A 56,474-nucleotide genomic window follows, 5' to 3' on the forward strand; every position below is an offset into this window, starting at 1 on the left:
GCCGGGGCGGGTGGTGGGGTGGGTAATTCGGGTTCTAACCCGAATTACCACTCACGACCAGCTGCGGCAGGCCGGCGTCCAGGATTGTCCTGGCCGGCCATCTTCGGCCGCACCGAACAAAGATCTCGCCCTGCAGTACTAGGCCGCCTTGGCGGTCGCCGCGCGCATGGCGGCCAGGAGCGTGCGGACGGCCGGGTGGCCCCAAGCCCGCGACGCGACCGCGGCGTGGATCGCGCGGACCGGCTCGGGGTTGCGGATCCGGCGGACGACCACGCCGGGGTGCTGCGCGCCGACCCCGAGCCCGAGCTCCGGGATCAGCGCGACACCGATGCCGGCGGCGACGAACCCCAGGGCCGTCTGGTAGTCCTCGGACTCGACGACGACGTTGGGCGCGAAGCCGGCGGACGCGCAGGCCGTGTCCAGGATGTCGCGGCAGACGCCGGGCAGGCCGTCGACGCCGACCCACGGCTCCTCGGCGAACTCCGTCAGATCCAGCACGCGCTTGCGCGCCAGCGGGTGGGTCTTCGGCAGCACGGCCCGGTACGGGTCGTCCAGCAGGTGCACCAGCTCGACGCCCTTGCCGGGCGGGGTCTTGCGCGGGAAGACGGTGATCGCGACGTCGGCGTTGCCGGCTTCCACGTCGGTCATCGGGTCGTCGGGTTCGACGAGCTTGAGGTCGAGGCGCACGCCGGGGTGTTCGCGGCGGACCGCGGCGATCGCGGGCGGGACCAGCGACGCGCCCGCCGTGGCGAAGTAGCGGATCGAGACGCGGCCGATGCGGCCTTCCTTGAGCTCGGTCAGCGCCGCTTCGGCCTTGGCGAGCTGGGTGCTGAGCGTCTCGGCGTGCTCGGACAGCAGCGCACCCGCGGCCGTCGGCCGGACGCCGCGGCCGACGCGTTCGAGCAGTTCGGTGCCGGCTTCGCGTTCCAGGGTGGACAGCTGCTGGCTGATCGCGGACGGCGTGTAGCCGAGGTTGCGGGCCGCGGCGGTGATCGACCCGCTGGTGATGACGGCACGGAGGACCTGCATGCGGCGAACGTCGAGCATGCCCTGATCGTACAGATCGGCTTAAGTGTTCATGCAGTTAATTTCGCTTGTCCTTACTTCTGGTCCGGGTGAAGCTGGCACCGGCTGTCGAAGGAGGACCGGGGTGGGCGAGACGAAGACCCTGCTCAGGATCGGTGCGCTGGCGCTGATGTGGGGCTCGAGCTTCTTCTGGATCAAGCTGGGGTTGGGGATGTTCTCGCCGGTGCAGCTGGTGCTGGCGCGGCTGGTGCTCGGCGCCGTCCTCCTGCTCGTGCTCTGCCGCCTGCACCGGGCGCGGCTGCCCCGCGACCGCCGGACGTGGGGACACCTGGCGGTCGCCGCGTTCTTCCACAACGCGCTGCCGTTCCTGCTGTTCGCGATCGGCGAGACGACGGTCGATTCGGGCATCACCGGGGTGCTGAACTCGACGACGCCGCTGTGGGTGCTGCTCGCGGCACCGCTGATGGGGACGTCGTCGCGGATGACGGGAACGCGGCTGGCCGGCCTGGTGGCCGGCCTCGGCGGGATCCTGCTGATCTTCGCGCCGTGGCAGGCATCCGGCCTGCTGAGCTGGGGCGCGCTGGCCTGCCTCGCGGCGGCGGCGAGCTACGGCTTCGCGTTCGTCTACGAGGGCAAGTACCTGTCGTCTCCGACGTCTTCGCCGTACGCGATCTCGGCCGGGCAGATGATCCTGGCCAGCGGGATGCTGGTGCTGGCCGTGCCGGTGGGCGGGTTGACGCCGGTGCACGTCTCGACGGGGCCGCTGCTGGCGGTGCTGGTGCTGGGCATCGGCTCGACGGGGATCGCGTTCGCGCTGAACTACCAGCTGCTGGCGAGCGAGGGCGCGGTGGCGGCGTCCGTGGTCGGGTACCTGCTGCCGGTGGTGTCGGTGCTGCTGGGGGCGGTGTTCCTGGGCGAGCAGCTGCACCTGCGGGTGATCGCGGGGATGGTGGTCGTGCTCGGCGGGGTGGCGTTGACGCGGCTGCAGAAGCCGGAGCGAGTGGCCGCGGAAGGGTCGGGTGACCAGGCGGAGGGGCTTGGTGACGACACCACCGGACGCGTGCCGCGGCCACTTGCTCCCCTCGCGGACTGACGCGGTCGATCGCACAATGAACGATCTGGTTAGTTACGGCTCCGGCGGCCGATTAACGATCTAGTTCGTTAGCCAGACGGCGGCGGCGATTAACGATCTGGTTAGTTCGCGGCGGTCTGCGCTCAGACGAGGCGGCGGTCGGAGGCCCAGCGGGAGAGCTCGTAGCGGTTCGACAGCTGGGTCTTCCGCAGGACGCTCGAAACGTGCGTCTCCACCGTCTTCACCGAGATGAACAGCTCCGACGCGATCTCCTTGTACGCGTACCCCCGCGCCAGCAGCCGCAGGACGTCGCGCTCGCGGGGCGTCAGCAGGTCCAGCTCCGGGTCGTTGATCGGCGCCGAACCCGGGCGGTCGGCGAACGCGTCCAGGACGAAGCCCGCCAGGCGCGGCGAGAACACCGCGTCACCGTCCGCCACCCGGACCACCGCGCGGACCAGTTCCTTCGACGAGATCGTCTTCGTGACGTAGCCGCGTGCGCCCGCGCGGATGACCGCGATCACGTCCTCCGCCGCGTCCGAAACCGACAGGGCCAGGAACACCACGTCCGGCAGCTCCGGGCGGATCCGGCGCAGCACCTCCGCGCCGCCGCCGTCGGGCATGTGGACGTCGAGGAGCACCACCTGGGGCTTCGTGCGGGCGATGCCGGCCACCGCTTCGGCGACCGAGCCGGCCTCGCCGACCACGCGAACCTCGTCGGTGATCGAGTCGAGCTCGGTGCGCACCCCCGCGCGGAACAGCGCGTGGTCGTCGACGAGGAACACCTTGACCGGTTCACGCTGGTTGTCCGTCACGTCCTCGAGCATAGCCGCCTCACGCCGCTCCCTTACCCGCTTTCACCGGCATGGCGAGCTGCACTTCGGTGCCCTCGCCCGGCGCCGTGCGGACCTTGCAAGTGCCGCCGTGGCGGGTCATCCGGCCGCGGATCGAGTCGGCGAGGCCGTGGCGGTCGTCGGGTACGAGGTCCGGGTCGAAACCCTTGCCGCGGTCGCGCACGAACACCGTCACCGACGTCGGCTCGACCTCGGCGTAGACGCTGACCTCGTCGACGCCGGCGTGTTTGGCCGCGTTGACGATGGCCTCCCGCGCGGCCTGGACCAGCGCGACCAGCGATTCGTCCAGCTCGGCGTCGCCGACGACGACCTGGCCGACCGAGATCGCGAAGGTGTCCTCGACCTCGCCGCACGCCGTCGCGAGCGCTTCGGACAGCTGCCCGGCCGCTTCCTCGACGTTCTCGGCCGGCTTGCCGTACCCGCCTGCGCCGTAGAGCCAGCCGCGCAGCTCGCGTTCCTGGCTGCGGGCCAGCCGCGCGACCTCGCGGGGCTGCTCGCTCTGCTTCTGGATCAGCGCGAGGGTCTGCAGCACGGAGTCGTGCAGGTGGGCGGCGATCTCGGCGCGTTCGTCGGTGCGGATGCGGGCCTTGCGCTCGTCGGAGAGGTCCCGGACCAGCCGCAGCCAGAACGGCACGGTCAGCACGGCGACCCCGATCAGGGTGGCGACGACGGCGATGAGCGCGAACTGGACCTGGTCGAGACTGCCGCTGCGCAGCACGACGACGGTGATGCCGGTGATCACCAGCGCGACACCGGCGACGATCCGGATGGCGGCCGACCAGCCGCCCCCGCCGAGGAAGGCCCCGGCGAAGCCGTCCTTCGCGCCGACCTTCCAGCGGCGGCGCTGCGATTCGTCGGCCTCCCGCCAGACGACCGCGAGACCGATCATGGCGATGGCGAGCGGCACCGCGACCCAGCCGCTGATGAACCCGGTGAGCGTCCCGCTGGCGACGGCGAGGCCGACGCCCAGCGCGATCAGGCCGAACGCCTGCTGGCGTTCCTTCGGCTTCGGCGCCTCCGCGGTTTCCTCGGACTGCTGCTGGACGAACACCCAGAGGAGGCCGTAGGCGAGCAGCCCGGCGCCGTTGAGCGCGGCGAGCAACGCGAACGCCGTCCGCACCCAGAGGACCGGCACGCCGAGGTGATCGGCGAGCCCCCCGGCAACCCCGGCGATGGCCCGCCCGGACCGGCGCCGGAACATCTTGGGCGCGGCCAGGTCCGTGGCGGGCGTGATCGCCTGCTCGGCGGTGACGTGGTCGAGGGAGTCCTGCACGCCGTCCATGGTCACACGCACGGGGATGCGGTTCCATCCGGGAAACCCCTGATCCAGGGAGACGCTGCTCCGCGTCAGTGCCAGGGAGCCGGTCCGGTGCGGCCGGCCCAAGCGGCGAGACCAGGCCCGTCGAGCAGGCGGATGCCGTGGTGGGCGGCGTACTGCTGCGCCTGCTTCGTGAACGTCGAAGTGGTCACCACAGCGGCGACACGCGCGCCGTGCACCGTGAAGCAGGTACCGCCGAAGCGCTGCAGATCCGGGCCGGTGACCTTGGAGGTGCTGCCGTACCGCTTGGCCTGCAGGACGACCTTACGCCCGTCGGGAGCGTAGGCGGTGACGTCCGCCCCCAGGTCGCCTGCGCGGCCGGTGACCGTCGCCTGGGAACAGCCATCCCGCGAGCAGAGGAAGGCGAGGGCGTGCTCGAACTCGCCGGGTGCCATCGAGTGGTAGCGAGCGATCTCCTGGGACCGGGTGAACTCGAGCTGCCACGCCTGCCGCGCCTCGCGGGCCTGCTTCCGATGCCACAGCACGCTCCCGTAGATCGTCGCACCGAGCACCACGGCTCCCCCGACGAGCGAGGCGACCGGATGTGCCGCGACGAACCTCACGATCAACACCATCACGCCGGCCACTGCGATCCCGACCACGGCGCAGCCATTGGCACCGGACGGCTTCTTCCTACGGGCCATCGCAGGTTCCTCCTCCGCAGTGGATTCGGAACAAAGGTCGTCCCCGGCAGTCGTCCGTTACGCCCCCGTCCCTCTCGGGGAAACCTCAGGGAGCATCCCGGATGTCCCGCCGCCGCAGGTATCGCATGCTTCTCGGTATGAGTGGTGCGAGCGCGAAGCCGGGGGTCCTGAACGGCTTCGAGGAAACCGTCAAGGACTTCTGGATCAGCCGGCCCCGGCGGCCGCACGCCGGGCGGAAGCTGGCCGGGGTGGCCGCCGCGATCGGGCGGCGGTACGGGATCGATCCCGTCGTCGTGCGGATCGCGCTGGTGGTCACGACGATCTTCGGCGGCTTCGGTGTCCCCTTCTACCTGCTGGGGTGGCTGTTCCTGCCCGGCGAAAGCGACGAGGTCTCCGGCTTCGAAAGCCTCATCGGGCGCGGCCGGTCGTCGGTGTCGCCCGCGTTCGCCGTGGTGCTCATGGTCCTCACCGTCCTCAGCGCCGGGGGCTCGATCAGCGGCTCCTGGTTCGACGGCGGCGGGCTGATCAGCTGCGCCCTCATCGCCACCGCGCTCTACCTGCTGCACCGCAGCCGCGGCCACGAGAACCGCCCCGCGCCGGTCACCGCGCGGATGTCGTACCCGGCCTTCACCGGAAACGGAGCCTTCACCATGACCGAGACCGCCGAGGCGCCTTCGCCGGCGCGCGGCTGGGATCCCCTCGCCGCCGACCCGGCCGGCTGGGACCTTCCCGATGCCCCGCCCGCCCAGGAGCCGCGGCCCACGCCGCCGCCGTCCCACCAGGCGCCGCAGCGGCGTCCGCGGTCGAAGGTCGGCTCGGCGACGTTCGCGCTGGCCGTGCTGACCGCCGGCGCCGGGGTGCTGGCCGGCCTCAACGGCGCCACCTGGTTCGACGCGCAGCACATCGTCGGCCTGGTGCTCGGCGTGGTCGGGATCGGCCTGGTCGCCGGCGCGTTCGCCCGCGGCGGCCGCGGCCTGATCGGGCTCGCGATCCCGCTGGCGATCGCCGGGCTGGTCCTGACGACCTCCCCGTTCAAGAACTTCGACGTCCGCGGTGGCGTCGGCGACCTGAACGAGACCCCGCAGGCGGCGCTCGAACTCAAGCCGCTCTACCAGCACGCGGCGGGCGACATCCGGCTCGACCTGACCGAGCTGCCCGCCGGTGCGCCGTACTCGACGACGGTGTCCAACGGCGCGGGCGACACCACGGTCATCGTCCCGGCGAACGCGGACGTCACCTTCGACTGCCACACCGGCGCGGGCGAGGCAACGTGCTTCGGCCACTCGAACGACGGCATCAGCCAGCCGGCCCTGACCGGCACCGACAACGGCCCCGACGGCGTCGGCGGCCAGAAGATCACCCTGAAGGTTTCGAACAGCGTGGGCAACGTGGAGGTGCGGCGTGACTGACCAGAACCCTTACGCCTACGACGATCCGGCCGACACCCAGCCCGCCAAGCGCGGCGGTGTGGACGTCTTCACCCTGATCTTCGGCATCGCGACGCTGCTGGTGTCGGCGTACGTCCTCTCGGACGGCGCGAGCTGGCTGCCCTCGTTCGACTTCCGCTGGGTGATTGCCGGCGGCGCGGTGTTCGTGGGACTGATGCTGCTCACCGCGTCGTTCGGCGGCAAGCGGCGGCGCTGACCCACCGAAATCCCTCGAGGCCCCGGATCCCACGCCGGGGCCTCGAGCCTTGGCTACCGGGGACTCATTCCCACTCGATGGTGCCCGGCGGCTTGGACGTCACGTCCAGTACCACCCGGTTGACCTCCGCGACCTCGTTGGTGATGCGGGTGGAGATCCGCTCCAGGACGTCGTAGGGCAGGCGCGTCCAGTCCGCGGTCATCGCGTCCTCCGACGACACCGGCCGCAGCACCACCGGGTGCCCGTACGTCCGGCCGTCACCCTGGACACCGACGCTGCGGACGTCGGCGAGCAGCACCACCGGACACTGCCAGATGCTGCGGTCCAGCCCGGCCGCCGTCAGCTCCTCGCGGGCGATCAGGTCGGCGGTTCTAAGAATGTCGAGGCGGTGTTGGTTGACCGCGCCGATGATCCGGATGCCCAGGCCGGGGCCGGGGAACGGCTGGCGCTGCACGATCGTCTCGGGCAGCCCCAGCTCCAGGCCGACCCGGCGGACCTCGTCCTTGAACAGCAGCCGCAGCGGCTCGACCAGCTCGAACTCCAGGTCGTCCGGCAGGCCGCCGACGTTGTGGTGGCTCTTGATGTTGGCCGTGCCCTCGCCGCCGCCGGACTCGACGACGTCCGGGTAGAGCGTGCCCTGGACCAGGAACTTGTAGTCGCCCGCGGCCTTGAGGTCGCGCTCGGCCTGCTCGAACACGCGGATGAACTCGCGGCCGATGATCTTGCGCTTCTGCTCCGGGTCGGTGACGCCGGCCAGCGCGTCGAGGAAGCGTTCTCGCGCGTCGATCGTGACGAGGTTGACCCCGGTGGCGGAGACGAAGTCCTGCTCGACCTGGGTGCGCTCGCCCGCGCGCAGCAGGCCGTGGTCGACGAACACGCAGGTCAGCCGGTCGCCGATGGCCCGCTGCACCAGCGCGGCCGCGACGGCGGAGTCGACCCCACCGGACAGGCCGCAGATCGCCCGGCCGTCGCCGATCTGGTCGCTGATCCGCTGGACCTGCTCCTCGACGATCGACGACGTCGTCCACTGCGGCTCGATACCGGCGATGTCGCGCAGGAACCGGCGCAGCACCTCCTGGCCGTGCGGCGAGTGCGCGACCTCCGGGTGGTACTGGACGCCGGCGAAGCGGCGCTCGACGTCTTCGAAGCCGGCGACCTCGGCGCCGTCCGAAGACGCCGTCACGACCGCACCCTCCGGGGCCTTGGTGACGCTGTCGTTGTGGCTCATCCAGGCGGGCTGGTGCGCGGGCAGGCCGGCGTGCAGGACACCGCCGTCACCGGTGACGCGGACCTCGGTGCGCCCGAACTCGCGGACGCCGGTCGGCTCGACGACCCCGCCGAGCGCGCTGGCCAGCAGCTGGTGGCCGTAGCAGATGCCGAACATCGGCACGCCGGCTTCGGTGAGCTTCGGGTCCATGCCCGGCGCCCCTTCGGCGTACACGCTCGAAGGACCACCGGAAAGGATGATGGCCGCGGGGTTCTTCGCGAGGATCTCTTCGGTGGACGCGGTGTGCGGCACGACCTCCGAGTAGATCTGTGCCTCGCGGACGCGCCGGGCGATCAGCTGCGCGTACTGCGCCCCGAAGTCCACGACGAGAACCGGACCGGTGGGGTTGGGCACCTGGCGACCTCCTGGCGAGAAAGCGGGATTCCCCACCATCGTCCCAGGTGGGCCCGGTCACCCGGGATTCAGGGCCGTCGCTGTCCTCGATCGGGCCTACGGTGCCCGGTATGGCTGTGAACTGGACCAAGGAACTGACCGACCAGCTCGACTTCCACTGGAAGGTGCACACGCGCCCGAAGCTCGAAGGACTCACCGACGACGAGTACTTCCGGGAGCCGGTGGCGGGCTGCTGGACCGTGCGGCCGCGGAAGTCGGACGACGAACCCGGCACCGGCCCGTTCACGATCGACTTCGCCTACCCGGAGCCGTCACCGCCGCCGGTCACGACGATCGCCTGGCGGCTCGGCCACGTCCTCGTCGGCGTGCTGGGCGCGCGGATCGCGTCGCACTTCGGCGGCGCGCCGATCGGCTACGACACCTACCCGTACCCCGGGACGGCTGCCGAAGCGCTCTCGGAGCTCGACAAGCTCTACGCGCAGTGGGTCGCCGGGGTGCGGTCACTCGACGAGGAGGCGCTGGCGCGGCCGTGCGGTCCGGCCGAGGGACCGTACGGGGAGTACCCGATGGCGACGCTGGTGCTGCACATCAACCGCGAAATGATCCACCACTGCGCCGAGGTGCTCCTGCTGCGCGACCTCTACCGCGGCGGTCGTGAGTGGTAATTAGGGTTAGAACCCTAATTACCACTCACGACCGGCCGCGGGAGGAGCAGGAAGCCCAGCCGTCCTGGAAGAACATGCCCGTGACCAGGCGGTACCACTCGCCCGCGTCGATGCGCGCCGCGTCGCGGTTCATGGCGGCGTACAGCGGCGGGTGCACCAGCTGCGCGATCCCGCAGGCCAGCGTCACCGCGAAGACCGCGGCGGTCAGGTACGGCCGGCGGGGCACCGGGGCGAGGGCCGCGAACGGGTTGCGGCGTGCGATGCGCGTGGTCATGGCCGAAACCTAAGCGCGTCACCGCGGTCGCACCCCCGGAAAGGGCACTTTCACGTGAAAGTGCCGCGAAGGGTGTCGGCGCCGAGCCCGCCTTCGAGATGGCCGTCGGGGTCGTGCGCGCGGGCGGCGCGGTCAGCCGCGTCGGCGTCCCGCAGCACGAAGAGGGCCCGATCGGCCCGGCAAGGTCTTCGACCGCACGATCGGCCTCGAAGAGGTGCCCGACGGCTACCGCGCGATGGCGGACCGCGAAGCGCTGAAGGTGCTCATCAAGCCGTGACCCGTCCGGGTGGGGGTCCGGCGGCCGCGCCCCCACCCGGATTACGTTGGTACGCATGGACATGATCACCCCCGAGCCGCGCCCCGCCTGGATCGCCGGCCGCCCGGAACCGGGCGCCACCACCTTCGTCGTGCACCACCCTTACGACGGCAGCGAGGTTGCCACGGTCGCCGTGCCCGGGCCGGACCAGGTCGAACGCGCGGTGGCCGCCGCGGCCGCGGTCGCCAAGGAGTTCCGGCGCAGCCCCGCGCACCTGCGCGCGGGCGCGCTCGACCACGTCTCCCGCGTGCTCGCCGCGCGCGCCGAGGAGATCGCCGAGGTGATCACCGCCGAAAACGGCAAACCGCTCAAGTGGGCCGAAGCCGAGGTCAAGCGCGCGGTGTCGGTGTTCCGGATCGCCGCCGAGGAAGCCCGCCGCTTCACCGGCGAAGTCCAGCGCCTCGACACCGACCCCGCGGGCGAGGCGCGGCTGGCGCTGACCCGCCGCGTCCCGCGCGGGCCGGTGCTCGGCATCGCGCCGTTCAACTTCCCGCTGAACCTGGTGGCGCACAAGGTCGCGCCGTCGCTGGCGATCGGCGCGCCGATCATCGTCAAGCCCGCGCCACGGACGCCGTTGTCGGCGTTGATCCTCGGCGAAATCCTGGCCGAGACGGACCTTCCCGAAGGCGCGTTCTCCGTGCTGCCGCTGGGAAACGAGGAGACGCAGGCCCTCGTCGCCGACCCGCGGCTGCCGGTCGTGTCGTTCACCGGCTCCGGCCCGGTCGGCTGGTCGCTCAAGGACGCCGCGCCGCGCAAGCACGTCGTGCTCGAACTCGGCGGCAACGCGGCGGCCGTCGTGCTGCGCGACTGGCCCGACCCCGAGGGCGCCGCGCACCGCATCGCCACCTTCGGCAACTACCAGGCCGGCCAGTCCTGCATCGCGGTGCAGCGGGTGATCGTGGACGCCGCGGTGGCCGAAGAGTTCGTGCCCGCGCTGGTGGAAGCCGTCGAATCCCAGCGCACCGGCGACCCGTACGACCGCAACACCGACGTCGGCCCGGTCGTCGACGAAGCCGCCGCCGAGCGGATCGTCGCGTGGATCAACGAGGCCGTCGAGGCGGGTGCGAAGGTGCTCACCGGCGGCACGCGCGACGGCGCGACGGTCGCCCCGACGCTGCTCACCGACGTCCCGCCGGACACCAAGGCCTGGGCCGAGGAGATCTTCGGCCCGGTGCTCGCGGTGTCTGTTGTGGACGGTGTGGACGCGGCTTTCCGATCGGTCAACGAATCGGCGTACGGCCTGCAGGCCGGCGTCTTCACCACCGACGTCCAGCTGGCGTTCCACGCGGCGGCCGAGCTGGAGGTCGGCGGCGTGATCATCGGCGACGTCCCGTCCTACCGCGCCGACCAGATGCCCTACGGCGGGGTGAAGGGCTCCGGCGTCGGCCGCGAAGGCGTGCTCGCCGCGATGCACGACCTGACGGAGGAACGCGTCACCGTCTTCACCGGCATCGACCTGTAGTCAGCTGTTGACGCTCTGCCCGAACCGGAAGACGTTGTAGGGGTCGTACTTGCTCGCGACGTCACGCAGGCGCTTGGCGTTGTCGCCGTAGTAGGCGGTCTTCCAGTCGGGCAGGGACGGGTCGATGTAGTTGACGTACCCACCGCCCGCGCCGGCCGCGGCGAGCCCCGCGACGACGTCGCCGACCGCCTGCGTGACCTTCGCCCGGGTCTTCGCCGTCGCGGTCGCGTAGACCTGCACGCCGGCCAGCGCGTCCCGGTGCCAGAACGCGGTGGCGTCCTTGGCCGGCCCGGCCACCGCGCCGCCGAGGCTGTCGACGAGCAGGTCCATGCCCTGCTTGCCGTCGGCGACCGCGACGAACTTGGCGGCGTCGACCGGAGTGGTGATGATCCGCGACGACGCGACGAACGACTGGCGGTTCGAGCTGCCCTCGAAGTACTTCATCGCGCCGAGGTAGTCCAGGGTCTTCACCACGCGCTGCGCCGGCCGGGCCCCCGCGTTCGTGGTCAGGTTGTTGAGCAGCGTGTTCAGCCCGGCGGCGTCCCCGACGTAGCAGCCACCGACGCGGCACTGGACCGGCGAGCCACCCGAGAGCACCAGGTTCGCCCAGAGCTCCGGCGGCATCGCGGCGATCCACTGCTGCCACGCGGCGAGCACGCCGGCGCCCGACCCGGCCGGGAAGCGCAGGGAGAACACCGTCAGCTCCGGCGGCACCGGATCGGTGTCGAAGGTGAACTCGGTGACGACGCCGAAGTTGCCGCCGCCCCCGCCGCGCAGGGCCCAGAACAGGTCCGGTTCGGAGCTCGCGGACGCGGTCAGCGTCCGGCCGTCGGCCGTGACGACCTGTGCGGAGCTCAGGTGATCGCAGGTCAGGCCGTACTTGCGGGCGAGCACGCCGATGCCGCCACCGAGGGTCAGCCCGGCGATCCCGACCGTCGGGCAAGTGCCGGCGGGCAGCGCGCGCCCGGCCCGCGCGAGCCCGGCGTAGACGTCCTTCAGCTTCGCGCCGGCGCCGATCACGGCCTTGCCGCCCTGCACGTCGACCTTGTTCAGCGCGGCGACGTCGATGACCAGCCCGCCCTGGGGCACCGAGTAACCGGCGTAGCTGTGGCCGCCGCTGCGCGCGGCGATGGTGACGCGCCCGGCGGTCGCCCGGACGCAGGCCTGGACGTCCTCGACGGTGGACACGGTCGCGACGGCGACCGGGTTGTTGCCGTCGAACAACTGGTTGAAGCCGTGCCTGGCGGTGTCGTAGCCTGCTGCGCCCGGGCGCAGCAGGTTGCCGGTCAGCTTGCTGCGGAGGTCGTCCCAGTTCGGCGGGCCGGTGGGCAGCCCGGTGGCGGCCGGGGCGGACGTCGTGGGCGCCGGGGCGGTCGAGGCGACCGGGGCCGCGGGCTGCTCCGGCCCGCACGCGGCGGCGACGGCACCGGCGGCCGAGACGCCCGCGATCCGCAAGAACGCCCTCCGGGGGAGGCCGGGCCGCCCCTGGTCGTGCTCACTGTCCACAGCGGACTCCTCGGTGCCGGGAACGCCCAGTGTAGAGCGGGCGCAAGGCGTTCACCGGGCGGAGCTGACCGATCACGCCCAGGCCGGGATCCGGGGCACGGCACCGTCGAGGCCGGCGCCGTCGGAGCGCCCGCTGAGCCAGGCCAGCAGCGCCCCGGCCGACCCGCGGACGGTCGTCTTCGCGGCGGCACCCATCGTCCACTCGAACCCGTCGGCGGCCAGGCGCAGCGCCGGGAGGTGGGCACCGCGCGAGGTGATGGCGTGCTGGACGACGTCCTCGGTGAGCGGTCCGAGCAGCGCGAGCACCCGGTCGAGGTCGTAGCCGCGGTCGAGATCGGCGAGGTGGATGGTCAGTTCGGACAGCCGCATCCGCGCCACGACGGCCCCGGTGACCGGCGCCCCCTGCCGGTTGCGGGCCTCCCGCGACCAGGCGTCGTCCGGCATCGCGGCGGCGTACCGCTCGAACCGCCCGGCCGACGCGACGAAGTCGGCGAGCAGGTCCGCGGCCGCGTGCCGGGCGCCGGTTTCGATGTCCCGGTCGCGGGCCTCGGCACTCGGGTACATCGGGGTCTCGACACCGGTGTTCGCCCAGGTCAGCAGGTTCTGCAGGCCGTCGGCGTTGCGGGCCAGGTGCGCGAGGACGTGAGCGCGCGACCAGCCGGGCAACGCGCTGGGGGCGCGCAGCTCAGGCTCGCCGAGGCCGCCGATGGCCAGCGCCCATTCGTCGTCGAGCTTCCGGATGCCGTCGAGCAGTGCGTGCGCCTTCTCGGATGCCGTCACGGCCCCGAGTCTAGGAGGAGAGGTCCTAGGAGGATCGATACAGCGCGGCGGGGGCTTCGGCGGGGACGGCCGGATTCTTCGGCGCGATCGGCTCCAGCCGGGCATAGGGCGCGTCCTGCGGCGGCCGCAGGTCCTCCTCGCCCTTGTTCGGCCAGAACGAAAACGCGCGTTCCGCCTGGGCCGTGATCGTCAGGGACGGGTTCACGCCCAGGTTGGCCGTGATCGCCGCGCCGTCCACCACCGACAGGCCCGGGTAGCCGAACACGCGGTGGTACGGGTCGATCACGCCGTCCGCCGCGGTCGCCCCGATCGGGACGCCGCCGATGAAGTGCGCCGTCAGCGGGATGTCGAAGATCTCGCCCCAGGTGCCGCCCGCCAGGCCGCCGATGCGCTCGGCCGTGCGCTCGTTGGCCTCGTGGCCGGCCGGGATGAAGCTCGGGTTCGGCTCGCCGTGGCCCTGCTTGGACGTGTACTTGCGGCGGCCGAACAGCCCGCGCTTCGTGTACGTCGTGATCGAGTTGTCGAGGCTCTGCATCACCAGCAGGATCACCGTGCGCTCGCTCCAGCGGTAGCCGTTGAGCAGCTTCGCCGCCTGGACCGGGTGCTTGAGCATGAACGTGACGGCCTGCCGCCAGCGCGGCACCGGTGAGGCGCCGTCCGTCGCGATCGTCTGCAGCAGGCTCATCGCGTTGCTGCCCTTGCCGTAGCGGACCGGCTCGATGTGGGTGTTCTCGTCCGGGTGGATGGACGAGGTGATCGCGACCCCGCGGCTGAAGTTCCGGCTCTCGTCGACGTCGGTGCGGGCCGCGCCGATGATGGCTTCGGAGTTCGTCCGGGTCAGCTCGCCGAGCCGGCCCGAGAGCCCGGGCAGCGTGCCCGTGTCCTTCATCTTGTGCAGCAGGTTCTGGGTGCCCCACGTCCCCGCGGCGAAGACGACCTTCCCGGCCGTGATCGTCGTCCGGAACTTCTTCGAGGTCGTCCCGGTCTTCTTCAGGCTGACTTCGTAACCGCCGTCGATCGGCTTCACCGAAGTCACCGTGGTCAGCGGGATGACCTGCGCGCCGTCCTGCTCCGCGAGGTAGAGGTAGTTCTTGACCAGCGTGTTCTTCGCCCCGACGCGGCAGCCGGTCATGCACGAGCCGCACTCGGTGCAGCCGACGCGCTCGGGGCCGGCGCCGCCGAAGTACGGGTCGGCCGCCTTCTCCCCCGGCCTTCCGAAGTAGACGCCGACGGGCGTCGGGTGGAACGAATCGGCGACGCCCATGTCCTTCGCGACCTCGCGCATCACGACGTCCGACGGGGTGATCGTCGGGTTCGTGACGACGCCGAGCATGCGGCTCGCCTGGTCGTAGTGCGGGGCGAGCTCGGACTCCCAGTCGGTGATGTGCGCCCACTGCCGGTCGCGGTAGAACGGCTTGAGCGGCCGGTACAGCGTGTTCGCGTAGACGAGCGAGCCGCCGCCGACACCGGCGCCCGCCAGCACCATGACGTCGTTGAGCATGTGGATGCGCTGAATGCCGTAGCAGCCGACCTGCGGCGCCCACAGGTAGCGCTTGAGGTCCCACGACGTCTTCGCGAACTCGTCGTCGGCGAACCGGCGGCCGGCCTCGACGACGGCTACCCGGTAGCCCTTCTCGGTGAGCCGCAGCGCCGCGACGCTGCCGCCGAACCCCGACCCCACCACGACGACGTCGTAGTCGGGGCCACCCGCACTGGTGGTGGTGTTACTGGCAGTCACACCTGGAGCGTAACTCCGGCTCCGCGTTCTGACCAGAGGTAAGTTACTCGCCGGTCACGCTTGTCCGACGACAATAGTGGGTAACCTCCGCGGTGGTCGATGTCCACGTCGGCGAATCACCGCCGGTCGGGACACAATCGCGGGAGACACCACGATGAGCCCACGAACGCTCACCGGTTGGCGCAAGTCGAGCCACAGCCACTTCGAAGAGAACGCCTGCGTCGAGATCGGCGCCGGCCCCGGCATCGTCGGGGTGCGGGACACCAAGCACGCGGCGCCCCGCCCGATCCTCGTCTACTCCGCGGCCGCCTTCGGCGCGTTCCTCGAACACCTCACCGACGGACGGTGAGGCCCACTCGCTGGAACTCCTTGAGGTCCGAGTAGCCCGTCTTCGCCATCGCTCGGCGAAGCGCCCCGAACAGGTTCACCGCGCCTTCCGCGTCGGACGACGGCCCGAACAGCAGGGTCTTGAGGTCCACGGCGTAGTCGGGGCCGGCCGCCACGCGCGAGCGCGGCAGTGACGGGTGCGCCGCGGCCGCCGTCCAGTACAGGCCCTGACCGGGCGCGTCCGAGGCGGCGGCCAGCGGGGAGCCCAGCATGACGGCGTCCGCGCCGCACGCGATGGCCTTGGCGATGTCACCCGACACCGTCATGCCACCGTCGGCGAGCACGTGCACGTACCGGCCGCCCGTCTCGTCGAGGTAGTCGCGGCGGGCGGCCGCGGCGTCGATGATGGCGGTGGCCATCGGGACGCCGATGCCGAGGACACGGTCGGTGCTGGTGACGCCCGGCGTGTAGCCGTGGCCGACGATGACCCCGGCCGCGCCGGTGCGCATGAGGTGCATCGCGGTGCGGTAGTCGCTGACACCGCCGGCGATGACCGGGACGTCGAGGCGGCCGATGAAGTCCTTGAGGTTCAGCGGCTCGGCGTCGCGCTGGACGTGCTCGGCGGAGATGATCGTGCCCTGGACGACGAGGATCTCGACGCCGGCCGCGATCAGGTCCGGGGTCAGCTCGGCGGCGTGCTGCGGGCTGACCCGCGCGGCCACCGTGACGCCCGATTCGCGGACCGTCTTGATCGCCTCGGTCAGCAGGTCGAGCCGGATCGGCGCGGCGTGCAGCTCCTGCAGCACGCGGCCGACCGCGGTCGGGTCTTCGAGGTCCTCGGCCGCGCGGACGAGCTGGAAGATGGCGTCCTCGACGTTCGCGTGCCGCGCCCAGAGCCCTTCGGCGTTGAGCACGCCCAAGCCGCCGAGTTCGCCGACGGCGACCGCGGTGCCGGGCGAGACGATCGCGTCGGTCGGGTGCGTGACGAGCGGCAGGTCGAAGCGGTAGGCGTCGATCTGCCAGGCGGTGGACACCACCGAGGACGAGCGAGTCCGCCGTGACGGCACGATCTCGACGTCGTCGAGGTCATACGCCCGCCGCGCGGTGCGGCCCATCCCGATCTCGACCAGGTCCCGCACGTGAAGCCTCCTCCGACGACGACAATCTGCCGTGCCCCATTGTCGCTAGTCCGCGTGGGTGACCCGCGCACGGGGGTTAGAACAGCAGCAGCACCATGGGCAGTACCCCCGCCAGGAACCCGGCTACCGCGCTCAGCGTGGCCAGTGCACGCCGGTCCGCCTCCACGACAAAGATCGCCGTGAAGAACAGGGCCATGGCCGCGATCACCGCCACGAAGATGCCGATGGCGACGGGCGAATTCCCGACCTCCACCCGGTGGCCGCCGGTCTCCACGGCCTGCACCGACCGCCCGACCTCGGAGATTTCCAGGCCGACCGGCAGTCCCGGCTCCAGGTCGAGGCTCGCGTCGATCGAGCTGACCTCGAAGCGCTCGCCGGACGCCGTGCGGAGCACGAGGTCGTACAGGTGGCCGATCCGGTGGTCGTCGTGCTGGTCTCGTGCCTCGACGGTGGCTTCTTCCCGCCCGGCCGGGCCGCCCGCGTCGAGGACCCCCTGCGTCCCGACAACCAGCGCGGCCCCGGCGAAGGCCGCGCTCAGGGCCGGGATGATCAGTCTCTCGGCCACGGCTACACCCGCACGAAGACGGCGACCGGCGCCAGCAGCGAGCCCAGGGCGAGCGCCAGCCAGGTCGCCACCGGCGGATAGACGTTGAGCCGGACCGCGCCGAAGTACACCGCGCCCAGCGCCAGCAGGCTGGCGACGATCAGCAGGACCGGCCGGACCACACCCGGGCGCAGGTCGACGACGCTGCCGCCGGCGCGCAGGTACGCGATGCTCCCGTCGGCCGTGGAGATGTCGAGCGTCACCGGCTGGCCCGGTGGCAGATCCAGGCCGGGGTCCACCGCGGTGACGCGGTAGTGGCGGTCGTCGGCGGCCACCTCGATGGTGTGGCTCTCCGCGTCCTCGTTACCGCCGACCGGGAGCGCCCCGCGCGTGTGGGACACCACCTGGCCGTCGACGCGGTGGGTCGGCGCGTCCCGGCCGGCCAGCACCTGGCACATCAGGCACACCACGCCGCCGAGGAGCAGGGACACCAGGGCGACGGCCGTGAAGAACACCCTGCGCAGGACCGTCATGTGTCCTAGTGCACACCACGACCGGCACGCAAGGCGATAGGCCGATTACCGTAAGCACGCTGGGTCACGAGAACTCAGAAGGAGACCTTCTCCACGGAGTCCGAACGCAGTACCGACTCCTGCTGGAACTGCTTTTTGTAGTCGGATCGGACCTCTTCGATCTGCCGTTCGGCGTCCCGGTTCGCGAACGGGTAGAGCAGCACGATCACGTGCGTGTGCTCCCGCACGATCGAGCCGGACCCGCCGCGCCACTGGCCGCTGCCGTCGAGCCGGGTGAAGCCGTCCGGGAACGCCGGGGTGATCTCCCGGTCGGAGAACGCGGCGAACTCCCTGTCGGTCACTTCGGTGCCGTCCGGCTTGCCGGTGCCGAAGAACAGCTCGGTGCGCTTCCAGATCTCCCCCGGCGACGTCTGGGCCGCGGTCACCGGGCCCGGAGCCGCCGAGGCGGACGAAGCCGCCACCCCACCGCCGAGCCCGAGCACGGCCGCCGCTACCGCTACCGCTACCGCCATCCGTCGCGAAACCGCCATTCCGCTTCCCTCCTCGATCGTCGGAGAACTCAGTCTGGCGATCAAGGAGGGCTGGCGGAATGTCCTAAGGGGCGGACTCAGCGCGATCGTGCTCAAGCGCCCCAAGGCGGCCTTGGTTGCGTCTGACGCACCGAAGGCCGCCTTGGGTGCGTCAGACGCAACCAAGGCCACATTGGGGCGCTGGGGTCAGGGGTTAGCGGGTGGTGTAGTTGGGCGCTTCCACCGTCATCGTGATGTCGTGCGGGTGGCTCTCCTTGAGCCCGGCCGCGGTGATCCGGACCAGCTGCGCCTCCTGCAGCTGCGCGATGGTCTCGGCACCGGCGTAGCCCATGCCGGCGCGCAGGCCGCCGACCAGCTGGTGCACGACGTTGGCCAGCGGGCCGCGGAACGGGATCCGGCCCTCGATGCCTTCGGGGACCAGCTTGTCCTCGTTGAGCACGTCGTCCTGGGCGTAGCGGTCCTTGGAGTAGGACTTGCCCTGGCCGCGGGACTGCATCGCGCCCAGCGAGCCCATGCCGCGGTAGACCTTGAACTGCTTGCCGCCGACCAGGATCAGGTCACCCGGCGACTCGGCGGTGCCGGCGAGCAGGCTGCCCAGCATCACCGTGGACGCGCCGGCCGCGATGGCCTTCGCGATGTCGCCCGAGTACTGGATGCCGCCGTCGCCGATCACCGGGATGCCCGCCGGCCGCGCGGCCTGGTCGGCTTCGTAGATCGCCGAGATCTGCGGCACGCCGACGCCCGCCACGATCCGGGTGGTGCAGATGGAGCCCGGGCCGACACCGACCTTGATGCCGTCCGCACCCGCGTCGACCAGCGCCTGCGCGCCGGCCCGGGTCGCGACGTTGCCGCCGACGATGTCGACCGACTCGCCCAGCTCCTTCTTCAGCAGCGAGACCGTGTCGACGACCGCGCGGGAGTGCCCGTGCGCGGTGTCGACCATCAGCACGTCGACGCCGGCCTCGGCGAGCGTCATCGCGCGCTTGTGCCCGTCGAGGCCCACGCCGACCGCGGCGCCGACGATGAGCCGGCCGTCCGGGTCCTTCGTCGCCTTCGGGTACTGCTCGGTCTTCACGAAGTCCTTGACCGTGATGAGGCCGCGGAGCTTGCCGGCGCCGTCGACGATCGGCAGCTTCTCGATCTTGTGCCGGCGCAGGAGGCCGAGCGCGGCGTCCGCCGACACCCCGACCTGGGCGGTGACCAGCGGCGCCTTCGTCATGACCTCGGACACCGGGCGGCTGTGGTCGACCTCGAACCGCATGTCGCGGTTGGTGATGATGCCCACCAGCGTCCCGGCCGCGTCGGTCACCGGCACGCCGGAGATGCGGTACTTCGCGCACAGGGCGTCGACCTCGGCCAGCGTCGCGTCCGGCGCGCAGGTGACCGGGTCGGTGACCATGCCGGCCTCGGACCGCTTGACGACCTCGACCGCGGCGGCCTGCTCGTCGATGGGCAGGTTGCGCTGCAGGATGCCGATGCCGCCCTGGCGGGCCATGGCGATCGCCATCCGCGCCTCGGTGACGGTGTCCATCGCCGCGGACACCAGCGGGACGCCGAGGGTGATGTTCCGGGTCAGTCGGGAGCTCGTGTCGACGGCGCTGGGAACGACGTCCGATTCGGCCGGCAGCAGCAGCACGTCGTCGAAGGTCAGGCCGAGCATGGCGAACTTGGCCGGAACGGGGGCGGTGATGCCGTCGCTGGTCATAGCGGGTGAAGGGCCTTCCTGGCGCGGGATGAGCGTGTCGCCGTGTTTTGATTCAAGATCAAGTGGCGACTCGGAGCCTTCCCCTCATGATATCCGCCGCCCGCGGCCCGCCCCGGGCGGTGGGCGGGCCGGCGGGGCCGCCCGGTACCGTGCAGGCCGTGGCGCATGATGTCCTGCCTCCAGACCCGTTCGCGGACGACCCGGACGACCCGGCCCGCGCATTCGGAGACCCCGAGGACCGGCTGGACGAGCCGATCAGCGACTCCGAACGCACCGAATTACTGGCCGATCTCTCCGATCTGGCCGTCTACCAGGCCTTGCTCGAACCCCGCGGGGTCCGCGGGATCGTCGTCGACTGCGGTGAGTGCGACGAACCGCACTACCACGACTGGCACCTGCTGCGGGCCAGCCTCGAGCAGCTGCTGGCCGACGGGCGGATGCGGCCGCACGAGCCGGCCTACGACCCCAACCCCGGCGACTACGTGAGCTGGGACTACTGCCGCGGCTTCGCCGACGGCGTGACGGCCAACGAAAGTGCCTACTGAGCGCGTCTCGCAGACAGATCTCACAGACACCGAAAAGCCCTGGTGAGTTTCCTCACCAGGGCTTTTCGCTGTCCGGCCTACGGGGTTTCGCCGACGCCCTGCGACTGACCGCCCGCGGACTCGCTGCGCGGGGTGCCCGGGTCGTTCCCGGTGGCGCCGGTGGTGGTCGGCGGCGCCGGGGTGGTGGTCGGCGGCGGGGTGGTGGTCGGCGGCGGGGGCGTCGGCGTCGGGCTCGCACTGCCCGGCAGGCTCGTGGTGCCGCTGCCGCTGCCGGGGAGCGAGGACGCCGAACCGGCCGGCGGCACCTGACTCGTCGGCGCGCCGGGCGAAGCCGGCGGGATCGAGGTCTGGATCGGGCCCTGGACCGGCGCTTCCGGGTTCTGCAGCTGGGCAGCGAGCTGCCGGTGCTGCTCCATCAGCTGGTCGCGGTTCTCCTCGTCGGTGACCTGCGTCAGGGCGGCCTGGGCGTCCCGGAGGGCTTCGCGGGCGGCGTCGAGGTTGCCGCCGGCGATGGCGAGGTTGGCCTTCTCGAGGTCGAGCTTCGCGGTCGCGGCCGCCTCGACGGAACGGGTGTGGTCGGAGTAGAGGACCTTGGCGAGGCCCCACAGCGTGTCGCCGGGTTGCGCGGAGCGCGCGGCCAGCCCGGTCCCGGTGAAGGCGATCGCCAGGACGGCGGCGGCGACGGCGACCGGGACGAGCAGCCTGCGGCGGCGTCCGCTCGAAGCGTGCCGCCTGGCGAGAGCGGCGGTACTGACGGTGCGCACAGCGGTGTCGACGTCGACGAGCTCGGCCAATGGCTCGCTGTCGATGTCTCTTCGCCACGCCACCAGCAACGCGTTGAGCTCCTGGTCGCCGAGACCGTCGGCCAGCGCCGGGTCGGACCCGCCGAGCGCGTCGAGCAACGCGTCGTCCGCCTGCACGGCCGACAGGTCGGCAGCAAACTCCGCTTCCGACGCGGTCAGGCCACTGCTGAAGACGTCATCCGGATCGAATCTCTTCTCGTGACCGGTCACTCAGATCACCTCCTCCGCGGCCAGGACCTTTCTCAGCCGCGCGAGGGCGCGGTGCTGGGCGACGCGGACGGCACCGGGGGTGGAGCCGACCGCGTCCGCGGTCTCCTCCGCCGACAGGCCGACAACCACGCGCAACACCACGATCTCCCGCTGCTTGTCCGGCAGCACCTGCAACAACTGGGACATCCGCTCGTTCAGCTCACCTTGCAGCGCCCGCTGCTCGGGGCCGACCCCGCCCTCGACCTCGTCGGGGATCTCGGCCACCGGCTCGGCACGGTTACGGGCCGCCGCGCGGTGCGCGTCGGCCACCTTGTGCTGGGCGATCCCGTAGACGAAGGCCAGAAAAGGGCGGCCTTGATCGCGGTACGAGGGCAATGCCGTTAGCACCGCGAGACACACCTCCTGCGCAACGTCGTCCGCCGAAGCGAAGGATCGCTCCTGCCTGCCAACCCGGGCGCGGCAATACCGCACTACCAGTGGACGGATAGCAGCCAGCAGCCGCTCCACTGCCTGGGGATCTCCCTCGACAGCAGCGGCGACCGGTTCATCCAGTCCATCCCCCACATTGGCCATCGCAGACAACAGTCCCAGTGTTACGTGTAGGTGTGCAAAGAACCCGGCCCGTGGTCGCCTCCGCCGCGCACCGGTGACCGCTACCGTACCGTCGGCTCACTCCGGACCGGCGCGCGCGGTAGGCCCGGGCGCGCCGCGGCCGGGAAGTACGGGTCGTCCTGCAGACCCGCGGTCGAGGTCGCCGATTCAACGAGCGACCCCGGGCTGCGGGTACGAGATCCGCCGGAGGGCGGGCCGGTTCGGCGGGAGTCCGCCATGTCGAACGCCGGAGTGTGATGGGGACCACATAGGTGCGGGCCAGGGCGGTGCGCCCTGGCCCGTCGTCACCTGTGAACCGGCCGTGTCAGGATCGGGGAGAGCGGCAGGTCAGCTGACCAGGCCGCGGCGGAAGCCGTGCGCGACGGCCTGCGCGCGGTCGCGCACGCCGAGCTTGCGGAACAGGCGCCGGGCGTGCGTCTTGACCGTATCCTCGGAGAGGTAGAGCTCGCGGCCGATCTGGCCGTTGCTCTTGCCCTGGCTCATCCCACGGAGCACCTGAAGCTCGCGCTCGGTCAGCTGGACGCCCGGGTCGGACGGCTGACGGGGCGCGGGCACCGAGGTGCTCGCCAGGGTGTGGGCCAGCGCGGCGACCAGCTCCGGCCGGGACGCGTCCCAGCGGAGGTAGCCGCGGGCACCGCCGGCGATCGCGGCGGCGATGCTGCCCGCGTCGTCCGGGGCGCCGAAGACGATGACGTTCGCCTGGGGGTTGGCCGAGACGAGCCGCCGGGTGGCTTCGACACCTGTCGGGACTGCGCGTTGCGTCCCGACCAGCACGACGTCGACGGGCTGACGGGAGTACCGGGCCAGCAGCTCGTCACCGTGCGCTACGCAGTCGATGCGACTGACCCCAGGGACCGCGGACATCACTCGGGTGAGCCCTTCACGGACACTGCGTCGGTCGTCGCAGATCAAGACCGTCGTCACGGGGTTTCCTTCCTGCAGCCGGGTGACATTCCTCTTCCCCTATCGGACGCTTTAGCCCGAACCTTGACACGATCCGGTGGCTTTTTTTGAACTTTCTTAGCCCGGATGCCGGAACACCCCATTCCGACGGCTCAACCACCCGGGACGGGGACCCATGGCGATTCCCCCGCAACCCTCCTCCCGCAAGGATCTGCGCTTCGTAACACTGCGTGCAACACCTGAGCCACTCTGAATCGATACTCCTCGGCGTGTCCTGGGCGCAGGTCGGCCGCGACGAGCGCCGCCGGCCACGAAAGTGAAAGGAGTTCGCATTCCTCCGCCGTCGCCATTGCATTTCCGACAAGGTCGTCCGAAATCTTCCGGTGATCGGGAGCCTCGGCCGCCCGCAGGGCCACGGCCAGCACAATCCGGGATTTCACGGTGTGCCGCCGAGCGCCCCGCGCGAGCGCGGTTTCCAAAGCGCGCTCGGCATGGGGCACGGCGGCGGTCCCCTGACCTGCGGCGAGCTCGATCTCGGCACCCACCCAGCCACCGCGGACCTCGGCGCGCCACCCGGCGCCCTCGGCTCGTGCCCGGTCGGCGAGCCGGCGCGCGGCGGCGAGCCGGCCCAGAGCGAGGTTGTCGGCGGCCAGGCCGAGCAGGGCGTCGGCACGGGCGCCGGGGGCGTCGAGGCCGTCGGGGTCCGGACCGGTTTCGACCGTGCCGCGGGCTTCACCGCCGAGCACGCGGGCCTGCCGGGTGCTCGCGTCCGGGCCGGGACCGGTTTCGACGGTGGCGACCGCGGCGAAGGCCTCACCGTCGAGCGCGCGGGCCGCACGATGGCCACCCAGCTGCCGCCGGTGCGAGGCGAGGGTGCTGGCGGCGAGCGAGGCCGCCACCGGGTCGGCGTCACGCCGAAGGGCGCCGAGGAGGGTGGCGGCGGCCGCGTACCGGCCTTGGGCACCGAGGACGATGGCGGCGAGCAGCCGTTCCCGCGGGCTGCCGGGTCGGCGCACGGCGGCGGGATCGGGCAGCGGGTCGCTCCCGAACGCGGCGGCCCTCAGGGCGGGTTCGTGCACCCGTCCTTTCTAGCGGGTGGGTCCGACAAAAAACATCAAGCGCCCCAAGGCGGCCTTGGTTGCGTCTGGCGCACCCAAGGCGGCCTTCGGTGCGTCAGACGCAACGAAGGCCACATTGGGGCGCTCGGGTTGGTGAGCGTCGACGAATCTGCGACGCGCGCCCGCCGCTAGTGGCGGGTGCCGGCCAGGACGTGCTCGATGCGGTCCGCCGCCGTCGGGAGGTCCGTCAGCAGCTCCACCTTGTCCGGCAGGCCCGCGGGGTCCCAGCCCGGGCCGCAGGCGAACAGCCGGCTGCGCTGACGGCCGCGGGAGACCCTCGCGAACAGCCGCGCGTCCGCCACCCCGTGCCCGTGGGCCCACAGCACCACCGCCGCCGGCGCGCTGCGGCGCACCGCGACCGCCAGCACCTCGGCCGGCAGCGGCACCCCGAACAGCTGCGCGCCGATCCGGCGGCCGGCCAGGGAGGCGGCGAGGGCGTACATCGGCATCGAGTCGCGCTCGTCGGGGACGCAGCCGAGGAGGACCGGGCGGGTGTTGCGGGGCTCCTCCAGTACCGGGGTGGCGCGGACCAGCGCCGCGAACACGCACTCCGCGAGCAGGTACTCGACCTCCGCTCCCGCGCTCACCCCCCGCCACCGCGCGCCGAGCGCCGACAGCACCGGCTCGATCACGCCGGTCCACGCCGGAAGCACGCCGAGCTCGGCGATGGTGTCCGCGAGCATCCGCTGGACCGCGCCGACGTCCATCGCCAGCGCCGCGGTGCTCAGGCGGCGGGCGAGGCGGGAGCGGACCTCGTGACCGTCGTCGGCCGCTTCGGTCTCGGGCGGCTCACCCGGCTCCTCCGGCTGGGGCGGCCCGGAGCGGGGCATCTGCTCGAGGGCGTAGCGCGCCGCTTCGGCCGTCGACGCGCCGCTCAGCAGCGCCCGCTGCATCAGTTCGAGGCGGCCGATGTCGGAGGTGCCGTAGCGGCGGTGCCGTCCGTCGGTGTGCCGGCTGGGGCCCAGCCCGTAGCGGCGGTCCCAGGTTCGGAGGGTGGACGGCGCGACCCCGAGCCGGCGGGCGACCGAGGCCACCGGCAGGGTGGGTTCTTCGGTACCCGACCCAGCTCCCACGAGCCTCAATATCCAGGCACCCAGCGGAGTCGGCAACCGGAGGCGAAACCCCTGCTCACACATCCGGGGGATGCCTAACGGCTGAATCGACCCGAATCGCTTGAACAACTATTGGCGCGCTTCTAACGTTACCGCCGTTGCACCGAATGGAGTATCGGCACCACCGCACAGCAGCTAGCGGCATCGACCGAATGACGGAGGCGGTCAGGATGGCAGACACGCGCAGGCTCCCAGGACCCAACGCCGACATGTGGGACTGGCAGCTCGAAGGGTCGTGCCGGGGGATGGACAGCGCGTCCTTCTTTCACCCGGACGGCGAGCGCGGCCCAGCGCGGGCACGGCGGGAGGCCAGGGCGAAGGCGGTCTGCCTGAGCTGCCCCGTCCTGGAGATGTGCCGCAGCCACGCGCTGGCGGTGCACGAGCCCTACGGCATCTGGGGTGGGCTCTCGGAGTCCGAGCGGGAGCACCTCATCAAGTCCGACAAACGCGCGCTCAGCATGTCCGGCGGCTGAGCGCACCACAGACCGAGCACATCACAGACATCGGAGGGCGGCACCGGGTGGGGTGCCGCCCTCCGTGCCGTTCCGGGGTCCGCCGGTCAAGTTCGTGAAGGCCACCTTGAGGAACTTGAAGTTCCTCAAGGTGGCCTTCACGAACTTCCGGGACCGACGAGAGCGGGGCGGTACCTCCGAAGAGGTACCGCCCCGCTTCGCGTACTGCGTCAGTGCGAGTGGCCGTGGCCCGCCGCGTCGGGCTCCGCGTCGGCCGGCTTCTCGACGACCGACGACTCGGTCGTCAGCACGAGACGCGCGATCGAAGCGGCGTTCGCCACCGCGGACCGGGTCACCTTGACCGGGTCGACGATGCCGGCGGCCAGCAGGTCGGTGAGCTCGCCGGTGGCGGCGTTGAAGCCGTGGCCCCAGCTCTGCTCCTGCACCTTGTTGACGATGACCGCGCCCTCGTGGCCCGCGTTGGTCGCGATCCAGAACAGCGGGGCGGACAGCGCGTCGCGCACGATGCGGACACCGGTCGCTTCGTCGCCCTCGAGGCCGAGGCCGCCTTCGAGCTCCTTGACCGCGTGCACCAGCGCCGAGCCGCCGCCGGGCAGGATGCCCTCTTCGACGGCCGCCTTGGTCGCCGCCACGGCGTCCTCGATGCGGTGCTTGCGCTCGTTGAGCTCGGTCTCGGTGGCCGCGCCGACCTTGATCACCGCGACACCGCCACCGAGCTTCGCCAGGCGCTCCTGCAGCTTCTCGCGGTCCCAGTCGGAGTCGGTGCTCTCGATCTCCTTGCGGATCTGGGCGATCCGCGCCTGGGTGGCGTCCTTGGTGCCGGCGCCGTCCACGATGGTGGTGTCGTCCTTGGTGACGACGATCCGCCGGGCACTGCCGAGCGAGCCGAGGTTCGCGTCGGCCAGCTTCATGCCGATCTCCGTGGAGATCACCTCGGCACCGGTGACGACCGCGAGGTCGTCCAGGAACGCCTTGCGGCGGTCACCGAAGAACGGCGCCTTGACGGCGACGGCGGTGATCGTCTTGCGCAGCGAGTTCACCACGAGGGTGGACAGCGCTTCGCCGTCGACGTCCTCGGCGACGATCAGCAGCGGCTTCTTGGCCTCGACGACCTTCTCGAGCACCGGCAGCAGGTCCGCCAGCGACGAGATCTTCTCGCGGACGAGCAGGATGTAGGCGTCCTCGAGGATCGCCTTCTGCTCCTCCGGGTTGGTCGCGAAGTGCGCCGAGAGGAAGCCCTTGTCGAACTGGACGCCCTCGGTGATCACCAACTCGGTCGCCAGGGTCGACGACTCCTCGATGGTGATGACGCCGTCTTCGCCGACCTTCTCGACGGCTTCGCCGAGCAGGGCGCCGATGTTCGCGTCACGCGAGGTCACGGTGCCGACCTGGGCGATGTTCTCGCGGCCCTTGACCGGGGTGGCCTTGGCCTTGAGGATCTCGATGACCTTCTCCGCGGCGGCCTCGATGCCGCGGCCGATCGACGAGGGGTTGGCGCCGGCCGCGACGTTGCGCAGGCCGACCTTCACCAGCGACTGCGCGAGCACGGTCGCGGTCGTGGTGCCGTCCCCCGCGACGTCGTTGGTCTTGGTGGCGACGCTCTTGGCGAGCTGGGCGCCGAGGTTCTCGAACGGGTCGTCGAGCTCGATCTCACGGGCGACGGTCACGCCGTCGAGGGTGATGGTCGGCCCGCCGAACTTCTTGTCGAGCACGACGTGGCGACCGCGCGGGCCGAGAGTGACCTTGACCGCGTCGGCGAGCTTGTTCACCCCGCGCTCGAGTGCGCGACGAGCGTCCTCGTCGAACTTGATCTGCTTGGGCATGGCGGTTTCCGCTTACCTTTCGGTGGGTCTAGAACGCACGAACGCCCCGTCCCCCGGCTTGTGCGGGGCCCGGGGCGTCATGCGCTGCGAGCGGACGTCAGTTGATGACGGCCAGCACGTCGCGGGCGGACAGGATCAGGTAGTCCTCACCGTTGTACTTGACCTCGGTGCCGCCGTACTTCGAGTAGATGACGACATCGCCGACGGAGACATCGAGCGGGACGCGGTTGCCCTTGTCGTCGATCCGGCCCGGGCCCACGGCCAGAACCTTGCCCTCCTGGGGCTTCTCCTTGGCGGTGTCGGGGATGACGAGGCCGGAAGCGGTCGTCTCCTCGGCCTCACTCGTCTGGACAACGATCTTGTCCTCGAGCGGCTTGATGTTCACGCTCACCGGGTTGACCTCCACGGTCGTCGAAAGCGTTGGCAGGATGTGGTTACGGCTCTACCACCCCCGCCGTCGCGGGTGCCGGGGCTGTCGGGCCGTGCAATTAGCACTCTAGCCACGGGAGTGCCAGTCGTGCAAGGAGGGTCCACCCGTCAGGCACAAAAGCCCCTCGCAACCCACCTGACCGGCGACTTTGCCGAGCGACCACCCCCCAGGCCGGCGCAACCCTTACCTCCAGCGTGAGTTTCTGGTTAGGTTCTCACCTCTGGCACCTGCACCCTGGGGGTTCATTGCCCATGTCCCACCCCGTCCCGAGAGCCGCCGCCCTCACCGCGGCCGTCGCCCTCTTCACCGGCCTGGCCGCAGCTCCGGCCCACGCCGACACCGCCACCCAACGCCAACGCGACTTCGCCGCGGCGGCGACCGAGTTCGGCGTCCCGCAGAACATCCTCCTCGGCGTCTCCTACCTGGAGTCCCGCTGGGACACCAACGCCGGAACGCCCAGCACCTCGGCCGGCTACGGCCCGATGCACCTCACCGACCTGCGCGAAGCCGGCGTCGCCGGCACCCACCACGATGAGGGCACCGAAGACGCCCGGGGCGACGACGCCCGCCCGGCCACGCACCCGCAGGCCGGCCCCGCCGCCCCGCCGCCCACGCTGCAGACCGTCGACGAGGCCGCGCGGCTCCTCCGAACCGACGCAAAAACGCTGCGCACCGACCCCGCCCAGAACATCCGCGGTGGCGCCGCCCTCCTCGCGAAGTACAACACCGGCAACAACTGGTACGACGCGGTCGCGCGCTACAGCGGCTCCACCGACCAAGCCGCGGCGCGGACGTTCGCCGACGAGGTCTTCGACACCGTCAAGACCGGCATCACCAGGACGACCGACGACGGCCAGCAGGTCACGCTGAGCCCGACCCCGGACCTGGTCGTCCCGCAGCACCCCGACCCGAACCCGGCGGGCGTCGAATGCCCCCGGCGGGTCACCTGCGAGTCCGTCCCCGCGCCGTACCAGGAGCTGCCGAAGGACGACTACGGCAACCACGACCTCGCCGACCGGCCGAACAGCCAGAAGATCGACCACATCGTCATCCACGACACCGAGGGCTACTGGGCCAACGTCCTCGACCTCGTCCAGGACCCGACGTACGTGAGCTGGCACTACAGCATCCGCTCGGCCGACGGCCTGATCGCGCAGCACGTGCCGACCAAGGACGTCGCCTGGCACGCCGGCAACTGGTACGTCAACGCGAAGTCGATCGGCATCGAGCACGAGGGCTTCGCCGCGAAGGGCACCTGGTACACCGAGGCGATGTACCGCTCGAGCGCGAAGCTCGTCGGCTACCTCTCGCGCAAGTACGGCATCCCGCTCGACCGCGCGCACATCATCGGCCACGACAACGTGCCGGGCACGACGCCGGCGACGATCCCGGGCATGCACTGGGACCCGGGCCCCTACTGGGACTGGTCGCACTACTTCGACCTGCTGGGCGCGCCGCTCGGCGGGTTCGGCCTGCCGGGGTCGTCGCTGGTCACCATCGACCCGGACTTCGCGAAGAACCAGCCCGCGTTCACCAATTGCGACGGCCCCGGTACCACCTGCGTTCCGCGTGGTTCGGAAGCCGTCGTGCTGCACTCGGAGCCGAGTGAGTCGTCGCCGCTGCTGGTCGACATCGGCCTGCACCCGAAGGGCACGGCGTCCACGATGGCCGTCGACGACGTCGGCAGCCGCGCCGCGACCGGGCAGCGGTACGCCGTCGCCGAGGTGCGTGGCGACTGGACGGCGATCTGGTACCTCGGCCAGAAGGGCTGGTTCCACAACCCGCGCAACGCCCGGGTCGCGAAGCCGGCGATCGGCTGGGTCGTGACGCCGAAGCCCGGCCTCGCGACGGTGCCGGTGTACGGCCGCGCCTACCCCGAGCCGGAGGCCTACCCGGCGGGCGTGACCGTGCAGGCCATCACGCCGTTGCCGTACACGCTCGCCGCCGGCCAGAAGTACTCCTCGGGCGGGACGGTCGGCTCCGAGTACTACTGGGCGACCACGTTCGACCCGGCGAACCACGTGGTGGTGAAGGGCAAGCTCAAGTACGTCCAGATCCAGTTCGGGCACCGGATCGCCTTCGTCAAGGCCGACGACGTCCGGATCGTCCCGGCGTTCTGACGCGAGTTCGTGAAGGCCACCTTGAGGAACTTAAAGTTCCTGAAGGTGGCCTTCACGAACTTTCAGGCGTCGAGCGCGACCTTCGCCCCGGCCGCCTGCTCGGTGTTGCGGCGCGTCTTCGCCCAGCCGTTGCGCCCGCGGACGAGCCGGAACAGCGCGCGCCACGACGTCACGTAGAACGTGTAGATGTACGCGGCGTACGCGAAGCCCATCCCCAGCCCGCGCAGGATGTTCTTGCTGCGCAAGCACTTCAGCTGGTAGATCGGGCCCCAGACGAGGAACGGCAGCAGCCCGAACGAGCCGTAGATCGCGAACAGGATCCAGGCGCCGCCGGTGAACCACGTCCACATCTGCGCCGGGTCGCCCGCGGTGCCGATCACCAGCAGGACGAACGGGATCGGGTACAACAGGGAGCCCAGCAGCTGCAGCCACGGCTGGGCCAGGTAGTACATCATCTCCGCCGCGCCGAGCGTGCTGACGTGCGGGGAATCCCAGATCCGGCGCAGGTACCGGGCGCACTGCATGGTGCCCTGGCCCCAGCGCGTGCGCTGCACGAGGAACCGCCGCAGGCTGTACAGACCTTCCTGTGACACGTGGGAATCCGGGGTGAACCCGGTGCGCCAGCCCGCGGTGAGCAGGTGGACGCCGAGCTCGAAGTCCTCCAGCAGCGAGCCGCGCCACGGCTCGCCGGCCTCGCCCGCGATCGAGTCCAGCGCGGTGAGGCGGGTGAACTGGCCGTTGCCGCCCATGGAGATCGTGCCGGTGAACCCGCGGGACGTCTGGATCGCCGCGATCGCCGTGCGGAATTCCAGGTCCTGCAGCTGGGCGAGCTTGAGGCCGAACCAGCGGCCGAGCGGGTTGCGCGACGGCGGCGGCGTCCCGGCGTTGCCCATCCACACGTCGAGCTGGACGGCGCCGACGCCGGTGTCGCCGAAGTGGTGGTCCGCCGCGCAGACCTCCAGGCAGTTCGGCGCCGGGCGGCCGTCGGCGTCGACGACCACCACGACGACGTCGTCGCGGCTCGCGTCCGGGCCCATCCAGTCGCCGAGGGCGCGGTACGCCGCGTTGAGCGCGTCACCCTTGCCGGTCCGGGCTTCGGGCCGCACGCGCGGCACCAGGTGCAGGTACGGGTCGTAGCCGCCGTGGCGGCGCCACAGCATCCGGACGACGCGCGCGGTGCGGTCCTCCGAGTCGTCGTCGACGACCCAGACGTGCGCCCTGCGGAACGTGCTGCGCAGATAGCGGACGGTCTCGCGGATGACCGTCTGCTCGTCGCGGCACGGCACGAAGAAGTGCCAGGTGAAGTCCGCCGGGTCGCCGACCGGGCCGGGCTTGCGGCGCAGGTACGGCACCACGATCACCACGACGTAGACGAGGAACGCCACGCTCATGGTCAGCGCGAACGCCTGGGTGATCGCGAGCAGGACCTTGACACTCATGCGTTCTTCTTCCGGGTGGCCAGCCAGACGAACAGGACGATCGAGACGGCGCCGCCGAACACGCTGACCATCGAGCCGAGCAGCGTGTGACCCCAGTAGTAGCCCTCGTCGGTGCCGAACCAGTGCACGAGACCGACGATCGTCAGAATGCGGAGCTGATTCACCAGAACGACGACGACCGCCGAAATGCCGAGCGAAAAGAAGAGCCGCCGCGCATTCGACGGCCGGAAGTACATCATGACCATCGTCACAACGAGCAGCGGGAGCAAAAGGAACGCCGACGAACATTCCGGCGTCATTCTCAACCCGAACGGAGCAGTACTCGTCAACCCAAAGTAAACAGACTCCCGATCACCGGCGACATAAACACCCGATGTAGTGAACAGATCGAGGATCGCGCCGGCGAGCCGCACCTCCAGCTCGCGATAGAACCGCTCGGCCAGCACCACCACGACACCCGCGGCCGCCAGCACGCTCAGTGCGATGACCAGCGGAAACCGTGCCATACCTGCGTTCGGAGCGCTCGCTACCGCCACGACGTTCCTCTCGGTGTCGATTCTTCGATCAAGCCGGGACCCCCGCCGAGCGTAAAACACACCAGGCCCGCGGTTCCACCCGGAGGTGTGGTTTGCCGCCCCCAATCGGCTGGAGCTCCACCCACCTTGTTACGCCGATCGAGTGATGTCGAAAACGACCAGCGAAAACGCCGCGGAGCAATACCCGATCCGGTGATTCGGGAAATTTTGTGTGCTATTCGGCTCGATCTTCGCGATAGTCGATCCGCGTGCCGAGTCGAGGCAAGCCGGGTAGATCCGCGCCACCGTCACGCAAACCCCGGACAAATCCAGCGAATTCGGAGGATCACTTGATGAAGAGCTCCCTCGTGCGCCGCGGCGGCCTGCTCGCCGCGGTCGTGGCGAGCGTCGTGCTCGCCGGCGCGGCCCCCGCTTCGGCGGCCCCCGGCGACGGGTCCGCGTACGGCGTCAAGGTCGACGTCAAGCTGCTCGGCCAGAACGCGGTGAAGGCGGGCCCGTTCGCGGCCGCGAACACCGCGGGGCCGACGACCGGCAGCCTGGCGAAGGTCGACCTGCCCGGCATCCTCACCGCCGGCGCGATCAACGCCGAAGCCAAGCGAGATGAGAACTCCGGTGCGGTGACGGCGAAGGCGAGCACCGCCGACGTCGGGCTGCCGCTGCTCAAGGCCGCTCTCGGCAACGTCGGCATCAAGCTCGTCGAGGCTGTCTGCACCGCGACGCAGAAGGGCGTCGAAGGCAGCACGAAGCTGGTCGGCGCGAACCTCGGCAGCGTCGGCGCGGTCGACGCGGCCCCGGCCGCGAACACGCAGATCAAGGTCGGCCTCGGCGCGCTGAACGTCGCGACGATCATCCTGAACGAGCAGGTGAAGAACAAGGACGGCAGCCTCACGGTGAACGCCGTCCACGTGAAGCTGCTCGGCGAAGGCCTCAAGGCGCTCGGCTCGGGTGACGTGATCGTGTCGTCGGCGACCTGCGGCCCGGCCGCGCCGCCGATGCCGCTGGCGTCCGGCGCCGGGCTCTGGATCGGGCTCGGCCTGCTCGGCGCCGTCGCGGTGCCGGTCGGCACCCGCATCTTCCGCCGCCGTTCCGCTCAGGCCTGAGCGAGGTCCGGATGTACAAGATGCCGGGCGCAGGCGTCGGCGTGGCCGGCGGCGGGGTCGGCACCCTCGCCGCCACCGGCGCCGACATCGGGTGGTGGCTGGCCCTCGGCGTGCTCCTGGTCCTGCTCGGGACCGGCGCGCTGATCGCCGTCCACCGCCGCAACCGCCGTCTTTCCCAGGCGCGGGACTGAGACGGTGACCCCGGGCCGCCGGCGTGTGCCCCTCGCACGCCGGCGGCCCCGGAGGTGGAAATTTCCTGGAAAATGTGTGCTGTGGAGAAGGGGCACCGCGGGGTGGACGTGATGTTGCTGGCCGGGACGCGGCCGGAAGCCGTCAAGCTCGCGCCGCTGGCCTTGGCGCTGGCGGCGCACCCGGTGCTGCGCCCGGCCGTGGTCCACAGCGGCCAGCACCCGGGCATGGTCGAGCAGGCCCTGGAGCCGTTCGGGCTGACCGTGGACGGGTGGCTCGACGTGCCGCCGCGGGTGACCGGCGGCCAGGCCGAACTGATGGCCGGCCTGCTGCCCGCGCTCGACGACGCGCTGCGCCGCCATTCCCCGGCCGCGCTGGTCGTCCAGGGCGACACGACGACGACGCTCGCGGGCGCGCTGGCGGCGTTCTGGCTGGGCATCCCGGTCGTCCACCTGGAAGCCGGGCTGCGCACCCACGACCTGGCGGCGCCGTTCCCGGAGGAGGGCGCGCGGCAGATGGTGTCCCGGATCGCGGCCCTGCACCTGGCCCCGACGCTCGGCGCGGCGGCCGCGTTGCGCGCGGAAGGCGTTGCGCGGCAACAGATCGCGGTGACGGGCAACACGGTGGTCGACGCGGTGCTGGAGATCGCGGCCCGCGACCTGCCGGCCCGCGACACGGCACTGGCGTTGCTGGAGATGGAACTCGCGGAGGCCGGCGAGCGACTGGTGCTGGTCACCTCCCACCGCCGGGAGTCCTGGGGCGAGCCCCTGGAGCGGACGCTGGCGGCGGTGCAGCTGATCGTGGCCGAGCACCCGGACGTCCAGGTGCTGTTCCCGGCGCACCCGAACCCGCAGGTCCGCGCCCAGGTGGAGGCGGCGCTGACCGGCCTGCCCCGGGTGACGGTGACGGACCCGCTGGAGTACCCGGATCTGGTCCGCGCGCTGCGGCTGGCATCCCTGGTGCTGACGGATTCGGGTGGCATCCAGGAGGAGGCCCCGACGTTCGGCACCCCGGTGGTGGTGCTGCGCGACGTCACCGAGCGCGTGGAGGTCGTGGAGGCGGGGTGTGCCTGGCCGGCGGGCACGGACACCGAGCGGATCGCGGACCTGGCGGCGCGGCTGCTGAGCGGGGAGTTGCGCCCGGCCCAGGTGGGGAACCCCTACGGCGAGGGGAATGCGGCGGCACTGGCGGTCGCGGCGATCGAGGAGCTGCTGGGCGTGCGTTCGGTGGCCCCGGCGGCTTCGTAAATCGGTCGCGGGCGGGCGCCGGGTCGATGACACTGACGCGCGTGGACGTCGAACTCGCCGCCGTGGCCGAGGCGGACAAACCGGTGCTGGCGAACCTGCTCCAGCTCTACCAGTACGACTTCTCCGAGATCCGCGAGCTCGACCTCACCCCCCACGGCACGTTCACCTACCGCTACCTGGACGCGTACTTCACCGAGCCCGGCCGCGAGGCGTACTTCGTCACCGTCGACGGCACGCTCGCCGGTTTCGCCCTGCTGCGCAGCGATGTCGACGACGACGGATCGTGGAACATCGCCGAGTTCTTCGTCGTTCGCCGCCACCGCCACCGCGGCGTGGCCCGCCGGACGGCGCGACTGCTGTTCGCCCACCACCCCGGCGAGTGGACGCTGTCGTTCGACCGGAACAACGCGCCCGCAGCCGCGCTGTGGCGTTCGGTGGTCACCGAGGCCGCCACGAGCGGGATCACCGAGACCGAGCGGCCACCGCCCATCGCCGGGACCCGGCTCCGGTTCACCGTCTGAGCGGGTGGCGGCGACAGCACCACGGGGCCCACACCCCCCGCAACCCCGATCCGAAGCCAGAACACGGCCACAATCAGACTTCGGGGTGGCGGAGAAACACCTCCAGTGCATGGCGGCGACCTCGGCGCACAGGCAAGCTGGCGGCGTGAAGATCACCGACCGGCTGAAGACCGACCGCAACCTCTGGCTGTGCACGCTGCGCCCCGACGGCTCGGCCCACGTCACCCCGGTCTGGTTCGTCCACCTCGGCGACACCTTCTGGATCGGCAGCGGCGAGCGGAACGTCAAGGTGCGCAACGTCCTGCGCGACCCCCGGGTAAGCCTCGCGCTCGAGGACGGCGACCACCCGATCGTCGCCGAAGGGCGGGCGCGAGTGCACGGCGGCGCACTCCGGGAGGACGTCCTCGCCGCGCTCGCCGCCAAGTACGACGGCTGGGACGCCGGCAAGGAGATCGCCCCCTTCGGCCCCCGCGTCCTGCTCGAAGTCCCGATCGGCCGGTGGCTGCTGAAGGGAACCGCCCAGTAGCTAGAGCGAAACCACGTTCACCGGCAACGCCGGGTTCGCGCTGAAGTCCAGCGGTGCCGCCGGGCGCTTCGCCGCCACCACGTGCGCGCCCAACGCCGCGATCATCGCGCCGTTGTCCGTGCACAACCTCGGGCGAGGCACTCGCAGCTCGATGCCCGCCGCCGCGCAGCGCTCGGCCGCCAGTTCCTTCAGGCGCGAGTTCGCCGCCACGCCGCCGGAAATCACCATCGTGGCGATTCCCTGGTCCTTCGCCGCGCGGATCGCCTTCGCCGTCAGCACGTCCGCGACGGCCTCCTGGAACGACGCCGCGACGTCGTCCACCGGGATTTCCTCGCCGCGGCGAGCGGCTCCTTCCACCCAGCGCGCGACCGCCGTCTTCAAACCGGAGAAGGAAAAGTCGAACGCAGCGTCGCGCGGGCCCGTCATGCCGCGGGGGAACGCGATCGCCGCCGGGTTGCCGTTCTTGGCCGCGTTGTCGATCGGCGGGCCGCCCGGGTACGGCAGGCCGAGCACGCGCGCGACCTTGTCGTACGCCTCCCCCGCCGCGTCGTCCACAGTGGACCCCAGCTCGGTGATCGACGACGCGATGTCGTCGACGCGCAGCAGCTGCGTGTGCCCGCCGGAAACCAGCAGCGCCAGGCACGGCGCCGGCAACGGCCCGTGCTGCAGCGTGTCCACCGCGATGTGCCCGGCCAGGTGGTTGACGCCGTACAGCGGCACGTCCAGTGCCGTCGCGTACGCCTTCGCCGCCGAGACGCCGACGAGCAGCGCGCCTGCCAGTCCCGGGCCGGCCGTCACCGCGATGGCGTCCACATCGGACAGTGCGAGGCCGGCCTTCTCGAACGCGCGTTCCGTCGTCGGCACCATCGCCTCGAGGTGCGCCCGGCTGGCGACCTCGGGCACCACGCCGCCGAATCTGGCGTGCTGCTCGACACTGGAGGCCACTTCGTCCGCGAGCAGCTCGACCGCGCCGTCGTCGTGCAGGCGGACCAGGCCGACGCCGGTCTCGTCGCACGAGCTCTCGATGCCCATGATGATGCGTGCCATCAGCCCGCCACCCCGTCTCGCGTCCGCGCCGGGCGGACCATCGTGTACGCGTCAGCTCCGGAAGGCTGGTAGTAGCGCTTCCGGATGCCGAGCCGTTCGAAGCCGTGGCGCTCGTACAGGGCGAGCGCGGTGGTGTTGTCCGTGCGGACCTCGAGGAAGACCGGGGCCTCGAACTCGTCGGCACGCACCAGCAGCGCCTGCAGCAGCGCCTTGCCGATGCCCTGGCCCTGGTGTTCGGGCGCGACGCCGATGGTGTGCACGGTCGCCTCGTACTCGCCGCGGCGGCGCCCGACGACGGCCAGCCCGGCGTAGCCGAGCAGCTCGTCACCCTCGTCCGGGCGCGCGGCGAGGTAGTAGTTGCCCACGTCCAGTTCGGAGTGGAAGGCGCGGGCGCTCCACGGGTCGTCACCGGGGAAGAGGATCTTCTCGATCTCCACGCACCGGGCGATGTCCATTCGGCGCAGGGGCCCGAGTCTCACGGAGCGGTCACCCGTTTCGGCGCGGCGGGCTCGGCGGCGTCGGGACGGCGCAGGTACAACGGCGTCAGCGGCGCGGGCGGTTCCGAAGCGAGCAAGGCGCTCCGAGCGACCTTCACCAACCCGGCGGGCGACGGGAAGCGCGGCTCGACCGGCCGGACGCCGAGGACGTCGGCGTAGAGGAGGGCACCGTCACCGGCCGCGACCTCGATGTCGGTCTCGAGCTCGGCGGGGCGCTGGACGTGCGGGCCGTCGGTGCGCCGGCCGGCGGCGTCGTAGGCGGCCCAGTAGACCTCGCGGCGCCGGGCGTCGGTGAGTACCAGGAAAGCGTTGTCCCCCGGGGCGACGTCGGCGGCCAGCGCGTCGAGGCTGCAGACCGGGTACACCGGGATGCCGAGGGCGTGGCCGAACGCGGCGGCGGTGGCCATCCCGGCGCGCAGGCCGGTGAACGGCCCGGGGCCGACGCCGGCGACGATCGCGTCGAGGTCCTTGAGGGTCACCCCCGCGGCTTCGGCGGCGGCCAGCGCGTGCGGTGTGATCAGCTCTCCGTGGGCGCGGGGGTCCACCGTGACGCGCTCACCGCGCGTCTCGACCAAGCCGCCGTCCAGCGCGACGACGCCCGCTGTCACCGCCGGGGTCGAGGTATCGATCGCCAGTACCAACACGGTGTCCCAGCCTACGACCAGCGTCTTCATCCGCTTGCTGCAGGGGACCGATCAGCACGGTAACGTGCGCCTGGAGTCCGACACTGGGAGGTCCCCGCGGTGCCCGACCCCTTGTTCCCCTCGCTCGTCGCCGGTGCCGCGAAGGAAGCCTTGCGCTTCGGCGACCACACCCTGACCTACGACGACCTCGCCGCCGTCGCCGGCGGTCTCGCCCGCGAGCTGCCACCCGGCCGGGTGGCAGTGTGGGCGACACCGACCGTCCACACGAGCGTCGCGGTCGTCGCCGCGCTGCTCGCCGGGGTGCCGGCGGTGCCGCTCAACCCGAAGATCGGCGAACGCGAACTCGCCCACATCCTCGCCGACAGCGAACCCGCGCTCGTCCTGGCCGAACCCGGCGCCGAGCTGCCCGCCGGGCTCGCGGCCCTGCCGCGCCGGGACATCCCGCTCACCGGCGAAACCACGTCGATCCCGGACGAACCGGATGCCGAGTCCCCGGCCCTGGTCGTCTACACCTCGGGCACCACCGGCCCGCCGAAGGGCGTGGTGCTCCCCCGCCGCGCCCTCGCGACCACGTTGGACGCCCTCGAGGACGCCTGGGGCTGGACTGACGCGGACACCCTGGTGCACGCGCTTCCCCTGTTCCACGTGCACGGGCTGATCCTCGGCATCCTCGGCCCGCTGCGCCGCGGCGGTTCGGTGCGCCACCTCGGCCGGTTCTCGACCGAGGGCGTCGCGCGCGAACTCTCGAACGGCGCCACGATGCTGTTCGGCGTGCCGACGATGTACCACCGGATCGCCGGCGAGGTCGGCGCGGACCCCGCGCTGGCGGACGCGCTCAAGGGTGCCCGGCTGCTCGTCTCCGGGTCCGCGGCGCTGCCGGTGCACGACCACCAGCGGATCACCGCGGCCACCGGCCAGCAGGTCGTCGAGCGCTACGGCATGACCGAGACACTGATGAACACCAGCGTCCGCGCGGACGGCGAGCGCAAGCCCGGCACGGTCGGCGTCCCGCTGCGCGGCGTCGAACTGCGGCTGATCGGCGACGCCGGCGAGGTGATCGACGACGTCGAGACGGTCGGCGAGATCCAGGTCCGCGGGCCGAACCTGTTCACCGAGTACCTCAACCGGCCGGACGCGACCGCGGCCGCGTTCGACGGCGGCTGGTTCCGCACCGGCGACATGGCGACGCGCGACACCGACGGCTACGTCAAGATCGTCGGGCGCAAGGCGACCGACCTGATCAAGAGCGGCGGCTACAAGATCGGCGCGGGCGAGATCGAGAACGCGCTGCTCGAACACCCTGGCGTCGCCGAAGCCGCCGTCACCGGCGAACCGGACGACGACCTCGGCGAGCGGATCGTCGCGTGGATCGTGCCCACCGGCGAGCCACCGGCCGCCGGGGAACTCGCCGACCACGTCGCGAAGCTGCTCGCGCCGCACAAACGCCCGCGGGTCGTCCGGTACCTGGATGCGTTGCCGCGCAACGACATGGGCAAGGTCATGAAGCGGGCGCTCGGTGTCTAGGCTGCCGGCGCGCGAGATCGTCGGCGCGATTGCAAACGGGTTCACGGAGTTCGCCACCCCGCTGCGCGAGGAGCCCGCCGACGGCCCGATCGGCTGGCCGGGCTACCGGGAAGCGCGTTCCGCCGCGGAAAACCGAACCGGCGAGAAGGAGTCGGTCGTCTGCGGGACGGCGAAGATCGGCGACGTCGAGGCGGTGCTGATCGCCTTCGAGTTCGGGTTCCTCGGCGGGTCGCTCGGGCAGCGCACCGGCGACCGGATCGAGGCGGCGTTCGCGCACGCCCGCGACGCGCGGCTGCCGGTGGTGTCGCTGATCGCGACCGGCGGCAGCCGCATGCAGCAGGGCATGCGCGCGTTGATGCAGCTGCAGCGGGTGGCGCGGGCGTCGGCGTTGACGCGTTCGGTGGGCATCCCGCAGATCTCGGTGCTGCGCGACCCGACGACCGGCGGCGGCTGGGCGACGCTCGGCGCGGGCGCCGACGTCGTCCTCGCGCTGCCGGAGGCGCAGGTCGGCTTCGCGGGCTCGCGGGTGCGCCCGCCGGGCTCGCCGGAGGCGTACACCGCGGAGGCGCACCTCGGCTGGGGTCAGGTCGACGCCGTCGTGGCCCCGGAGGACCTCGGCGCGACGCTGGAACGGTGGCTGCGGCTACTGACCGCGCATTCGTCGGCCGCGGCCCCGCCGCCGCACGCACTGCGGGCCGCTCCCCTGCCCGCGACGGGCTGGGAGGCGGTCCAGGCGGCGCGGTCACCCTCGCGGGCCCGGGCGGCGGAGTACCTCGACGCGTACTTCGACTGGCGGGAAGACGTCAGCGGCGACCGCGTCGGTGGCACGGACCCCGGTGTCGCGTGCGGCTTCGGCCGGCGCGACGGGCGGACCATCGCGTACGCGGCGCAGTGCGGCACCCCGACGCTGCCGTCGGGCTTCCGGACGGCGGCGCGGCTGGTGCGGCTGGCGTCGCGGCTGGGCATCCCGGTGCTGACCCTGGTCGACACCCCGGGCGCGGCCAACGACGCGGCGGCCGAGCAGGCGGGCGCGGGCGGGGCGATCGCGGAGCTGTTCGAGGCGGTGGCGACGGCCTCGGTCCCGGTGACGACGCTGGTGATCGGCGAAGGCGGCTCGGGCGGCGCGCTGGCGTTCGCGGCGGCGGGCTCGACGTGGGTGACACCGGACGCGTACTTCTCGGTGACGTCCCCGGAAGCCGCGGCGGCGATCCTCAAGCGCCCGGCTTCGGAGGTCCCGGACATCGCCAACCAGCTGCACCTGCGGCCCCAGGACCTCGTGGCCCTAGGCGTCGCCCGCGCGGTCGTGAGTGGTAATTAGGGTTAGAACCCTAATTACCACTCACGAGGTCTGGGCGATCCCGGGACTGGTTCGTCCATCCGTGGTTGGATCTTGCGATGGGGTATCAACTCAACAGGCGAGCGGCGTTCGGTTTGGGGACCGCCGTCGCCGCTGGAAGCATTCTGGCCGGCTCTCCCGCGTACGCGCAGGAAGCAGACATCGAGGCCAGCCCGGCCACACCGGACCGGGCCAGGCAGAAGGTGAAGCGCGTCTACGACAACGCGGCCGCTGAGGCAGGCGGCACCTGGAACTCCTACATCAGCGTGGCCGACCAGGTGGCCGTCGACGTGGCGTCCGACGAGATCGTCGAGGCGTACAGCGTCAACAAGGTGGCCGTCGCGGTCACCTTGATGGACAAGATCGACCGTGGCCTGCTCACGCTGGACCAGCAGGTCCAGGTGCCGGCGAGCATCGTCGTGCCGGGTGGTGACGGCATCATCATCCTGGACAAGGCGTACCCGAGCGCGTTCACGCTGGGTCACGTCCTGTCGCTGTTCCTCACGGTTTCGGATGACACGTGCGTCCGGCTGGTGGGGCTCGTGGTTCCGGCGGCCGAGATCAACCAGATCCTGGTGACCAAGGGCTTCCCCAAGACCCAGGTCACGCCGGTGGCCAACCCGAACCGCTACTTCCTCGGCAAAACCACTCCGCGCGAGACCCACGACCTGCTGAAGGCGCTGGTCGCGGGCACACTGCTGAGCCCGGCGTCGACGGATTACCTGCTGTCCATCCTGCGGTCGCAGGTGGCGTTCACCGACGGTGTCCGGCGTGAGATGTCGTCCGTCGATCGGGCGAGGATCGCCACGAAGGCGGGCTGGCTGAACGACGGCCGCAACGAGGCGGGAATCATGTTCGACGCCGCGGGCAAGCCGGTGGTGATCTACTCGATGTTCGCGCACGGCCAGGCGAACCCGGAGGACTTCGGGGCCACGCACCCGGTCCGGCAGGCCACCGCGAAGATGGGGCCGAAGTTCCTGCGCGCGGTCGACAAGATCGCGGGCGCGGGCGCCAGGGCATTCCGGGCACCGGCCTACCAGCAGTACAACGGCGGCTGAGCGTAGCTACCGAGGGCAGCGACCACCGTGGACACTGGCGGTCGCTGCCCTCCGGCGCGTCTTGAATGACTCATTCAGGACTCTGGAGGTCCTGAATGAGTCATTCAAGACAGCCGGGCGGGGTCGCGCAGCTCGCCGGCACGGTCGGCCCAGGTGCCGTGCGGTTCGAGGGTGACCTCTCGGACGTCGTCCTCGCGGCGGTTCAGCCGGACTACCAGGTAATCGGCCGAGAGGCGCTCGGCCGAACCCTCGCCCCACTCGACGACGATCGCCGAACGCTCCAGGTCCGTGTCCAGGTCGAGGTCGTCCAGCTGGGAAAGGTCGCCGCCCAGGCGGTACGCGTCCACGTGCACCAAGGGGACACCGAGAGCACCCGCCGGGTGGACGCGGGCCAGGACGAACGTCGGGGAGCTCACGCGGCCGCCGACGCCGAGGCCGTCCGCGATGCCGCGGGTCAGCGTCGTCTTGCCCGCGCCGAGCGGCCCGGCCAGCAGGACCAGGTCGCCCGCGCGCAGGACGCGGCCGAGGGCCCGCCCGAAGTCCATGGTCTCTTCGGGCGTGGGAAACACCATGCTCAACGCTGCCACCACCAGGTTCGCCGGGACGAGGATTCGCCGTCCGCACCGGAACAGCGTTGCAGAAGATCGATCAGATGGCTGTTCACCAGCTCGGGCTGCTCGAGCTGGACCATGTGGCCGGCGCCCCGGACTCGCACCAGCTCCGCGTCGGGCAGCTCGGCCGCGATCCGCTCGGCGTGCGCGAACGGCGTGAACCGGTCCGAATCGCCGCCGATGACCAGCACTTCCGCGTGCTTCAGGCCGGCCAGCGCGGCGTAGCGGTTGTGGCTGCCGAGTGTGTCGACGAAGTTGACGAGCCCGCGGACCGGCGTCACTTCGAGCATCTCGAGCATGAAGTCGACGAGCCGGGGTGCGACGTCGCGGCTGCCGAACGCCAGCCGGCGCACCGCCTGCCGAGTCAACTGCCCGCCCGCCGCGCGGACGAACTCGACCAGCCCCGGCTGCCACCCGGCCAGCCCGCCGGCGGCGCGCGTCAGCGGGTTGTACTTCGAGAGCAGCGAACGCGGCAACCCGCGAGCGCCCACTTCGCCCGCCGCCGTCGCGATGAAGGCAACACCTTCCACCCGCTCTTCGAACAGCGAAGGGAACTCGGCGGCCAGCTCCATGATGACCATGCCGCCCATCGAGTGCCCGATCAGCACGATGGGCCCCTCCGGCACCACGGACCGCAGCACGCAGTCCAGGTCCCGCGCCAGCTGCTCGATGGTCGACGTCTCGGCCGAAGCCGCGCCGGACAGCCCGTGGCTGCGGTGGTCGTAGTACACCTGACGCACGCGCGGCAGCCGGAGCGACGCGAGGTCGCGACGCTGGAAGTGCCAGCAGCGCCGCGAAAGCGCGAAGCCGTGCACCCCCACGACGGTCAGTTCCGGTTCGCCGCCGTCTTCCGGGTCGATCTCCTCGACCGAAAGCGGCGTGCCGTCATCGGCCGCGACCGTCGAAGTGCGGTCGGGCTTCAGCTCCCCCAGCGGCTCGTCCACGTACGGATCCTCACTGTGCCGCCGCTGCTGCTGCGCGGCGACGGCGATGGCGGCGGCGGTCCCGGTGGCCAGGGCCCCGACCCCGCCGGCGATGGCCAGCAATCGTCGTGAAGGTGTCACGAGCGATCCCCCAGATACCGGCGCCGCACCCGCGGCCGGTACATCGAGGTGACGATTTCGTAGTCGATGGTGCCCAGCTTGTCGGCCCATTCGCGGGCGGTGGGCTCCCCGCGCGTCCCGGCGCCGAACAGGACGACGTCGTCGCCGACGGCCGGCTCGTAGTCGCCGCAGTCGACCACCAGCTGGTCCATGCAGACCCGCCCGGCGACCGGCCGCCGCTGCCCGCCGAGGAGGACGTCCATCCGGCCCGAAAGGGACCGCGGGACACCATCGGCGTATCCGGCAGGCACGAGCGCCAGGTTCGCGTCCCGCGAAGCCGTCCAGGTGTGCCCGTAGGACACCGATTCGCCGGCTTCGATGCGCTTGACCAGCGCGACGGTGGACCGGAACGTCATGGCCGGGCGCAGGTCTTCGGCCTGCGGCACCGGGTTCAGCCCGTACATCGCGATCCCGGGCCGGACGACGTCGAAGTGCAGGTCCGGCCGGGTGAGCAGGGCCGCGGAGTTCGCCAGGTGCCGCATCGGGTCGAGCCCGGCGGCGCAGGCGGCGTCGTAGGCCTCGGCGAAGCGCTTGGCCTGCAGGTCGGTCGCCGGGTGGTCCGGCTCGTCGGCGCACGCGAGGTGGGACCAGATCGCGACGACCTCGACCCGCGGTTCGGCGGCCGCCGCTTCGACCAGCTCGGCCCAGGCGGACGGCGGGCACCCGTTGCGCGAGAGCCCGGTGTCGATTTTGAGGTGCACACGAGCCGGGGTACCCGGTTTCGCCGCGGCCGCGATGCGGCGAAGCTCACCCAGCGAGCTGGCCGCGAGGTCGATGTCGTTTTCGATGCCCGCGGCGAAGTCGGCGTCCGGGGTGTCCAGCCAGCTGAACAGCCGGGTCTCGATGCCGGCTTCGCGGAGGGCGAGGGCCTCGCCGAGCGAGCAGGTGCCCAGCCAGGTGGCCCCGGCCTCGACCGCGGCGCGCGCCACCGGCAGCGCGCCGTGGCCGTAGGCGTCGGCTTTGACCACGGCCATCACCTGGGAGCCGGGCGCGCGGGCGCCCAGCAGGGTGAGGTTGTGGCGGATCGCGTCGAGGTCGATGTCGACCTGGGCGCGGGGAGAACTGGGAGGCATGACGCCTCCCAGTTTCCCATGACCCGAGGTCAGGGCAGGCGCAGCCCGGACGTGGCGGAGAACACGTGCAGCTCGTCGGGACGGATCCGCAGGTGCAGGGTGTCGCCCATGGCAGGCGGCGTGCGCGGGTCGACCCGGACGACGACGTTGGGCCGGGTGTCGTCGGCGTCGGTCTGGGCGAGCTTGCCGTAGACGAAGGCGTCCGAGCCGAGCTCCTCGACCAGGTCCACCTTGACCGGCAGGGCGCCGTCCGCGTCCGTCACGACCTCGAGGGCCTCGGGCCGGAAGCCCAGGGTCACGGTGTCGCCGTCGGCCGCCGCGATCGTCTCGCGGGTCAGCGGCACGCGCGCGCCACCCACCTCGGCCCCGTCGGCCGTGAGCTTCGCGGTGGCGAGGTTCATCGCCGGCGAGCCGATGAAGCCCGCGACGAAAGCGTTTGCGGGCCGGTCGTACAGGGCGCGCGGGGTGTCGCACTGCTGCAGCAGGCCGTCCGACAGCACGGCGACGCGGTCACCCATCGTCATGGCCTCGACCTGGTCGTGCGTGACGTACACCGTCGTGACGCCGAGGCGGCGCTGGAGCGCGGCGATCTGCGTACGCGTCGACACGCGCAGCTTGGCGTCGAGGTTCGACAGCGGCTCGTCCATCAGGAAGACCTGCGGCTCGCGGACGATCGCGCGGCCCATCGCGACGCGCTGGCGCTGACCACCGGAGAGCGCCTTCGGCTTGCGGTCGAGGTAGTCCACGATGTCGAGCAGCTTCGCGGCCTCAAGGACCTTCTGCTTGATCTCGGACGCGGGGCGGCCGGCGATCTTCAGCGCGAAGCCCATGTTCTGCGCGACCGTCATGTGCGGGTACAGCGCGTAGTTCTGGAACACCATCGCGATGTCGCGCGAGCGCGGCGGCAGCTGGGTGACGTCGCGCTCGCCGATCCAGACGGCGCCGTCGTCGATGTCCTCCAGGCCGGCGAGCATGCGCAGGCTGGTCGACTTGCCGCAGCCGGACGGGCCGACCAGCACGAGGAACTCGCCGTCGGCGATCTCCAGGTCCAGCGCGTCGACCGCGGGGCGGTCCGAACCGGCGTAGCGCCGGGTGGCCTTGTCGTAGGTGATGGAAGCCATCGGTCAGTCCTCTCCGAGATTCCGCCGGACCCCGTACGCCGCTTCGCGGGCTTCGAGGTGGCGCTGCTGGATCCGGTGGCCCTCGGCGCGCTGCGCCTCGGTCGGCTCGTCCAGCTCGAGCCGGAGCTTCTGGTTTTCCTGCCAGGACGGGGGTTCCGCACTGGAGGACAATGCCCACGCCGCCTGCCGCGCCGCGCCCAGCGCGACGTACTCGGCGACTTCGGGCAACTGCACGGACACGCCGAACACCAGCGGCGCGATCGCGCGAACGGCCCGTGACTGCGCGCCCCCGCCGATCAGCAGCACGCGCTGCACGTCGAGGCCGTGCGTGCGCACCGCGTCGAGGCCGGCGGCCAGGCCGCAGAGCATGCCTTCGACGGCACTGCGCGCGAGGTTCTCCGGGGTCATGTTGTCCCTGGTCAGCCCGGCCAGCGAGCCGGTGGCGCCGGGCAGGTTCGGGGTGCGCTCGCCGTCGAGGTACGGCAGGAAGGTCAGCCCGCCGGCGCCGGGTTCGGCGGTCAGGGCGAGGCGGTCGAACTCGCTCAGCGTCGCGCCGAGCATGGCGGCCGTCGCGGTGAGGACGCGGGCGGCGTTGAGGGTGCAGGCGAGTGGGAGGAAGCGGCCGGTGGCGTCGGCGAACCCGGCGACCTCGCCGCTGAGGTCGGCCGCGCCGGTCTCGGCGACGCCGAACACGGTGCCGCTGGTGCCGAGCGAGACGACGGCGTCACCCGGCCGCAATTCCAGCCCGAGCGCGGCGGCCATGTTGTCGCCGGTGCCGGCCGAGACGAGCACGCCGTCCGAGGTGTGGCCGGCGGCGTCGGCCGGGCCGAGCACGGTGGGCAGCTCCGGCGTCCGGCCGCCGAAGGCGTGGCTCAGGACGTCGAGGCGGTAGGCGTTGTCGGACGGCGAGAAGTAGCCGGTGCCGGAGGCGTCGCCGCGGTCGGTGACCGGGTCGCCGCCGGTGAGCTTCCAGGTCAGCCAGTCGTGCGGGAGCAGCACGCGCGTGACGCGGTCGGCGAGTTCGGGCTCGTGCTCGGCCAGCCAGCGCAGCTTCGTGACGGTGAAGCTGGCGACCGGCACCGAACCGACGGACTTCGCCCAGGCCGAGGGCCCGCCGAGCTCCTCGATGAGGTTGAGCGCCGCCTGCGCGGAGCGGGTGTCGTTCCAGAGCAGCGCGGGCCGGACGACGTCGTTGTTTTCGTCCAGCGTGACCATGCCGTGCTGCTGGCCGCCGACGCCGATGGCCTGGACGCCGTCGAGCAGGCCGGCACTGGCTTCCTGGAAGGCGTCCCACCAGGCGGCGGGGGCGACCTCGGTGCCGTCGGGGTGCGGCGCGCGGCCGGTGCGGACGATCTCGCCGGTTGCGGCGTCGCACACGACGACCTTGGTCGACTGGGTGGACGAGTCGATGCCGGCGACCAGTTCAGCTGTCATAGGGCTGCCCCTCTGCGACGTGTTCGACGATCTCGATCGCGGTGCCGGCGTTGAGCGCGGCCTCGATCTCCTCGGTGGGGGTGTACTCCCCGGTGATCAGCAGGTCGTAGTCGCCGACGTCGCCGTGCGCGTAGGTGGCGGTGCGGCCGAACTTCGAGTGGTCGACGACGAGGACGGTGTGGTTCGCGACCTTCAGCGCGGCCTTCTTGAGCTCGGCGTAGTCGCGATCGGGGTGGAACAGGCGTCCGACGGCGACGGCGGTGACCGAGACGAACGAGACGTCGGCGCGGATGGAGTCGAGGAGGTTCAGGACCTCGGGGCCGGCGCAGGAGTCGTACTCGTGGCTGTAGCGGCCGCCGGCGAGGACGACCTCGACCCGGGGCCCGAGCAGCCGGGCGGCGTGCAGCGAGTTGGTGACGACGGTCAGCGCGTCGATCTCGGCCAGCCGCTTGACCAGCGGGAGGAGGGTGGTGGAGTCGTCGACGAAGACGGTCTGGCCGGGCTGCACGTGGTTCGCGGCGGCGTCGCCCAGTGCCTCTTTTTCACCGTGGTGGAGCGTGTCGCGGAAGCGGGCGGCGCTCTCGATGGTGAGCGCCGGGTAGGCCTCGACCTTGCCGCGCAGCTTGCGCAGGAGCCGGCGTTCGGCCAGGTCGTCGAGGTCGCGGTGCATGGTCATCAGGCTGACCTTGAAGCGTGCGGTGAGGTCGTCGATCCGGGCCTCGCCCTGCTCGATGACGTGGTCGAGGATGTCCTGCCGCCGCTGTTCGACGACAGCATCGGACGGCCGGGTCTTCCGGTCCCCTGTCGATGCTGTGCCGCCGCTCACACGCACTTCTTACCAGATTTATCCCGCGAAGTTAACAGAGAACTCGATAAGTCTTCACTCGCCATCCAGGGGGCACTTTCACGTGAAAGTGCCCGGTTTAGGGGGTGAGGGAGCGGAGGGAGCGGATGGCTTCGGGGATCGCGTGGACCAGGCCGGAGGCCGAGGTCGGCGCGTTCTGGGCCGCGATCGCGCCCGCCAGGGAGTGGACGTGGGCCGCCATGGAAGCGGCCAGCCAGGGGTCCAGGCCGGCCGCCAGGAGGGCGCCCACCAGGCCCGACAGCACGTCGCCCGAGCCCGCCGTGGCCAGCCAGGCACCGCGCGGGGTGTTCACCGCGACCCGGCCGTCCGGGGCCGCGATCACCGTGCAGTGCCCCTTCAGCAGCACCACCGCGTTGTACTTCTTCGCCGCTTCGCGCGCCGCGGTCACCCGGTCGGGACCCGGCTTGCGGCCCATCAGCCGCTCGTACTCGCCCGCGTGCGGGGTCAGGACCAGCGGCGTGTCCGGGTCGCGGGCGTCGAGGACGTCCGGGGACTTCGCGATGATCGTCGTCGCGTCGGCGTCCGCGCAGACCGGGACGCCCTGGCCGAGGACGTACCGCAGCACATCGCGCCCTTCGGAGCCGGTGCCGATGCCCGGCCCGACCACCCACGCCTGGACCCGGCCCGCGTCGGCCACCGTGCCGGTCGCGATGACCTCCGGCCACTGCGCGCGGACGATGTCCGCCGCGTGGCCGGCGTACCGCACGAGACCCGAGGTCGCGCGGACCGCCGAGCCCGCGGCCAGCACCGCCGCGCCCGGGTAGGTCGCCGAACCCGCCGCGACGCCCACCACGCCCTGGCTGTACTTGTCGTCTTCCGGGCCGGGCACCGGCCAGGCCGCGGCGACGTCCACGATGTCGAGCCGCTGCAGATCGGGGTCCGTCAGTTCGAGGCCGATGTCGCCCAGCACCACTTCACCGCACCACGACGGCGCCAGCACGTGCACCGGCTTGAGCGCGCCGAACGTGACGGTGCGGGTGGCTTCGACCGCAGGCCCGTCGACCGCGCCGGTGTCCGGGTCGACGCCGCTGGGCAGGTCGACCGCGACGATCGGGGCCTCGACCAGCTCGACCAGCCGTGCCGCGTCCGGCCGCAGCGCACCGCGGCCGGAGATGCCGACGATCCCGTCGACCACGACGTCCGCCCGGGCGATCCACTGTGGACCGTCCGCGGCGGACACCGCGCGGCCCCCGGCTCGCTTCAGCGCCTCGAGGCCCGCGGGATGCGCCTTCTCCGGGTTGAGCAGGATCGCCGTCACCGCGACCCCGCGGCGGCGCAGGAACGCCCCCGCCCACAGCGCATCGCCGCCGTTGTCGCCCGAGCCGGCCAGCAGGACGACCCGGCGGCCGGAAACGCCGCCGGTGTGGTCTTCGAGCAGGTCCGCGATCTGAACCGCGAGCCCGAACGACGCCCGCCGCATCAGCTCGCCCTCGGGCGTGACGGCGAACGCCCGCCCCTCCGCCTCGCGAATCCGTTCCGTGGTCCAGATTCCCTGCACGGCGGCGACCCCCGGCTTACTCGACGGTTACGGACTTCGCCAGGTTACGCGGCTTGTCGACGTCGTACCCGCGAGCGCGGGCGATCTCCGCGGCCAGCACCTGCAGCGGCACGGTGGACACCAGCGGCTGCAGCAGCGTCGGCACCGCCGGGACCTCGATGAGCTCGTCGGCGAACGGCCGGACCGTCTCGTCGCCCTCTTCGGCGATCACGATCGTGCGGGCGCCGCGCGCCTGGATCTCGCTGATGTTGGACACCAGCTTCGAGTGCAGCACCGCGCGCCCCTTGGGCGACGGCATCACGACGACGACCGGCAGGCCCTCTTCGATCAGCGCGATCGGGCCGTGCTTGAGCTCGCCGGCGGCGAAACCCTCGGCGTGCATGTACGCGAGTTCCTTGAGCTTCAGCGCGCCTTCGAGGGCGACCGGGAAGCCGACGTGCCTGCCGAGGAACAGGATCGCCTTCGAGTCGGCGATCCGGCGGCCGAGATCCCGCACCTGATCCACAGTGGACAGTACCTTGTGGACGGCCGCGGGCATGGCCTCGAGCTCGGCGAACTCGCGCGCGACCTCATCCGGGTACTTCGTGCCGCGGGCCTGCGCCAGCGCCAGGCCGACCAGGTAGTTGGCCGCGATCTGGGCGAGGAACGCCTTGGTCGACGCGACGCCGATCTCGGGCCCGGCGTGGGTGTAGAGAACGGCGTCGGACTCGCGCGGGATCTGGGCGCCGTTGGTGTTGCAGACGGCCAGGACGCGGGCCTTCTGCTCGCGCGCGTGCCGGACGGCTTCGAGGGTGTCCGCCGTCTCGCCGGACTGGCTCACCGCGACGACCAGCGTGTCGCGGTCGAGGACCGGGTCGCGGTAGCGGAACTCGGACGCCAGCTCGACCTCGACCGGCAGGCGCGTCCAGTGCTCGATGGCGTACTTGGCGACCAGGCCGGAGTGGTAGGCCGACCCGCAGGCGACGACGAAGACCTTGTCGACGTCGCGGAGGTCCTGGTCGGAGATGCGCTGCTCGTCGAGGATGATCCGGCCGGACTCGAAGTGCCCGCGCAGCGTGTTGGCCAGCGCCTCGGGCTGCTCCTCGATCTCCTTGAGCATGAAGTACTCGTGGCCGCCCTTTTCGGCGGCGGACAGGTCCCAGTCCACGGTGAACGGCTTGGCCTGGGCGGCGTCGCCGTGGAAGTCCAGGACGTCGTAGCCCTCGCGGGTGATGACGACGAGCTGGTCCTGGCCGAGCTCGACGGCCTCGCGGGTGTGCTCGATGAAGGCGGCGACGTCGGAGGCGACGAAGTGCTCGCCCTCGCCGACCCCGACGACCAGCGGCGACGACCGGCGCGCGGCCACGATCGTGTCCGGGTGGTCGGCGTGCGTCACGACCAGGGTGAACGCGCCTTCGAGGCGGCGGCAGACGGAGGCGACGCTGGCGGTCAGCTCGCCCTTGGTGTCACCTTCGGTGTACGCCCGCGCGATGAGGTGCGCGGCGGTCTCGCTGTCGGTGTCGCTGGCCATCTCGACGCCGTCGGCTTCCAGCTCGGCGCGGAGGGCGGCGAAGTTTTCGATGATGCCGTTGTGCACGACGGCGACGCGCTGCGAGGCGTCCCGGTGCGGGTGCGAGTTGCGGTCGATCGGCGCACCGTGGGTGGCCCAGCGGGTGTGCCCCATGCCGGCGGTGCCGCCGAAGTGCTCACGGCCGACCTCGTCGAGGCGGCCTTCCAGGTTGGCCAGCCGGCCCGCCTTGCGCTCGACGGTCAGCGCACCGGCGCCGTCGAGGACCGCCACACCGGCGGAGTCGTAACCGCGGTACTCCATCCGCCGGAGCCCGCCGAGGACGACGTCCAGAGCCGGGCGGTGCCCGACATATCCCACGATTCCACACACGGACACCAGCCTAACGAGGGACATTCAGCGGGTTGACGGGGTCCGCGAACCACCTCCGACCTGCCCGGACGCACCCACAGTGGTTCGAACCACCACTTCGCCTGGCTCGGCGTCAACCGGGAACCTCCCGCTCCCGGCCCGGAACGGTCACCACCCAAGCGCCCCAAGGCGGCCTTGGTTGCGTCTGACGCACCGAAGGCCGCCTTGGGTGCGTCAGACGCACCGAAGGCCACATTGGGGCGCTTGGGTCCGGGGCGGCGGGCGAGCCGGGAGCGGGCGCGCACAGTAGGGTTCCGACCATGGCCAGCAAGCCCAAGCAGCTGCTCGCGGAGTTGACGCACCCGGGTCCGCACGAGGTCCTGCGGGGCGATCTCGCCCTGGTCGGGCTACCCGGCGTGGTCTTCACGCCGCGCGCCGGGCTCGGGCTGCCAGCCGTTGCCTTCGGGCACGGCTGGCTGCAGCCGCCCGATCGGTACCGGGGGCTGCTGCGCCACCTCGCGAGCTGGGGCATCGTCGCCGCCGCGCCGGCCACGCAGCGCGGGCCGCTGCCCTCGCACCGGCTGCTCGCCGCCGACCTGCTGACCACCCTCGACGTCGTCACCACCGTGCGGCTCGGCCCGGACGGCATCAGCGTCGACCCCGGCAAGCTGGGCCTCGCCGGGCACTCGACCGGCGGCGGCTCCGCCGTCCTCGCCGCGGCGCAGGACGCGCGGGGTGAAAAGCCGCGGATCAAGGCCGTCGCGACCATCACCGCGGCCCAGACGCTCCCGCCGGCCACCGAGTCGGCGAAGGCGATCACCGTTCCCGGCCTGCACCTCGCCGCCGAAGACGACCTGGTCGCTCCCGCCGTCGCGCACGCCGAAGCGATCGCTGGCGCCTGGGGCGGCGACGACGTCCAGCTGCGGTTCCTCGGCAAGGCGTCCCACCTGGGCGTCACCGAGGGCAGGCACTGGTCGCAGCTGTTCATGCACGGCAAGCCGCACCGCAAGACCCAGCAGCTGACGCGCGCGCTGTTCACGGCGTTCTTCCTGACCCACCTGACCGGCACCGACAAGTACCGGCCCCTGCTCGAGGCGGACGTCAAGCGCGCCCCCATCGAGCGCGAAGAAGAGCCCGCCCACTGACGCGGACGGGCTCTTCGCGGGCTCAGACCAGCCAGCTGGTGCTGGAGAAGTCGTCATCGTCGTCGGGCTGACGCGCGTGCCGCCCCCGTCGCGGCGGCTCGGGCGTCGCCGCCACCGGCGGCGGTTCCGGTGCGGGTTCCGGACGCGGCGGGACCACCGGGGCCGGAGTGCCGTAGCTCGGCGTCGGGTAGTTCGGGTAGCCGGTACCCGCCTCTTCTTCGTGGACGCCGAACTCCATCAGCGATTCGCGGGACTTGTCGGCCAGCGTCTTCTCCGTCGCCCAGCCGCCCGCGCTCTGCTTGCGCTTGGTGAGCTCGTCCATGTGCTCGGCGTACTTCTGCGCGGCGGCCAGCTCCTTCTGCATGCCCTCGCTGGCCTGCTGCCGGGCCTCGGCGAGGCGGCGTTCGCGCAGCCCGCGCTGCTCGTCCTGCTCCCGCGCCGCCGCTTCCATCGTCGAAATCGCGGTGCGATACCGGTCTTCGGCGCTGCTCATCGGCCCTCCTCGGCCCTCGTCACCGGTCGTACCGGATCGAACGGTCACCCTCGTCGTCCAGCGAGCCGCTGATCCGGCCCTTCGCGCCGCTCGTCTCGAACACGCTGCCCTCGATGCGGTACTGGCTGGGGCCGCGCTGCTGGTCGCCGCCACCACCGCCACCACCGGGCGCGCCGCCCATGCCACCCATCATTCCCATGCCGCCCATCCCGCTCATGCTCGACGAGCTCGCGGCGGCCTGGTGCACGCCCGGATCGACCGGAGTCGCGCCGAGCCCGCCACCACCGCCATCCGACATCGGCAGGGAGGTGTCGCTGCCGGTCTGGGCGCCCGGGTCGAGCGAGACGGCACCGGCGAAGTCCGGCGCCCCACCACCGGTGACGGCCGAACCGAAGCTGCTCGCGCCGGCCGTCGAAGTCGCGTCCCCGGAAGCCGCACCGGCACCCGCGTCGGCCGTCGCCACCGCGGGCTCGGCCCCGACGCTGCCCCCGCCGCCGAGGTCACCGTCGAAGCCGCCGGGCGTGCTGAACCCGCCACCGCCCGAGGCTCCTTCGCTGCGCGTGAAGCCCGGGTCGGGGTTGGCCGGCGCGGGGTCCTTCGTCAGCGGGGATTCGGCGTTCGCGTCGTGCCGGATCTCCGAGCCGGCGCCGTCGGTCACCGGCTTGAGGTCCGCTTTGAGGCCGTCCGCCTTGAGGTCCCCGGCCTTGGGGTCGTCCTTCTCGTCCAGGGTGTAGGTGGTCGGCTCGCCCTTGCCGTCGTCGACCGTCACGATCGTCGGGCCGTCCGGGCCCTCCGGCCGCTCCGCGGTGATCTTGAGGTTGCCGTCCTGGATGTGGATCTTGCCGTCCGCGCCCGGCTTGTAGGAGCCGTCGGCCGAGGGCTGGCCGTCCTTGACCGCCTGGCTGCCTTGCGGCCCGAAGGACGCCTTGTCCGCGGCGGCGCCGTCCTTGCCGGCACCGTCCTTGCCGGCCTCGGCCTTGTCGTCGTCACCCCAGTCGAGGTGGTAGTCCTTCTTGTTGCCGTGGCCGTCGTCCACGGAGATGTCCTGCTTGCCCTCCTTGTCGGGCTCGGACATCGAGATCGTGTTGTCGCCCTTCTTGACCGACACCGTGTCCGTGTCGTCGGCGTCCTTGATGGCTTCGCCGGTCTTCGGGTCGATCGGGTACGGCTCGCCGGTCGACGGGTCGACCTCCAGGGGCTTCCCGGTGATCGGGTTCTTGCCCTCTTCGGGCTTCGCGGGCTCCTCGGCCTTCGGGGGCTCGGCCGCCGACGGCGTCGTGGAGCCGCTCCCGGTGCTGCCCGTGCTCCCGCTACCGGTGCTCCCCGTGCTGCCGGTGCCGGTGTTCCCGGTGTTGCCCGTGTTTCCGGTGTTCCCCGTGTTGCCGGTCTTGTCGCCGCCGCCGTCGCTCTTGGCCTCGGTCAGCTGGTTGCGGTAGCCGTCCATGTACCGCGCCAGCGCGCCGAACTGCTGGTCGATCGTGTCCTTGGCGGCCTTGCAGGACCCGTCGAACGCGGTGATCAGACTCCGGTACTCGGTCGTGAAGGCGCCGTCGCGCCAGTACTTGCAGACGTTCTGGCCGTACGTGATGTTCTCGTCGTTGAAGCAGCCGTCGTCGTTCTGCAGGCGCTCGGCGAGGTTCGAGTTGTTGCCGTGCTTGGCGTTCACGGCGTCGATCCAGCCGGCGACCTTCATGAAGTCGTCGAATTCCTTGGTCTCGCCGCTGGCGATCTTGAGGACGTCCAGGGCCATCGGGATGTCGGCCTCGGCGATCACCGGGCGGTGCAGCTGCAGGACCTCGTCGACCTTCTTCTTGACCGCGGTGAAGACCTGCGTCACGGTCTGCGGGATCAGTTTCGCCGCGCCGTCGATCTGCTGCGACAGCTCCTTGGCGTGCGGCTTGATCGTCTCGTCGTACTTGATCTCCGCCGCGTTGGCGCCCTTGCCCTTCCACGCGTCGAAGAGGGTCTGGAGCTCGGTGTCGCTCTTGCCCAGCGCGTCCTCGACGACCTTGTGCGCCTTGCCGAGGTCGTCGGCGTCGCCGAGGAACTTCTGGTACTGGATCCCGCGGTTCTCGTGGAACTTGTCCTTGAGCTCCTTCTGGGAATCCTTCTTGTCGCCGAACTTGTTCCAGACCTCGTCGGTCCACTTCGCGAGCAGGTCGACCGCGACGTTGCCCTGGTCGAGCTGTTCGTCGGAACTCTTCGCGCCGGCCCCCAGCGTCGGCGTGCCGATGCCGTCGAGGTTCTTCTTCGCCTGGTCCCGCCCGGCGGTGTCGCGGTCGTGTTCCTGCTTCTTGGCCGCGCCTTCCTGCTGCGCTTCCTTCAGCGCTTCATCGACATCGGAGGACGAGCCCGGCAGGAAGTCGTCCGAGAACTGCCAGGTGTCGGAATAGCTGTCGATGTACTTCTTTGCGTACTCTTCTTCTTCGTCGTTGAAGTAGACCGAGTCCTCGCTGTACTCCTCCATCAGCTTGGACTTGGCTTCCATCGACACGTTCGGGTCGTCGAGGACCTTCTTGATCTCGGACCATTCGGCCATCAGCGGTTACCCCCGGCCTGGTTCGCCGTCGCGCCGGCGTTCGCTTCCTGCGCGGTGTACTTGGCGCCCGCGGACCCGATTCCGCTGCCCAGGTTCAGCAGGGCGTTCGACAGCCCGGTCATCCCCGCGCCGATCTCGTCGATCCCGGCCTTGTACTTGCCGAAGCTCTCCTGGTGCACGCGACCGAAGTCCACCGCGACGATCTCGGTCGGCGCGACCTTCTTCGCTTCGTTCGCGGGATCGTCGGCGACGTCCGCCAGGCGGATCTGCGCCCGCGTCATCGCCTCCGAACTCGCTTCGTACCCGTTCGGCATGGTCGCTGCCCCCTTCGATCCCACAGGTCCCCCGTCGTTCCGGGACTGTGACGCGCCCGGACACCGTTCGGTGCCGTCGCAGATGCACACAAAGTCTAGCGTCCGGCCGGGCGGCGGACCTGGGCTTCCGCGAAGTGCACCCGCCCGGGACCTACCCGCGGGCGCGCTGCGCCGCGACCGCCTCGGAGATCACCTCGGCGACGCCGCGGATGTCCACCAGCCGGTCGAGCTCGTCGATGTCGACCGAGACGTCGTAGGTCACCTCGACCCGCGACAGCAGCTGGATCCGCTGCCGGGACGTCATGCCGAGGTCGTCGAACGGCGTCGTGTCGGCGAGCCGCTCGGGCGGGATCTCCAGCGCGAAGCTGATGATCCGCCGGATCTCGTCGACGTAGGTGCCCGGGTCAGCCATGCCGCTCATTCTCGTCCCACCAGCGCTCGCGGGCGGCGGCGCGGGACACCTTGCCGCTGGACGTGTGCGGCACCTCGCCCGGCCGCACCAGCCACAGGGCGCGCAGCGGCAGGTCGTGGGCCGCCGAGACGGCCCGCCGCACGGCCGTCTCGACCGACTCGTCCCGCGTGACGCACCCGGCCACGACCGCGACGCCTTCGCCGTGGCCGTCCCGCACGGCGAACGCGGCGACGCGCCGGATGCCCGGGTGCGCGGCCTCGACGGTGGCCTCGATGTCCTGCGGGTGGTGGTTGCGGCCGTCGACGATGATCAGGTCCTTGCGCCGCCCGGTGACGTAGAGCTCGCCGTCGTGGACGAACCCGAGGTCGCCGGTGCGCAGCCAGCCGCCCGGGGCGAGCACGTCGTCCCGCCCCCAGTAGCCGTCGGCGACGTTGGGCCCGGACACCTGGATCTCGTTGTCGGCAATGCGGATCCGCTGGCCGTACGGCCGCCCCACCGAC

57 protein-coding genes and 1 pseudogene (1 of these 58 running past the window's edge) are annotated in these 56,474 nt (G+C 71.5%); 19 read left to right on the plus strand and 39 right to left on the minus strand.

Annotated elements, in window-relative coordinates:
• Positions 1-138: 138 nt before the first annotated feature.
• On the minus strand, positions 139-1,047 hold the full coding sequence (locus ACLJQF_RS03830; protein ID WP_410606828.1) for a LysR family transcriptional regulator: 909 nt from the start codon (positions 1,045-1,047) through the stop codon (positions 139-141).
• Positions 1,048-1,150: 103 nt separating this feature from the next.
• Here ACLJQF_RS03830 and ACLJQF_RS03835 point away from each other — a divergent pair, with 103 nt between their 5' ends.
• Entirely contained in the window at positions 1,151-2,119 is a 969-nt protein-coding gene (locus tag ACLJQF_RS03835) for a DMT family transporter (RefSeq protein WP_410606829.1), read from the plus strand.
• Between the two features lie 122 nt (positions 2,120-2,241).
• On the opposite strand, the gene ACLJQF_RS03840 is transcribed toward ACLJQF_RS03835, so the two are convergent.
• From ACLJQF_RS03840 to ACLJQF_RS03850, 3 genes are read right to left on the minus strand one after another with little or no spacing between them, the layout of a single operon-like run.
• Complete coding sequence (locus ACLJQF_RS03840) at positions 2,242-2,922, minus strand: response regulator (protein ID WP_410606830.1); 681 nt, start codon at positions 2,920-2,922, stop codon at positions 2,242-2,244.
• 7 nt (positions 2,923-2,929) lie between these two features.
• Positions 2,930-4,237 carry a PspC domain-containing protein gene (locus tag ACLJQF_RS03845; RefSeq protein ID WP_410607439.1) on the minus strand — a complete coding sequence of 436 codons (1,308 nt, stop codon included), beginning with the start codon at positions 4,235-4,237 and terminating at the stop codon, positions 2,930-2,932.
• Positions 4,238-4,296: 59 nt separating this feature from the next.
• Positions 4,297-4,911, minus strand: a complete 615-nt coding sequence (locus tag ACLJQF_RS03850) for a restriction endonuclease (RefSeq protein ID WP_410606831.1) — start codon at positions 4,909-4,911, stop codon at positions 4,297-4,299.
• Between the two features lie 137 nt (positions 4,912-5,048).
• Between ACLJQF_RS03850 and ACLJQF_RS03855 the strand changes: the two genes are divergently transcribed.
• Both ACLJQF_RS03855 and ACLJQF_RS03860 read left to right on the plus strand, forming a co-directional pair.
• Positions 5,049-6,320, plus strand: a complete 1,272-nt coding sequence (locus ACLJQF_RS03855; protein WP_410606832.1) for a PspC domain-containing protein — start codon at positions 5,049-5,051, stop codon at positions 6,318-6,320.
• Entirely contained in the window at positions 6,313-6,555 is a 243-nt protein-coding gene (locus tag ACLJQF_RS03860; protein WP_410606833.1) for a hypothetical protein, read from the plus strand. The genes ACLJQF_RS03855 and ACLJQF_RS03860 overlap by 8 nt, the downstream gene beginning before the upstream one ends.
• A 64-nt stretch (positions 6,556-6,619) precedes the next feature.
• On the opposite strand, the gene guaA is transcribed toward ACLJQF_RS03860, so the two are convergent.
• On the minus strand, positions 6,620-8,176 hold the full coding sequence (gene guaA / locus ACLJQF_RS03865) for a glutamine-hydrolyzing GMP synthase (RefSeq protein ID WP_410606834.1): 1,557 nt from the start codon (positions 8,174-8,176) through the stop codon (positions 6,620-6,622).
• Between the two features lie 110 nt (positions 8,177-8,286).
• Here guaA and ACLJQF_RS03870 point away from each other — a divergent pair, with 110 nt between their 5' ends.
• Entirely contained in the window at positions 8,287-8,841 is a 555-nt protein-coding gene (locus tag ACLJQF_RS03870; protein ID WP_410606835.1) for a DinB family protein, read from the plus strand.
• Between the two features lie 25 nt (positions 8,842-8,866).
• Here the strand turns inward: ACLJQF_RS03870 and ACLJQF_RS03875 are convergent, their stop codons facing one another.
• A complete protein-coding gene (locus ACLJQF_RS03875) occupies positions 8,867-9,115 on the minus strand; it encodes a hypothetical protein (RefSeq protein ID WP_410606836.1) in 249 nt (82 codons plus the stop codon).
• Between the two features lie 74 nt (positions 9,116-9,189).
• Between ACLJQF_RS03875 and ACLJQF_RS03880 the strand changes: the two are divergent.
• Positions 9,190-9,392 (plus strand): annotated as a pseudogene (locus ACLJQF_RS03880) (IMP dehydrogenase); the annotation flags it as partial.
• A gap of 55 nt (positions 9,393-9,447) precedes the next feature.
• A complete protein-coding gene (locus tag ACLJQF_RS03885) occupies positions 9,448-10,893 on the plus strand; it encodes an aldehyde dehydrogenase family protein (RefSeq protein WP_410606837.1) in 1,446 nt (481 codons plus the stop codon).
• Here the strand turns inward: ACLJQF_RS03885 and ACLJQF_RS03890 are convergent, their stop codons facing one another.
• From ACLJQF_RS03890 to ACLJQF_RS03900, 3 genes are all read right to left on the minus strand, one after another.
• Complete coding sequence (locus tag ACLJQF_RS03890) at positions 10,894-12,399, minus strand: FAD-binding oxidoreductase (RefSeq protein WP_410606838.1); 1,506 nt, start codon at positions 12,397-12,399, stop codon at positions 10,894-10,896.
• A 72-nt stretch (positions 12,400-12,471) separates the two neighbouring features.
• Positions 12,472-13,179, minus strand: coding sequence for a maleylpyruvate isomerase N-terminal domain-containing protein (locus ACLJQF_RS03895; protein WP_410606839.1), 708 nt, complete (start codon positions 13,177-13,179; stop codon positions 12,472-12,474).
• Positions 13,180-13,204: 25 nt separating this feature from the next.
• The gene (locus ACLJQF_RS03900; protein ID WP_410606840.1) at positions 13,205-14,917 is read right to left on the minus strand and encodes an FAD-dependent oxidoreductase; all 1,713 of its coding nucleotides are present in this window, start codon (positions 14,915-14,917) and stop codon (positions 13,205-13,207) included.
• Positions 14,918-15,071: 154 nt separating this feature from the next.
• On the opposite strand from ACLJQF_RS03900, the gene ACLJQF_RS03905 reads away from it, so the two are divergent.
• A complete protein-coding gene (locus ACLJQF_RS03905) occupies positions 15,072-15,266 on the plus strand; it encodes a DUF397 domain-containing protein (RefSeq protein ID WP_410606841.1) in 195 nt (64 codons plus the stop codon).
• On the opposite strand, the gene ACLJQF_RS03910 is transcribed toward ACLJQF_RS03905, so the two are convergent.
• From ACLJQF_RS03910 to guaB, 5 genes are all read right to left on the minus strand, one after another.
• Positions 15,250-16,383, minus strand: coding sequence for a GuaB3 family IMP dehydrogenase-related protein (locus tag ACLJQF_RS03910; RefSeq protein WP_308673106.1), 1,134 nt, complete (start codon positions 16,381-16,383; stop codon positions 15,250-15,252). The genes ACLJQF_RS03905 and ACLJQF_RS03910 overlap by 17 nt on opposite strands.
• A gap of 76 nt (positions 16,384-16,459) precedes the next feature.
• Positions 16,460-16,948: a hypothetical protein gene (locus ACLJQF_RS03915; RefSeq protein ID WP_410606842.1), complete on the minus strand. Its 489-nt coding sequence runs from the start codon at positions 16,946-16,948 to the stop codon at positions 16,460-16,462.
• A 2-nt stretch (positions 16,949-16,950) separates the two neighbouring features.
• Positions 16,951-17,460, minus strand: a complete 510-nt coding sequence (locus ACLJQF_RS03920) for a hypothetical protein (protein WP_410606843.1) — start codon at positions 17,458-17,460, stop codon at positions 16,951-16,953.
• Between the two features lie 74 nt (positions 17,461-17,534).
• Positions 17,535-17,990, minus strand: a complete 456-nt coding sequence (locus tag ACLJQF_RS03925; RefSeq protein ID WP_410606844.1) for a DUF3574 domain-containing protein — start codon at positions 17,988-17,990, stop codon at positions 17,535-17,537.
• Between the two features lie 193 nt (positions 17,991-18,183).
• Positions 18,184-19,695, minus strand: coding sequence for an IMP dehydrogenase (gene guaB, locus ACLJQF_RS03930; protein WP_410606845.1), 1,512 nt, complete (start codon positions 19,693-19,695; stop codon positions 18,184-18,186).
• Between the two features lie 149 nt (positions 19,696-19,844).
• Here guaB and ACLJQF_RS03935 point away from each other — a divergent pair, with 149 nt between their 5' ends.
• Positions 19,845-20,240, plus strand: a complete 396-nt coding sequence (locus tag ACLJQF_RS03935; protein ID WP_003073549.1) for a DUF5319 domain-containing protein — start codon at positions 19,845-19,847, stop codon at positions 20,238-20,240.
• 77 nt (positions 20,241-20,317) lie between these two features.
• On the opposite strand, the gene ACLJQF_RS03940 is transcribed toward ACLJQF_RS03935, so the two are convergent.
• The 5 genes from ACLJQF_RS03940 to ACLJQF_RS03960 all read right to left on the minus strand — a co-directional run bounded on the left by ACLJQF_RS03940 (position 20,318) and on the right by ACLJQF_RS03960 (position 24,920).
• Positions 20,318-21,253: an anti-sigma-D factor RsdA gene (locus tag ACLJQF_RS03940; protein ID WP_410606846.1), complete on the minus strand. Its 936-nt coding sequence runs from the start codon at positions 21,251-21,253 to the stop codon at positions 20,318-20,320.
• Positions 21,254-21,826 (minus strand): sigma-70 family RNA polymerase sigma factor, encoded by a 573-nt coding sequence (locus tag ACLJQF_RS03945; protein WP_026468912.1) that lies wholly within the window; start codon positions 21,824-21,826, stop codon positions 21,254-21,256. It abuts the gene before it with no gap.
• Between the two features lie 366 nt (positions 21,827-22,192).
• The gene (locus ACLJQF_RS03950) at positions 22,193-22,789 is read right to left on the minus strand and encodes a response regulator transcription factor (protein ID WP_003073605.1); all 597 of its coding nucleotides are present in this window, start codon (positions 22,787-22,789) and stop codon (positions 22,193-22,195) included.
• Positions 22,790-22,920: 131 nt separating this feature from the next.
• Entirely contained in the window at positions 22,921-23,847 is a 927-nt protein-coding gene (locus tag ACLJQF_RS03955) for a hypothetical protein (RefSeq protein ID WP_410606847.1), read from the minus strand.
• 167 nt (positions 23,848-24,014) lie between these two features.
• Positions 24,015-24,920, minus strand: coding sequence for a MerR family transcriptional regulator (locus ACLJQF_RS03960; RefSeq protein WP_410607440.1), 906 nt, complete (start codon positions 24,918-24,920; stop codon positions 24,015-24,017).
• Between the two features lie 230 nt (positions 24,921-25,150).
• Here ACLJQF_RS03960 and ACLJQF_RS03965 point away from each other — a divergent pair, with 230 nt between their 5' ends.
• A complete protein-coding gene (locus ACLJQF_RS03965; protein WP_026468909.1) occupies positions 25,151-25,471 on the plus strand; it encodes a WhiB family transcriptional regulator in 321 nt (106 codons plus the stop codon).
• 209 nt (positions 25,472-25,680) lie between these two features.
• On the opposite strand, the gene groL is transcribed toward ACLJQF_RS03965, so the two are convergent.
• Both groL and groES read right to left on the minus strand, forming a co-directional pair.
• Positions 25,681-27,294 (minus strand): chaperonin GroEL, encoded by a 1,614-nt coding sequence (groL, locus tag ACLJQF_RS03970; RefSeq protein WP_410606848.1) that lies wholly within the window; start codon positions 27,292-27,294, stop codon positions 25,681-25,683.
• 97 nt (positions 27,295-27,391) lie between these two features.
• Complete coding sequence (gene groES / locus ACLJQF_RS03975) at positions 27,392-27,685, minus strand: co-chaperone GroES (RefSeq protein ID WP_007031106.1); 294 nt, start codon at positions 27,683-27,685, stop codon at positions 27,392-27,394.
• A 290-nt stretch (positions 27,686-27,975) separates the two neighbouring features.
• Between groES and ACLJQF_RS03980 the strand changes: the two genes are divergently transcribed.
• Positions 27,976-29,844, plus strand: coding sequence for an N-acetylmuramoyl-L-alanine amidase (locus ACLJQF_RS03980; RefSeq protein ID WP_410606849.1), 1,869 nt, complete (start codon positions 27,976-27,978; stop codon positions 29,842-29,844).
• Positions 29,845-29,906: 62 nt separating this feature from the next.
• Here the strand turns inward: ACLJQF_RS03980 and ACLJQF_RS03985 are convergent, their stop codons facing one another.
• Both ACLJQF_RS03985 and xrtP read right to left on the minus strand, forming a co-directional pair.
• Positions 29,907-31,283, minus strand: coding sequence for a glycosyltransferase family 2 protein (locus ACLJQF_RS03985; protein ID WP_410606850.1), 1,377 nt, complete (start codon positions 31,281-31,283; stop codon positions 29,907-29,909).
• Entirely contained in the window at positions 31,280-31,819 is a 540-nt protein-coding gene (gene xrtP / locus ACLJQF_RS03990; RefSeq protein ID WP_410606851.1) for an exosortase P, read from the minus strand. The genes ACLJQF_RS03985 and xrtP overlap by 4 nt, the downstream gene beginning before the upstream one ends.
• A 332-nt stretch (positions 31,820-32,151) precedes the next feature.
• Here xrtP and ACLJQF_RS03995 point away from each other — a divergent pair, with 332 nt between their 5' ends.
• From ACLJQF_RS03995 to ACLJQF_RS04015, 5 genes are all read left to right on the plus strand, one after another.
• Positions 32,152-32,919 (plus strand): choice-of-anchor P family protein, encoded by a 768-nt coding sequence (locus tag ACLJQF_RS03995; RefSeq protein WP_410606852.1) that lies wholly within the window; start codon positions 32,152-32,154, stop codon positions 32,917-32,919.
• 11 nt (positions 32,920-32,930) lie between these two features.
• Complete coding sequence (locus tag ACLJQF_RS04000; RefSeq protein WP_285988154.1) at positions 32,931-33,110, plus strand: LPXTG cell wall anchor domain-containing protein; 180 nt, start codon at positions 32,931-32,933, stop codon at positions 33,108-33,110.
• A 102-nt stretch (positions 33,111-33,212) separates the two neighbouring features.
• Positions 33,213-34,355, plus strand: coding sequence for a non-hydrolyzing UDP-N-acetylglucosamine 2-epimerase (gene wecB / locus ACLJQF_RS04005; RefSeq protein ID WP_410607441.1), 1,143 nt, complete (start codon positions 33,213-33,215; stop codon positions 34,353-34,355).
• Positions 34,356-34,396: 41 nt separating this feature from the next.
• Entirely contained in the window at positions 34,397-34,876 is a 480-nt protein-coding gene (locus tag ACLJQF_RS04010; protein WP_410606853.1) for a GNAT family N-acetyltransferase, read from the plus strand.
• 145 nt (positions 34,877-35,021) lie between these two features.
• A complete protein-coding gene (locus tag ACLJQF_RS04015) occupies positions 35,022-35,402 on the plus strand; it encodes a pyridoxamine 5'-phosphate oxidase family protein (protein ID WP_410606854.1) in 381 nt (126 codons plus the stop codon).
• On the opposite strand, the gene tsaD is transcribed toward ACLJQF_RS04015, so the two are convergent.
• From tsaD to tsaB, 3 genes are read right to left on the minus strand one after another with little or no spacing between them, the layout of a single operon-like run.
• Positions 35,403-36,449, minus strand: a complete 1,047-nt coding sequence (gene tsaD / locus ACLJQF_RS04020) for a tRNA (adenosine(37)-N6)-threonylcarbamoyltransferase complex transferase subunit TsaD (protein ID WP_410606855.1) — start codon at positions 36,447-36,449, stop codon at positions 35,403-35,405. It lies immediately after the preceding gene.
• A complete protein-coding gene (gene rimI, locus ACLJQF_RS04025; protein WP_410606856.1) occupies positions 36,449-36,928 on the minus strand; it encodes a ribosomal protein S18-alanine N-acetyltransferase in 480 nt (159 codons plus the stop codon). Before rimI ends, tsaD begins: the two co-directional genes overlap by 1 nt.
• On the minus strand, positions 36,925-37,590 hold the full coding sequence (gene tsaB, locus ACLJQF_RS04030) for a tRNA (adenosine(37)-N6)-threonylcarbamoyltransferase complex dimerization subunit type 1 TsaB (protein WP_410607442.1): 666 nt from the start codon (positions 37,588-37,590) through the stop codon (positions 36,925-36,927). The genes rimI and tsaB overlap by 4 nt, the downstream gene beginning before the upstream one ends.
• Before the next feature lie 99 nt (positions 37,591-37,689).
• Here tsaB and ACLJQF_RS04035 point away from each other — a divergent pair, with 99 nt between their 5' ends.
• The 3 genes from ACLJQF_RS04035 (at position 37,690) to ACLJQF_RS04045 (ending at position 41,508) form a co-directional block, all read left to right on the plus strand.
• A complete protein-coding gene (locus tag ACLJQF_RS04035) occupies positions 37,690-39,114 on the plus strand; it encodes an acyl-CoA synthetase (RefSeq protein ID WP_410606857.1) in 1,425 nt (474 codons plus the stop codon).
• Entirely contained in the window at positions 39,107-40,432 is a 1,326-nt protein-coding gene (locus ACLJQF_RS04040) for a carboxyl transferase domain-containing protein (protein ID WP_410606858.1), read from the plus strand. Before ACLJQF_RS04035 ends, ACLJQF_RS04040 begins: the two co-directional genes overlap by 8 nt.
• A 113-nt stretch (positions 40,433-40,545) precedes the next feature.
• Positions 40,546-41,508, plus strand: a complete 963-nt coding sequence (locus ACLJQF_RS04045; RefSeq protein ID WP_410607443.1) for a serine hydrolase — start codon at positions 40,546-40,548, stop codon at positions 41,506-41,508.
• A gap of 104 nt (positions 41,509-41,612) precedes the next feature.
• Here ACLJQF_RS04045 and tsaE read toward each other — a convergent pair whose 3' ends face one another.
• The 8 genes from tsaE to glmS all read right to left on the minus strand — a co-directional run bounded on the left by tsaE (position 41,613) and on the right by glmS (position 51,092).
• Positions 41,613-42,086, minus strand: a complete 474-nt coding sequence (gene tsaE, locus ACLJQF_RS04050; RefSeq protein WP_410606859.1) for a tRNA (adenosine(37)-N6)-threonylcarbamoyltransferase complex ATPase subunit type 1 TsaE — start codon at positions 42,084-42,086, stop codon at positions 41,613-41,615.
• A complete protein-coding gene (locus tag ACLJQF_RS04055) occupies positions 42,083-43,183 on the minus strand; it encodes an alpha/beta fold hydrolase (protein WP_410606860.1) in 1,101 nt (366 codons plus the stop codon). Before ACLJQF_RS04055 ends, tsaE begins: the two co-directional genes overlap by 4 nt.
• Positions 43,180-44,295, minus strand: coding sequence for an alanine racemase (alr, locus tag ACLJQF_RS04060; RefSeq protein ID WP_410606861.1), 1,116 nt, complete (start codon positions 44,293-44,295; stop codon positions 43,180-43,182). The genes ACLJQF_RS04055 and alr overlap by 4 nt, the downstream gene beginning before the upstream one ends.
• Before the next feature lie 29 nt (positions 44,296-44,324).
• Positions 44,325-45,416, minus strand: coding sequence for an ABC transporter ATP-binding protein (locus tag ACLJQF_RS04065; protein WP_410606862.1), 1,092 nt, complete (start codon positions 45,414-45,416; stop codon positions 44,325-44,327).
• A gap of 3 nt (positions 45,417-45,419) precedes the next feature.
• On the minus strand, positions 45,420-46,850 hold the full coding sequence (gene xylB, locus ACLJQF_RS04070; protein WP_410606863.1) for a xylulokinase: 1,431 nt from the start codon (positions 46,848-46,850) through the stop codon (positions 45,420-45,422).
• On the minus strand, positions 46,840-47,676 hold the full coding sequence (locus ACLJQF_RS04075; RefSeq protein WP_410606864.1) for a DeoR/GlpR family DNA-binding transcription regulator: 837 nt from the start codon (positions 47,674-47,676) through the stop codon (positions 46,840-46,842). Before ACLJQF_RS04075 ends, xylB begins: the two co-directional genes overlap by 11 nt.
• A 97-nt stretch (positions 47,677-47,773) precedes the next feature.
• Positions 47,774-49,213: an NAD(P)H-hydrate dehydratase gene (locus ACLJQF_RS04080; RefSeq protein WP_410606865.1), complete on the minus strand. Its 1,440-nt coding sequence runs from the start codon at positions 49,211-49,213 to the stop codon at positions 47,774-47,776.
• Between the two features lie 16 nt (positions 49,214-49,229).
• A complete protein-coding gene (gene glmS / locus ACLJQF_RS04085) occupies positions 49,230-51,092 on the minus strand; it encodes a glutamine--fructose-6-phosphate transaminase (isomerizing) (RefSeq protein WP_410606866.1) in 1,863 nt (620 codons plus the stop codon).
• A 299-nt stretch (positions 51,093-51,391) separates the two neighbouring features.
• Here glmS and ACLJQF_RS04090 point away from each other — a divergent pair, with 299 nt between their 5' ends.
• The gene (locus ACLJQF_RS04090; RefSeq protein ID WP_410606867.1) at positions 51,392-52,216 is read left to right on the plus strand and encodes a dienelactone hydrolase family protein; all 825 of its coding nucleotides are present in this window, start codon (positions 51,392-51,394) and stop codon (positions 52,214-52,216) included.
• A 22-nt stretch (positions 52,217-52,238) separates the two neighbouring features.
• On the opposite strand, the gene ACLJQF_RS04095 is transcribed toward ACLJQF_RS04090, so the two are convergent.
• From ACLJQF_RS04095 to ACLJQF_RS04115, 5 genes are all read right to left on the minus strand, one after another.
• Positions 52,239-52,709 carry a hypothetical protein gene (locus tag ACLJQF_RS04095; RefSeq protein WP_410606868.1) on the minus strand — a complete coding sequence of 157 codons (471 nt, stop codon included), beginning with the start codon at positions 52,707-52,709 and terminating at the stop codon, positions 52,239-52,241.
• 19 nt (positions 52,710-52,728) lie between these two features.
• A complete protein-coding gene (locus ACLJQF_RS04100) occupies positions 52,729-55,248 on the minus strand; it encodes a WXG100 family type VII secretion target (protein ID WP_410606869.1) in 2,520 nt (839 codons plus the stop codon).
• Positions 55,248-55,562 carry a hypothetical protein gene (locus ACLJQF_RS04105; protein WP_410606870.1) on the minus strand — a complete coding sequence of 105 codons (315 nt, stop codon included), beginning with the start codon at positions 55,560-55,562 and terminating at the stop codon, positions 55,248-55,250. Before ACLJQF_RS04105 ends, ACLJQF_RS04100 begins: the two co-directional genes overlap by 1 nt.
• A 151-nt stretch (positions 55,563-55,713) precedes the next feature.
• The gene (locus tag ACLJQF_RS04110) at positions 55,714-55,974 is read right to left on the minus strand and encodes an acyl carrier protein (protein ID WP_410606871.1); all 261 of its coding nucleotides are present in this window, start codon (positions 55,972-55,974) and stop codon (positions 55,714-55,716) included.
• Positions 55,967-56,474: the end of a fatty acyl-AMP ligase gene (locus tag ACLJQF_RS04115; protein WP_410606872.1), read on the minus strand. 1,022 nt of this gene lie beyond the right edge of the window; 508 of the gene's 1,530 nt are visible here — the last part of the coding sequence; the start codon falls outside the window, past its right edge; the stop codon is at positions 55,967-55,969. Before ACLJQF_RS04115 ends, ACLJQF_RS04110 begins: the two co-directional genes overlap by 8 nt.

The organism is Amycolatopsis sp. lyj-109 (assembly GCF_046548995.1).
Taxonomy (GTDB): Bacteria; Actinomycetota; Actinomycetes; order Mycobacteriales; family Pseudonocardiaceae; genus Amycolatopsis.

Coding starts and splice junctions, on each gene's coding strand:
- ACLJQF_RS03830 (WP_410606828.1), bottom strand. CDS start 1,047: ATGCTCGACGTTCGCCGCATGCAGGTCCTCCGTGCCGTCATCACCAGC.
- ACLJQF_RS03840 (WP_410606830.1), bottom strand. CDS start 2,922: ATGCTCGAGGACGTGACGGACAACCAGCGTGAACCGGTCAAGGTGTTC.
- ACLJQF_RS03850 (WP_410606831.1), bottom strand. CDS start 4,911: ATGGCCCGTAGGAAGAAGCCGTCCGGTGCCAATGGCTGCGCCGTGGTC.
- ACLJQF_RS03855 (WP_410606832.1), top strand. CDS start 5,049: ATGAGTGGTGCGAGCGCGAAGCCGGGGGTCCTGAACGGCTTCGAGGAA.
- ACLJQF_RS03870 (WP_410606835.1), top strand. CDS start 8,287: ATGGCTGTGAACTGGACCAAGGAACTGACCGACCAGCTCGACTTCCAC.
- ACLJQF_RS03875 (WP_410606836.1), bottom strand. CDS start 9,115: ATGACCACGCGCATCGCACGCCGCAACCCGTTCGCGGCCCTCGCCCCG.
- ACLJQF_RS03885 (WP_410606837.1), top strand. CDS start 9,448: ATGGACATGATCACCCCCGAGCCGCGCCCCGCCTGGATCGCCGGCCGC.
- ACLJQF_RS03905 (WP_410606841.1), top strand. CDS start 15,072: ATGAGCCCACGAACGCTCACCGGTTGGCGCAAGTCGAGCCACAGCCAC.
- ACLJQF_RS03920 (WP_410606843.1), bottom strand. CDS start 17,460: ATGACGGTCCTGCGCAGGGTGTTCTTCACGGCCGTCGCCCTGGTGTCC.
- ACLJQF_RS03925 (WP_410606844.1), bottom strand. CDS start 17,990: ATGGCGGTTTCGCGACGGATGGCGGTAGCGGTAGCGGTAGCGGCGGCC.
- guaB (WP_410606845.1), bottom strand. CDS start 19,695: ATGACCAGCGACGGCATCACCGCCCCCGTTCCGGCCAAGTTCGCCATG.
- ACLJQF_RS03945 (WP_026468912.1), bottom strand. CDS start 21,826: ATGGCCAATGTGGGGGATGGACTGGATGAACCGGTCGCCGCTGCTGTC.
- ACLJQF_RS03965 (WP_026468909.1), top strand. CDS start 25,151: ATGACGGAGGCGGTCAGGATGGCAGACACGCGCAGGCTCCCAGGACCC.
- groL (WP_410606848.1), bottom strand. CDS start 27,294: ATGCCCAAGCAGATCAAGTTCGACGAGGACGCTCGTCGCGCACTCGAG.
- ACLJQF_RS03980 (WP_410606849.1), top strand. CDS start 27,976: ATGTCCCACCCCGTCCCGAGAGCCGCCGCCCTCACCGCGGCCGTCGCC.
- ACLJQF_RS03985 (WP_410606850.1), bottom strand. CDS start 31,283: ATGAGTGTCAAGGTCCTGCTCGCGATCACCCAGGCGTTCGCGCTGACC.
- ACLJQF_RS03995 (WP_410606852.1), top strand. CDS start 32,152: ATGAAGAGCTCCCTCGTGCGCCGCGGCGGCCTGCTCGCCGCGGTCGTG.
- ACLJQF_RS04000 (WP_285988154.1), top strand. CDS start 32,931: ATGTACAAGATGCCGGGCGCAGGCGTCGGCGTGGCCGGCGGCGGGGTC.
- tsaD (WP_410606855.1), bottom strand. CDS start 36,449: ATGGCACGCATCATCATGGGCATCGAGAGCTCGTGCGACGAGACCGGC.
- alr (WP_410606861.1), bottom strand. CDS start 44,295: ATGCCTCCCAGTTCTCCCCGCGCCCAGGTCGACATCGACCTCGACGCG.
- ACLJQF_RS04065 (WP_410606862.1), bottom strand. CDS start 45,416: ATGGCTTCCATCACCTACGACAAGGCCACCCGGCGCTACGCCGGTTCG.
- xylB (WP_410606863.1), bottom strand. CDS start 46,850: ATGACAGCTGAACTGGTCGCCGGCATCGACTCGTCCACCCAGTCGACC.
- ACLJQF_RS04090 (WP_410606867.1), top strand. CDS start 51,392: ATGGCCAGCAAGCCCAAGCAGCTGCTCGCGGAGTTGACGCACCCGGGT.
- ACLJQF_RS04095 (WP_410606868.1), bottom strand. CDS start 52,709: ATGAGCAGCGCCGAAGACCGGTATCGCACCGCGATTTCGACGATGGAA.
- ACLJQF_RS04100 (WP_410606869.1), bottom strand. CDS start 55,248: ATGGCCGAATGGTCCGAGATCAAGAAGGTCCTCGACGACCCGAACGTG.
- ACLJQF_RS04105 (WP_410606870.1), bottom strand. CDS start 55,562: ATGCCGAACGGGTACGAAGCGAGTTCGGAGGCGATGACGCGGGCGCAG.
- ACLJQF_RS04110 (WP_410606871.1), bottom strand. CDS start 55,974: ATGGCTGACCCGGGCACCTACGTCGACGAGATCCGGCGGATCATCAGC.